The sequence below is a fragment of the Bradyrhizobium sp. KZN70725 genome, assembly GCF_055264925.1.
Window position 1 is genome coordinate 1 of record NZ_JBUYWT010000001.1, and the last position, 54678, is coordinate 54678.

61 protein-coding genes and 1 tRNA gene (1 of these 62 only partly in view) are annotated in these 54678 nt (G+C 63.0%); 23 read left to right on the plus strand and 39 right to left on the minus strand.

All coding sequences use genetic code 11. The annotated features are described in order from the left end of the window. Positions 1-136: 136 nt before the first annotated feature. The 3 genes from ACZBJS_RS00005 to ACZBJS_RS00015 all read right to left on the minus strand — a co-directional run bounded on the left by ACZBJS_RS00005 (position 137) and on the right by ACZBJS_RS00015 (position 3041). Positions 137-1312 carry a saccharopine dehydrogenase family protein gene (locus ACZBJS_RS00005; RefSeq protein WP_316394974.1) on the minus strand — a complete coding sequence of 392 codons (1176 nt, stop codon included), beginning with the start codon at positions 1310-1312 and terminating at the stop codon, positions 137-139. 65 nt (positions 1313-1377) lie between these two features. Then, positions 1378-2160 (minus strand): DUF169 domain-containing protein, encoded by a 783-nt coding sequence (locus tag ACZBJS_RS00010; RefSeq protein ID WP_146985629.1) that lies wholly within the window; start codon positions 2158-2160, stop codon positions 1378-1380. Between the two features lie 86 nt (positions 2161-2246). Further along, the gene (locus tag ACZBJS_RS00015; RefSeq protein ID WP_316394975.1) at positions 2247-3041 is read right to left on the minus strand and encodes a YdcF family protein; all 795 of its coding nucleotides are present in this window, start codon (positions 3039-3041) and stop codon (positions 2247-2249) included. Between the two features lie 66 nt (positions 3042-3107). Here ACZBJS_RS00015 and ACZBJS_RS00020 point away from each other — a divergent pair, with 66 nt between their 5' ends. From ACZBJS_RS00020 to ACZBJS_RS00035, 4 genes are all read left to right on the plus strand, one after another. After that, positions 3108-4049 (plus strand): acetamidase/formamidase family protein, encoded by a 942-nt coding sequence (locus ACZBJS_RS00020; RefSeq protein WP_057020673.1) that lies wholly within the window; start codon positions 3108-3110, stop codon positions 4047-4049. Positions 4050-4244: 195 nt separating this feature from the next. After that, positions 4245-6071: an AMP-binding protein gene (locus tag ACZBJS_RS00025; protein ID WP_168855930.1), complete on the plus strand. Its 1827-nt coding sequence runs from the start codon at positions 4245-4247 to the stop codon at positions 6069-6071. Between the two features lie 174 nt (positions 6072-6245). Then, positions 6246-6446 carry a hypothetical protein gene (locus tag ACZBJS_RS00030; protein ID WP_016844973.1) on the plus strand — a complete coding sequence of 67 codons (201 nt, stop codon included), beginning with the start codon at positions 6246-6248 and terminating at the stop codon, positions 6444-6446. Between the two features lie 107 nt (positions 6447-6553). After that, the gene (locus ACZBJS_RS00035; RefSeq protein ID WP_141341067.1) at positions 6554-7021 is read left to right on the plus strand and encodes a GcrA family cell cycle regulator; all 468 of its coding nucleotides are present in this window, start codon (positions 6554-6556) and stop codon (positions 7019-7021) included. A gap of 42 nt (positions 7022-7063) precedes the next feature. Here the strand turns inward: ACZBJS_RS00035 and ACZBJS_RS00040 are convergent, their stop codons facing one another. The 4 genes from ACZBJS_RS00040 to ACZBJS_RS00055 form a co-directional block, all read right to left on the minus strand. Beyond that, positions 7064-8026 carry an SDR family oxidoreductase gene (locus ACZBJS_RS00040; RefSeq protein WP_057020676.1) on the minus strand — a complete coding sequence of 321 codons (963 nt, stop codon included), beginning with the start codon at positions 8024-8026 and terminating at the stop codon, positions 7064-7066. 185 nt (positions 8027-8211) lie between these two features. Continuing rightward, complete coding sequence (locus ACZBJS_RS00045; RefSeq protein WP_156436548.1) at positions 8212-8445, minus strand: hypothetical protein; 234 nt, start codon at positions 8443-8445, stop codon at positions 8212-8214. A gap of 129 nt (positions 8446-8574) precedes the next feature. Beyond that, the gene (locus ACZBJS_RS00050; RefSeq protein ID WP_018271906.1) at positions 8575-8787 is read right to left on the minus strand and encodes a hypothetical protein; all 213 of its coding nucleotides are present in this window, start codon (positions 8785-8787) and stop codon (positions 8575-8577) included. Between the two features lie 346 nt (positions 8788-9133). After that, positions 9134-10666, minus strand: coding sequence for a porin (locus ACZBJS_RS00055; protein ID WP_057020678.1), 1533 nt, complete (start codon positions 10664-10666; stop codon positions 9134-9136). Between the two features lie 454 nt (positions 10667-11120). Here ACZBJS_RS00055 and ACZBJS_RS00060 point away from each other — a divergent pair, with 454 nt between their 5' ends. Together ACZBJS_RS00060 and ACZBJS_RS00065 are read left to right on the plus strand one after the other, a co-directional pair. Then, a complete protein-coding gene (locus tag ACZBJS_RS00060; protein WP_050384924.1) occupies positions 11121-11633 on the plus strand; it encodes a MarR family winged helix-turn-helix transcriptional regulator in 513 nt (170 codons plus the stop codon). Between the two features lie 1057 nt (positions 11634-12690). Continuing rightward, entirely contained in the window at positions 12691-13383 is a 693-nt protein-coding gene (locus ACZBJS_RS00065; RefSeq protein ID WP_463438194.1) for a hypothetical protein, read from the plus strand. A gap of 692 nt (positions 13384-14075) precedes the next feature. On the opposite strand, the gene ACZBJS_RS00070 is transcribed toward ACZBJS_RS00065, so the two are convergent. Beyond that, on the minus strand, positions 14076-14387 hold the full coding sequence (locus tag ACZBJS_RS00070) for a hypothetical protein (protein ID WP_463438196.1): 312 nt from the start codon (positions 14385-14387) through the stop codon (positions 14076-14078). A 17-nt stretch (positions 14388-14404) separates the two neighbouring features. Beyond that, positions 14405-16087, minus strand: coding sequence for a Swt1 family HEPN domain-containing protein (locus tag ACZBJS_RS00075; RefSeq protein WP_463438198.1), 1683 nt, complete (start codon positions 16085-16087; stop codon positions 14405-14407). A gap of 189 nt (positions 16088-16276) precedes the next feature. On the opposite strand from ACZBJS_RS00075, the gene ACZBJS_RS00080 reads away from it, so the two are divergent. Then, entirely contained in the window at positions 16277-16840 is a 564-nt protein-coding gene (locus ACZBJS_RS00080) for a recombinase family protein (RefSeq protein ID WP_463438199.1), read from the plus strand. A gap of 58 nt (positions 16841-16898) precedes the next feature. Here the strand turns inward: ACZBJS_RS00080 and ACZBJS_RS00085 are convergent, their stop codons facing one another. Beyond that, the gene (locus ACZBJS_RS00085) at positions 16899-17234 is read right to left on the minus strand and encodes a hypothetical protein (RefSeq protein ID WP_463438201.1); all 336 of its coding nucleotides are present in this window, start codon (positions 17232-17234) and stop codon (positions 16899-16901) included. A gap of 86 nt (positions 17235-17320) precedes the next feature. On the opposite strand from ACZBJS_RS00085, the gene ACZBJS_RS00090 reads away from it, so the two are divergent. Continuing rightward, positions 17321-18442, plus strand: coding sequence for an HNH endonuclease (locus tag ACZBJS_RS00090; RefSeq protein WP_463438203.1), 1122 nt, complete (start codon positions 17321-17323; stop codon positions 18440-18442). A 65-nt stretch (positions 18443-18507) separates the two neighbouring features. Here the strand turns inward: ACZBJS_RS00090 and ACZBJS_RS00095 are convergent, their stop codons facing one another. The 3 genes from ACZBJS_RS00095 to ACZBJS_RS00105 all read right to left on the minus strand — a co-directional run bounded on the left by ACZBJS_RS00095 (position 18508) and on the right by ACZBJS_RS00105 (position 20025). After that, positions 18508-18885: a hypothetical protein gene (locus tag ACZBJS_RS00095; RefSeq protein ID WP_463438205.1), complete on the minus strand. Its 378-nt coding sequence runs from the start codon at positions 18883-18885 to the stop codon at positions 18508-18510. Continuing rightward, positions 18882-19115, minus strand: coding sequence for a hypothetical protein (locus ACZBJS_RS00100; protein WP_463438207.1), 234 nt, complete (start codon positions 19113-19115; stop codon positions 18882-18884). Before ACZBJS_RS00100 ends, ACZBJS_RS00095 begins: the two co-directional genes overlap by 4 nt. Before the next feature lie 286 nt (positions 19116-19401). Then, entirely contained in the window at positions 19402-20025 is a 624-nt protein-coding gene (locus ACZBJS_RS00105; RefSeq protein ID WP_463438209.1) for an SLATT domain-containing protein, read from the minus strand. 407 nt (positions 20026-20432) lie between these two features. Here ACZBJS_RS00105 and ACZBJS_RS00110 point away from each other — a divergent pair, with 407 nt between their 5' ends. After that, positions 20433-21491 carry a tyrosine-type recombinase/integrase gene (locus ACZBJS_RS00110; RefSeq protein WP_463438211.1) on the plus strand — a complete coding sequence of 353 codons (1059 nt, stop codon included), beginning with the start codon at positions 20433-20435 and terminating at the stop codon, positions 21489-21491. Here ACZBJS_RS00110 and ACZBJS_RS00115 read toward each other — a convergent pair. The 8 genes from ACZBJS_RS00115 to ACZBJS_RS00150 all read right to left on the minus strand — a co-directional run bounded on the left by ACZBJS_RS00115 (position 21439) and on the right by ACZBJS_RS00150 (position 27053). Continuing rightward, on the minus strand, positions 21439-22086 hold the full coding sequence (locus tag ACZBJS_RS00115; protein WP_463438213.1) for a hypothetical protein: 648 nt from the start codon (positions 22084-22086) through the stop codon (positions 21439-21441). The genes ACZBJS_RS00110 and ACZBJS_RS00115 overlap by 53 nt on opposite strands. Before the next feature lie 104 nt (positions 22087-22190). Then, a tRNA-Pro gene (locus tag ACZBJS_RS00120) sits at positions 22191-22268 on the minus strand. 111 nt (positions 22269-22379) lie between these two features. Beyond that, positions 22380-22973, minus strand: a complete 594-nt coding sequence (locus ACZBJS_RS00125) for a MerR family transcriptional regulator (RefSeq protein ID WP_018271909.1) — start codon at positions 22971-22973, stop codon at positions 22380-22382. Positions 22974-23100: 127 nt separating this feature from the next. Continuing rightward, complete coding sequence (locus ACZBJS_RS00130) at positions 23101-23436, minus strand: integration host factor subunit alpha (RefSeq protein ID WP_035631661.1); 336 nt, start codon at positions 23434-23436, stop codon at positions 23101-23103. Between the two features lie 130 nt (positions 23437-23566). After that, positions 23567-24544 carry a beta-ketoacyl-ACP synthase III gene (locus tag ACZBJS_RS00135; protein WP_057020717.1) on the minus strand — a complete coding sequence of 326 codons (978 nt, stop codon included), beginning with the start codon at positions 24542-24544 and terminating at the stop codon, positions 23567-23569. Next, positions 24541-25602 carry a phosphate acyltransferase PlsX gene (plsX, locus tag ACZBJS_RS00140; RefSeq protein WP_076834353.1) on the minus strand — a complete coding sequence of 354 codons (1062 nt, stop codon included), beginning with the start codon at positions 25600-25602 and terminating at the stop codon, positions 24541-24543. Before plsX ends, ACZBJS_RS00135 begins: the two co-directional genes overlap by 4 nt. A gap of 309 nt (positions 25603-25911) precedes the next feature. Further along, a complete protein-coding gene (locus tag ACZBJS_RS00145) occupies positions 25912-26505 on the minus strand; it encodes a YceD family protein (RefSeq protein ID WP_316394977.1) in 594 nt (197 codons plus the stop codon). Next, positions 26502-27053, minus strand: coding sequence for a ubiquinol-cytochrome C chaperone family protein (locus tag ACZBJS_RS00150; protein ID WP_076834357.1), 552 nt, complete (start codon positions 27051-27053; stop codon positions 26502-26504). Before ACZBJS_RS00150 ends, ACZBJS_RS00145 begins: the two co-directional genes overlap by 4 nt. Positions 27054-27191: 138 nt before the next feature. On the opposite strand from ACZBJS_RS00150, the gene ACZBJS_RS00155 reads away from it, so the two are divergent. Next, on the plus strand, positions 27192-27668 hold the full coding sequence (locus ACZBJS_RS00155) for an outer membrane protein assembly factor BamE (protein ID WP_076834359.1): 477 nt from the start codon (positions 27192-27194) through the stop codon (positions 27666-27668). 154 nt (positions 27669-27822) lie between these two features. Next, entirely contained in the window at positions 27823-28830 is a 1008-nt protein-coding gene (locus tag ACZBJS_RS00160; protein ID WP_057020720.1) for a Bug family tripartite tricarboxylate transporter substrate binding protein, read from the plus strand. A 42-nt stretch (positions 28831-28872) separates the two neighbouring features. Here ACZBJS_RS00160 and ACZBJS_RS00165 read toward each other — a convergent pair whose 3' ends face one another. The 9 genes from ACZBJS_RS00165 to glyA form a co-directional block, all read right to left on the minus strand. After that, a complete protein-coding gene (locus tag ACZBJS_RS00165; protein ID WP_167350400.1) occupies positions 28873-29028 on the minus strand; it encodes a hypothetical protein in 156 nt (51 codons plus the stop codon). Positions 29029-29116: 88 nt separating this feature from the next. Further along, the gene (locus tag ACZBJS_RS00170) at positions 29117-31237 is read right to left on the minus strand and encodes a sodium-translocating pyrophosphatase (RefSeq protein WP_076834360.1); all 2121 of its coding nucleotides are present in this window, start codon (positions 31235-31237) and stop codon (positions 29117-29119) included. A gap of 285 nt (positions 31238-31522) precedes the next feature. Further along, positions 31523-32524: a thiamine-phosphate kinase gene (gene thiL, locus ACZBJS_RS00175; protein ID WP_316394978.1), complete on the minus strand. Its 1002-nt coding sequence runs from the start codon at positions 32522-32524 to the stop codon at positions 31523-31525. A 149-nt stretch (positions 32525-32673) separates the two neighbouring features. Further along, a complete protein-coding gene (nusB, locus tag ACZBJS_RS00180) occupies positions 32674-33168 on the minus strand; it encodes a transcription antitermination factor NusB (RefSeq protein WP_016844994.1) in 495 nt (164 codons plus the stop codon). A gap of 2 nt (positions 33169-33170) precedes the next feature. Then, a complete protein-coding gene (gene ribH, locus ACZBJS_RS00185) occupies positions 33171-33662 on the minus strand; it encodes a 6,7-dimethyl-8-ribityllumazine synthase (protein ID WP_076834363.1) in 492 nt (163 codons plus the stop codon). 234 nt (positions 33663-33896) lie between these two features. Next, positions 33897-34505: a riboflavin synthase gene (locus ACZBJS_RS00190; protein ID WP_168855964.1), complete on the minus strand. Its 609-nt coding sequence runs from the start codon at positions 34503-34505 to the stop codon at positions 33897-33899. A 110-nt stretch (positions 34506-34615) separates the two neighbouring features. Beyond that, a complete protein-coding gene (gene ribD / locus ACZBJS_RS00195; protein ID WP_316394979.1) occupies positions 34616-35776 on the minus strand; it encodes a bifunctional diaminohydroxyphosphoribosylaminopyrimidine deaminase/5-amino-6-(5-phosphoribosylamino)uracil reductase RibD in 1161 nt (386 codons plus the stop codon). Continuing rightward, on the minus strand, positions 35773-36255 hold the full coding sequence (gene nrdR, locus ACZBJS_RS00200) for a transcriptional regulator NrdR (RefSeq protein WP_016844999.1): 483 nt from the start codon (positions 36253-36255) through the stop codon (positions 35773-35775). The genes ribD and nrdR overlap by 4 nt, the downstream gene beginning before the upstream one ends. A gap of 26 nt (positions 36256-36281) precedes the next feature. After that, positions 36282-37583 carry a serine hydroxymethyltransferase gene (glyA, locus tag ACZBJS_RS00205; RefSeq protein WP_028333867.1) on the minus strand — a complete coding sequence of 434 codons (1302 nt, stop codon included), beginning with the start codon at positions 37581-37583 and terminating at the stop codon, positions 36282-36284. 607 nt (positions 37584-38190) lie between these two features. Here glyA and ACZBJS_RS00210 point away from each other — a divergent pair. Next, positions 38191-40467, plus strand: coding sequence for a TonB-dependent siderophore receptor (locus tag ACZBJS_RS00210; RefSeq protein ID WP_310885885.1), 2277 nt, complete (start codon positions 38191-38193; stop codon positions 40465-40467). Positions 40468-40658: 191 nt separating this feature from the next. Here ACZBJS_RS00210 and ACZBJS_RS00215 read toward each other — a convergent pair whose 3' ends face one another. The 3 genes from ACZBJS_RS00215 to ACZBJS_RS00225 are packed head-to-tail and all read right to left on the minus strand — an operon-like array spanning position 40659 to position 43623. Next, entirely contained in the window at positions 40659-42158 is a 1500-nt protein-coding gene (locus ACZBJS_RS00215) for a tripartite tricarboxylate transporter permease (protein ID WP_057020728.1), read from the minus strand. After that, positions 42158-42658, minus strand: a complete 501-nt coding sequence (locus ACZBJS_RS00220) for a tripartite tricarboxylate transporter TctB family protein (protein WP_316394980.1) — start codon at positions 42656-42658, stop codon at positions 42158-42160. The genes ACZBJS_RS00215 and ACZBJS_RS00220 overlap by 1 nt, the downstream gene beginning before the upstream one ends. Continuing rightward, a complete protein-coding gene (locus tag ACZBJS_RS00225; protein WP_253590078.1) occupies positions 42655-43623 on the minus strand; it encodes a Bug family tripartite tricarboxylate transporter substrate binding protein in 969 nt (322 codons plus the stop codon). Before ACZBJS_RS00225 ends, ACZBJS_RS00220 begins: the two co-directional genes overlap by 4 nt. Positions 43624-43954: 331 nt before the next feature. Here ACZBJS_RS00225 and ACZBJS_RS00230 point away from each other — a divergent pair, with 331 nt between their 5' ends. The 7 genes from ACZBJS_RS00230 (at position 43955) to ACZBJS_RS00260 (ending at position 47499) form a co-directional block, all read left to right on the plus strand. Further along, complete coding sequence (locus ACZBJS_RS00230; protein ID WP_057020731.1) at positions 43955-44188, plus strand: hypothetical protein; 234 nt, start codon at positions 43955-43957, stop codon at positions 44186-44188. 108 nt (positions 44189-44296) lie between these two features. Continuing rightward, positions 44297-44686: a PRC-barrel domain-containing protein gene (locus tag ACZBJS_RS00235; protein WP_028340955.1), complete on the plus strand. Its 390-nt coding sequence runs from the start codon at positions 44297-44299 to the stop codon at positions 44684-44686. Positions 44687-45196: 510 nt separating this feature from the next. Beyond that, entirely contained in the window at positions 45197-45652 is a 456-nt protein-coding gene (locus ACZBJS_RS00240; protein ID WP_310885884.1) for an Hsp20 family protein, read from the plus strand. A gap of 88 nt (positions 45653-45740) precedes the next feature. Next, positions 45741-46064 carry a hypothetical protein gene (locus ACZBJS_RS00245; RefSeq protein WP_092078022.1) on the plus strand — a complete coding sequence of 108 codons (324 nt, stop codon included), beginning with the start codon at positions 45741-45743 and terminating at the stop codon, positions 46062-46064. Positions 46065-46073: 9 nt separating this feature from the next. After that, a complete protein-coding gene (locus ACZBJS_RS00250; RefSeq protein WP_310885883.1) occupies positions 46074-46379 on the plus strand; it encodes a hypothetical protein in 306 nt (101 codons plus the stop codon). Then, positions 46376-46558, plus strand: coding sequence for a hypothetical protein (locus ACZBJS_RS00255; protein ID WP_057020734.1), 183 nt, complete (start codon positions 46376-46378; stop codon positions 46556-46558). Before ACZBJS_RS00250 ends, ACZBJS_RS00255 begins: the two co-directional genes overlap by 4 nt. Before the next feature lie 767 nt (positions 46559-47325). Continuing rightward, on the plus strand, positions 47326-47499 hold the full coding sequence (locus ACZBJS_RS00260; protein WP_225158918.1) for a hypothetical protein: 174 nt from the start codon (positions 47326-47328) through the stop codon (positions 47497-47499). A gap of 311 nt (positions 47500-47810) precedes the next feature. Here the strand turns inward: ACZBJS_RS00260 and ACZBJS_RS00265 are convergent, their stop codons facing one another. Then, positions 47811-48251, minus strand: a complete 441-nt coding sequence (locus tag ACZBJS_RS00265; protein ID WP_410469696.1) for a DUF3551 domain-containing protein — start codon at positions 48249-48251, stop codon at positions 47811-47813. Between ACZBJS_RS00265 and ACZBJS_RS00270 the strand changes: the two genes are divergently transcribed. Continuing rightward, a complete protein-coding gene (locus ACZBJS_RS00270) occupies positions 48250-48630 on the plus strand; it encodes a hypothetical protein (RefSeq protein WP_141341081.1) in 381 nt (126 codons plus the stop codon). The genes ACZBJS_RS00265 and ACZBJS_RS00270 overlap by 2 nt on opposite strands. Before the next feature lie 245 nt (positions 48631-48875). On the opposite strand, the gene ACZBJS_RS00275 is transcribed toward ACZBJS_RS00270, so the two are convergent. The 4 genes from ACZBJS_RS00275 to ACZBJS_RS00290 form a co-directional block, all read right to left on the minus strand. After that, positions 48876-49097 carry a hypothetical protein gene (locus tag ACZBJS_RS00275; RefSeq protein WP_016845010.1) on the minus strand — a complete coding sequence of 74 codons (222 nt, stop codon included), beginning with the start codon at positions 49095-49097 and terminating at the stop codon, positions 48876-48878. Positions 49098-49117: 20 nt separating this feature from the next. Continuing rightward, positions 49118-49348: a hypothetical protein gene (locus ACZBJS_RS00280; protein WP_141342653.1), complete on the minus strand. Its 231-nt coding sequence runs from the start codon at positions 49346-49348 to the stop codon at positions 49118-49120. Positions 49349-49567: 219 nt separating this feature from the next. After that, the gene (gene ldtR, locus ACZBJS_RS00285) at positions 49568-50086 is read right to left on the minus strand and encodes a transcriptional regulator LdtR (RefSeq protein WP_018271925.1); all 519 of its coding nucleotides are present in this window, start codon (positions 50084-50086) and stop codon (positions 49568-49570) included. 662 nt (positions 50087-50748) lie between these two features. Further along, the gene (locus ACZBJS_RS00290; RefSeq protein WP_016845013.1) at positions 50749-51210 is read right to left on the minus strand and encodes a DUF6163 family protein; all 462 of its coding nucleotides are present in this window, start codon (positions 51208-51210) and stop codon (positions 50749-50751) included. Positions 51211-51422: 212 nt separating this feature from the next. Between ACZBJS_RS00290 and hemB the strand changes: the two genes are divergently transcribed. The 3 genes from hemB (at position 51423) to ACZBJS_RS00305 (ending at position 54093) form a co-directional block, all read left to right on the plus strand. Next, positions 51423-52487, plus strand: a complete 1065-nt coding sequence (gene hemB / locus ACZBJS_RS00295) for a porphobilinogen synthase (RefSeq protein WP_076834380.1) — start codon at positions 51423-51425, stop codon at positions 52485-52487. A gap of 185 nt (positions 52488-52672) precedes the next feature. After that, a complete protein-coding gene (locus tag ACZBJS_RS00300; protein ID WP_057020739.1) occupies positions 52673-53230 on the plus strand; it encodes an RDD family protein in 558 nt (185 codons plus the stop codon). Between the two features lie 86 nt (positions 53231-53316). Further along, entirely contained in the window at positions 53317-54093 is a 777-nt protein-coding gene (locus ACZBJS_RS00305) for an arginyltransferase (protein ID WP_076834382.1), read from the plus strand. Here ACZBJS_RS00305 and ACZBJS_RS00310 read toward each other — a convergent pair. Then, positions 54090-54678, minus strand: the 3' portion of a protein-coding gene (locus ACZBJS_RS00310) for an Nramp family divalent metal transporter (protein WP_076834384.1). 785 nt of this gene lie beyond the right edge of the window; the window shows 589 of its 1374 coding nt (coding positions 786-1374); its start codon lies beyond the right edge, outside the window; it ends in the stop codon at positions 54090-54092. The genes ACZBJS_RS00305 and ACZBJS_RS00310 overlap by 4 nt on opposite strands.

Genomic DNA, 54678 nt, shown 5'->3' on the forward strand with positions numbered 1-54678 from the left:
CGATATCGCATGCTCGGCCCTCTGTGTCTCGACAACCAGAAAAGACCGATTTGCCTCGGTCCTGCCGAGCATGCACCGCGACACAGTGAATCATTCCCCGGACACCCCTGCCGCAAGCGGGGCGAGGTAAGCGAAGCTACTTCTCGACCTCGAAGGTCAGCCCGGCGTGATCGATCAGGCGCCTGATGAGCTTGTGCCGCATCGCGGCTCCCGGCGTCCAGAAGCCGGCGGCGACGTCGGGTGTATCGCGCAGCAGGCAGATCGCGCATTCCGAGATCATCTTCGAGGTCGAGCCGTAGCCGGGATCGCGATCGCCCTTGATGCCGGCGCGGACCATGCGGCCGTCAGGCGCGACCGCGAGATAAAGCAGATCGTAGCGGCCGTTCTCGCGCTCCTCCTTTGACGGCCCCTCGCCCGGCTTCGGCGCGCTTGGGCCGGTCTTCTCGGAATTCAACGCCATGACCTTCTTGGCGTTGGCCTCGCCCTTCTCGCCCGGGCCAGTCAGGACCATCTCGTCGTAGACGAAGTCCCGTCCGTAGGGAAAGCCCATCAGCATGTTGGAGCGGTGCACGTTGCGCGTGTTGATCAGCGCCATCATGAACGGCGCGGTCCAGGAGTGCAAATCCTCCTCATAGGCCGGCTTGCTGCCGCGCGGCTGCTTCGGACCCTCGAAGCCCGGCGTCAGCGCGAAAGGGTTGTTGAGGATCGCAACCAGGCTGAGGTCCTTGGCGACCGCATCGAAGGTCGCCTTGGCGCTCGCCGCGGTGCCGCCGGACAGCGTGCCGCGCATGTCGCGCACGCGGCCCTTGATGCGCGGCGCCGGCGCGCCGAATACGCGCCTCGCTTCCTCCTGCACGAAGAACGCGCCCAGTTCGAACGGCACCGAGTCGAAACCGCAGGAGAACACAATGCGCGCACCGCTGGCCTTCGCGGCGGCTTCGTATTTGTCGATCATCTGCCGCATCCAGATCGGCTCGCCGCAGAGATCGAAATAGTCGGTGCCGCTTTCCACGCAGGCCGCGATCAGCTCGTTGCCATAGAGCTGATACGGTCCGACGGTCGAGATAACAGACCTGGTTTGCGCTAGCATCGCCTTCAGCGAGGCGGCATCGCCGGCATCGGCGACGATCAGCGGCGTGTCGGCGGGCGCGCCGATCGCGTCGCGTACCGAGGCGAGCTTGTCCTTGCTGCGCCCGGCCATCGCCCATGTCAGGCTACTGTTGCGATAATGCGCCGCGAGATATTCGGCGACAAGCTGGCCGGTGAAGCCGGTCGCACCATAGACGACGATGTCGAGTTTCGACGAGGACATGCATCAGGCTCCCTGCGCAGCGAATGGGCGCCCTTTTGTCATCGCGGGCGCGGCAACGCAATGCGCTATTTCTTGTACGAGACGCCCATGCCGGCGCGCACGTCGGCCTGGATGCCATAGGGCGCGATCGGGTAGCGCAAACCGTTCTTGGCGAGCTGCTTCATGCCGGCGATCGCCTTCACCAGATAGGCCGGCGGCAGCGCCATCAGCATCTCCTCGTCGGGCACGCCGCCATAGCGGCGCTCGGCGAAGCATGGCAGCGACAGGCTCGGCTCGCCGGTCTTCAGCGCCCGCCCCCACGAATCCGCGCAGGCGGTTTCGCCGACCACGCCCCACTCGAACTTCTTGTAGCCGGTATACTGAAGCCCGTTGATCAGGATGATCATCTGTCCCGGCGTCGCATAGACGAGGCAGATGTCGGGCGGGTTGAGCCGTCCGCTGGTCAGCGGGCTCACCGCCATCGCCTGGTACTGGCCGTAAGGCACCACGTCGAGCGCCTCCTGGCGCTTGCGCGCGTCTTCGGCGGTGCCATGCCAGACGCCGACATAGTTCTCGCCGGCAAGCCACTTCTCGTCCTGCGGTGCGAGCCCGATCACGGCGCGGCATTGCGCGCCGACCAGATCGTCGCCGGTAATGCCGACGGTCCAGCCGAGCCGCGAGGCCATGCTGACGATCTGGTCCGTGGTGTGGACCGCCGATGGACGGCGGATCTTCGGGATCGCCTCCATCTCCTCGACCCGCGCGAACATCTTGATGCCGATGACCGTGGTCTTCAGCCGCAGCAGGTTGTTCAGGTCGGCGACGATTGCGCCGAGGTCGAACTGTTCCGGCGGTGTCTGCTGTTGCATGGCGAAAACTCCCGTGATCGGCGGCTTGGCGCCGCCTGTTGATTTGATGTTAGGATTGGCCGTTGGAGGCGACAAGTGCCTACGCCTCAACGTGCAGCCGGTCCCGGCAACAAATCGTCGGTCTTGCCGGCCAGATGATAGGCCAAAAGCCCGATCCACTCCCGCGCGCCGAGATCAGTGCGCGACAGGCCGTCGATCGCAAGCGTCGCGAAGCTGAAGACATCGCCGACGCGCCAATCGACCGGATAGGCCTCGACATTGAATCCCGCCTTGCGGAACAGCCCGACCGAGCGCGGCATATGGTAGGCCGAGGTGACGAGCAGCCAACGCTCGCCCGGCTTGGGATCGACCAGCGCCCTGGAGAATTCGGCGTTCTCCACCGTGTTGCGCGAGCGGCGCTCGATGATCAATCGCGACCTGGCAATGCCGAGCCCCTCGAACATCTCGGCGGCATAGTCGGCTTCGCGCGCATCGTTCGAGATCAGGTTCGCGCTGCCGCCGGTGAACACAAGGCGCGCGTTCGGATATCTGCGCGCGAGCGCCGCCGCCGCGATGACGCGATCGGCCGCGCTGCGCACCACCGGCGTGCCATGCGCAACCGACAGATCGGCATCGATCGAGCCGCCGAGCACGATGATGCCGTCCGGCACGCCGCGCGAGGCGTCCCATGGCGGGAAGCGCTGCTCCAAAATGGAGATCAGGACATCGCCGAGCGGCGAGAAGCCACAGATCGCGAGCAGCAGCAGCGCGGTCACCATCAACCTGCGGCCGAGGCGCGCAAACCGCGTCAACAGCAGCACGGTGCCGATCACGCCGATACCGATCAGGAAGTTGATCGGCAGCAGCACGATGCCGAGCGTCTTGGAGAGCACAAAAAACAAGAGAAGCCCCTGCGAAGTTCTGCTACAGCGTCATACGCTGCTGGGAAACCAATCAAAAGCCGTCACATGACCCATCACCATCTGAAGTCGAGCCCTGAAACCTGCCATTGGGGCTTCTTTGAAGCCAAGCTGAAACCGGTTCTGACCGTTGCGAGCGGCGACGAGATCACGATCGAAACCGTCAGCGGCGGCCCGGACGTGGTGCCCGACCGCGGCAAATTCTTCGTTCCGCCGGAGCTCGACGAGATCCATGCGAAGTGCGAGCGGATGGTACCCGGACACATTCTGACCGGCCCGATCGCGGTTGCCGGCGCCGAACCCGGCGACGTGCTCGAGGTCGATATTCTCGACGTTCAGCTGCGACAGGACTGGGGTTACAATCTGATCAAGCCATTGTCCGGCACCCTGCCCGACGATTTCCACGAAACACGCGTCCTCAACATCCCGCTCGATCGCGGGCGCATGGTCGGCCGTATGCCCTGGGGGCTCGATCTGCCGCTCAAGCCGTTCTTCGGCGTGATGGGCGTGTCGCCGCCGCCGGCCTGGGGCCGGATCTCCTCGCTGATCCCGCGCGCGATGGGCGGCAATCTCGACAACAAGGAGCTCGGCGCCGGCGCCAAGCTCTATCTGCCGGTGTTCGTTCCGGGCGCGCTGTTCTCCTGCGGCGACGGCCATGGCGTGCAGGGCGACGGCGAGGTCTGCGTCACCGCGATCGAGACCGCGCTGACCGGCCGCTTCCGCCTCACATTGCGCAAGGATATCAAGCTCGCCTATCCGCGCGCAGAGACCGCGGATCATTACATGACCATGGCGATGGATCCCGATCTCGACCAGTGCGTGGTGCGGGCGCTGCGCGACATGATCGTGCTGCTCGGCGAGAAGCGCAATCTGTCGCGCGAGGACGCCTACACGCTGTGCAGCCTGGCCGCCGACCTGCGCGTGACGCAGACGGTCAACGGCTCCAAGGGCATCCACTGCATGATCGCCAAATCGGTGGTCCACGGGTAACCACGCACGTCATTCCGGAGCGATGCGCAGCATCGAATCCGGAATCTCGAGACTCCCCGGTGCGCAATTCGCGCACCTGAGGTTCGGCTCGGCGAGCCGCCCCGGAATGACTGAGTGCTATGGCCGCACTTGTGTTCCGCGAGCACGGCTCGATACAATCCCCGTCCCAACGAACAAGAATGGACGGGGACGGATATGCTGAAGGACAGGCTTTCGCCGGCCGACGAGGCTGCGCGCGACAGGGAAATGCAGGAGACGCTCGCGGCATGCCCGCGCATCCTCGACCTCATTGCCCGCGGCCCGCAGGGCGCTCCGGACGCTGAAGCCGCGATCTATCTGCGCTCGCCGCTCGATCCCAACCCGGTCGTGATCTCGAACGATCACTTGATGGGCTGCATCAAGGCCGCTGAAACCTATTTCCGTAAGCACGGCATCGGCAAGGACGACGCGGTGGCTGTCCTGCTCCCGGCGTGCCCCGCGACCGTCGTCGCGATCTTCGGCGCAGCCGCCTGCGGCGTCGCCGAGCCGCTCAATTTGCTGTTCACGCGCGAAGCGATCGTCGCCCAGCTCAATGCGATCCACGCGAAGCTGTTGCTGGCGCCGCCGCCGGGCATGCCAGGCGGGCTCTATGAGAGGGTCGAGGGCCTGCAGCGCGAGGTACCTTCCCTGAAGCACATTGTGATCGTGCCGCTCGACGGCAGCATCGCCTTCGACGGTGAGGTGCTGCGGCCTGATCCCGCCTGGCGCGACGACTACGGCAAGTCCAAGGACATGAGCGAGGCCGACCGCGTCGCCGTGATGCTCCCGACCGGCGGCACTACCGGCCATCCCAAGGTGGCGCGGCTCACCAACCGCGCGATGGTCGCCTCCACCGTATCCTCGCGGATGGCGCTCGATTTCCATCGCGGCGAGCGCGCGATGATCACGATGCCGCTGTTCCATGTCGGCGGCCTTTTCTGCACCACGGCCAATTCCCTGGCGGCCGGCACGACGATGGTCATCCCCGGTCCCGCCGGCGCGCGCGATCCGGCGCTGGTCCGGCACTTCTGGCAGATCATCGAGCAGTACCGCATCAACATCGCCGGCAACGTGCCGACGATACTTGGCGCCCTCGCCGATATCCCGGTCGCGGACAGCGACATCTCGACCCTGCGCGTCACCGCCACCGGCGCCTCGATCTGCCCGCCGGAGATCGAGCGGCGTTATCTTGCGACCTGGGGCGGCCCCTGCATCCAGCAGCTCTACGGCATGACCGAACTCGCCGGTGCCATCACTCACGATGTGCACGGTGTGAAGCCGCGCGCCGAGAGCGTCGGCACCCGCAATCCGCTGGTCGAACTCGCGATCCTCGACGGCGGCAAGCTCCACACGGGACCGTGGCCTTCGCCGGTCGGCGAACTGCTGACCAGGGGCCCGCAGGTGTTCGCCGGCTATGTCGACAAGAAGCAGACCGAGGAGGCGTTCCGCGACGGTTGGCTGCGCACCGGCGACATCTGCCGGATCGATGCCGACGGCTTCGTCTACATCATGGGCCGCGCCAAGGACGTCATCATCCGCGGCGGCCACAACATCGATCCGCGCGCGATCGAGGACGCCGCGCTGGCGTTTCCGGGCGTGGCGCTTGCCGCGGCCGTCGGACGTCCCGACACCTACGCCGGCGAAGTGCCGATGCTGTTCGTCTCGGCGCAGCCCGGCACCCATATCGATCCGAACGCGCTCGCCGCCTTCGTGCAGGACAACATCCTGGAGCCGCCGGCGCGCCCGCGCGTGGTGTCGGTGATTCCGGAGATGCCGGTGACTCCGGTCGGCAAGATCTTCAAGCCGAAGCTGCGCGAGATCGCCGCCGGCGAGGCCGCGCGCGAGTTGCTGGCGCTGGAAGGATTGTCCGGCGAGGTCACTGTCGACGCGATCACCGACCCGTCGCGCGGACTGTACCTGAGGGTGAGCGCGCCTCCGGACAAGGCCGAGAAGGCTGAGCGGCTTCTCAAGAAGTTCCCGGTCAAGGTCGAGTTACGGCCCTAACACCTTCATCTACCTCAATAATTCGATGACACCCGCGCGCTGGAACTCGCTTCCAGCGCGCTTGGACGCGGCTGGCTGTTTCTTGCCGCCCACGGCTTGACGAACCGCCTTATTCCTAAATAGACTCTAAATAGATACTTTTCAGTACAGGCGTTCGGGGTTAAGCGTTTCACCATGGCTACGGAAAAGGCCGAAACCGACCGCGTCCCGGTCACGCTGGCGCTCTCGACCATCGGATACCTCGAGAAGCTGGTGAGACAGGGCACCCACGGCACGAGCGTCCCGGGCGTCGCACGGACATTGATCGAGGAAGGCATTCGGCTCGCCATCAAGGACGGGTTGCTTGCAATCCGCGACAACGGCCGCACGCCCTGAGAGCATGATCCGGAAAAGTGGAAACCGGTTTTCCGAACAGATCATGCTCAAGAACTAAGGGCGCGTGTGCCGGCGCGGCGGTTCAACACAGAACGTGGAACCGTCAGATGATTGCCATCCAAGAGACCTGGACGCCGGAGCGCGTCGACCAACTCAAGATCTACTTTGAAGCCGGCCTCTCCTGCCGCGACATCGCCGTCAATATCGGCGTCAGCCGCAATGCGGTGATCGGCAAGCTGTCGCGGCTGAACCTCACACGCACGACGCCGGACGAACGTCGGGCGCGGCGCAAGAAATCCGCCGCCCACGCCGCGCAACGGGCGACTGCCAAGCAGCAGCTCCGGTTGCTCCAGGCGGTCTACGAGCAGGAGCCCGACGACGCCCCGATCGTCAGCGCCAACAGCTGCTCGCTGCTCGAGCTGAGCGAGCAGCGCTGCCGCTGGCCGATCAGCACCCCGGGCGCCGATGATTTCTGCTTCTGCGGCAACACACCGCTCGGCGGGATGCCCTATTGCTCAGGGCATTACCGCCTCGCCTATCAAGCGGGATCGCGCCAACGCGCGATGCGCGGATAGCGCTTGAGTGAAGCCGTCCCGCACGCGATGCGGGACGGCCGTTCAGCCGACCTTCCACCCGGTCGCTGCCACGAGGTCCTGATAAAACTCCGGCGTGTAGGCCTGTTCCGGCGTCTTGCGCACGCGCTCGTCGAGCAGATGCGCATCGTCGCCGACCAGGATGCGCCAGCGTTCGGCTTTCACACCGTCGAGAATGATCTTGGCGGCGGCCGCGGCCGAAGTCGGTGCCTCGTCGTGGAAGATGCGGGCACGATCGAGCGCGAGCTGCTGGATGTCGGCGTCCGACATCTTGGCGACGTCGATCCCCTGCCCCTGCAGACGCTGACGGGCCTGCTTGAGCTCGTCGGCGTTGAGCTGGTCGGAGCCGTTCTGGACCTTGCGCGAGTTCGACACGATCGAGGTGCCGATGTGACCGGGCATCACGACCGAGCACTTCACATGCGGCGCGTTGAGCCGGAGATCATTGATCATCGCCTCGGTGAATCCCTTCACGGCAAATTTCGCCGCGCTGTAGGCGGTGTGCGACACGCCCATGCCGACCGAGGCCCAGAAGCCGTTGACGCTCGAGGTGTTGACGATGTGCGCCTCGTCGGCCTTCACCAACAGCGGCAGGAAGGTGCGGACGCCGAGATAGACGCCGCCCCAGCAGATGTTGAAGGTGCGCTCCCACTGCTCGCGCGTGTTGGAGAACAGGCTGCCACCGCCACCGATTCCGGCGTTGTTGAACAGCAGGTGGATCTTGTCGGTCGCCTGCTGCTCGATCAGCTCGTCGCGGAAGCGCTTGTAGTGATCCTCGATCGAGACGTCGGCAACGTGCGTCGTGATGCGCAGGCCCTGCGGCAGCTTCTCGACCTCGCACAGCCGCTTGGTCTCGGCCATCGCCTCGGCCGAGACGTCGCACATCGCGACATTGCAGCCCTCGGCAACGAGCTGCCGTGCCAGCTCGCGCCCCATGCCCGTGCCGCCACCGGTGATGACGGCAATCTTTCCGGCGAAATCCTTCATGTGAGATCCGTTCCTTCCCTTATTTTTCTTGCCCTGTTCTTCTTTGTTTCGGCCGGAGCGCGGATCGCAGCCCCAACCGCTTGGCTGCGGCACCTTACATCACCGAATTGTCGCCCAGCAACGGCGCCGCCTCACGCGCAAGTGAGCCGCCTGCAGCGGGTTGAGACGGTGGCCGCGTAACGAAATCATTCCGCGTTGCGAACAATCCGACATCGACAATCGGAGACCATGATCGTGCACATCCTGAACAGATTGGTCGCGACAACGCTGATGGCGATCGCGGCCGAAATTTCCACCGCGGCCGCAGCTGCCGAGGTAAAACCAGCGAAGCAGCGCGACAGCACCTGCACAGATGAACTACGTTGATCGCAATCGGCGCACAGCGCAGCGCGCGGCGTGGCACAGCGTGCGATCGTCATGGGCGAAGCTCTGACAATGCTGCGATCACGTCGCTCGAATTCGAATGCTTGTTCACGAAGCGTGAGACTCACGCGATGATCGCGCGCATCCTGGCCGCAGGCCAAGCCGCGTCATGACGCGGCCCCGTGCTATTCGGCTGTCTCGATGCGCACGGACGCGCGCCGCCGCAGGACGCCGGCACCCGCGCTCAGGGCCAGCTTGAGCAGGCCGCGCCAGGAGAAATCGATGATTACCTCATGGTGCCGCAATCCCTTGCCGCCCTTCACCAGCCCGAGATCCCGGATCAGGCAATAGTGGCCGCTGCTCATGCGCGCCAGGCGGCTGTTCTTGAAGCGTCCCATCAATGGCGAGAATGCACTGCGGATCGATTCCGTCAAATCTTGACGGCATCGAATCGGCAAGGCGACGGCTGGGCCTTGAATCAAAAACCTCCGGCAGGGCATTGCCGGAGGTTTGGGAAGCTTAGCAGCTAGCTAAGAGCCATCATTCAATGTGTTGGCCGTGGCGTATATAGTTTAGTAGATCAGGTAAGTAAATAAGTCTGCGGCGAATGAATCGCATGGCTCGTCTTCGTCGTTCGCGTGGACCGAATTGACGCAGCGCAGCTCTCCTTAGAATCTTTCGCAAAGAAAAACCCCGGCAGTTGCCTGCCGGGGTTCTGTTGGATCGTGATCAGATCAACCGGAATTACCAGTTGCGCTGAGCGCGGAAGAGCATCTGGACAGTGTCCTGATCCTTCAGCTCGTAGGTCGCGGTCGGCTTGCCGATAGCAGTCGACGACGTCGTGATGATACCGGCATACTTCTGATCGAGGTGCGAGTAGGTCACGTCGGCCGAGAAGGTCAGGTTCTTGACCGGGGTCCAACGGGTGATCACGCCGATCTGCGCGATGTTGTAGTCGGGGTTGCAGGCGGTCACGCCAGCGCCGCCAGCGAATGCGGCACGGAACGAACCACCGACGCCACCAACGCCGCAGATGAGCGACTTAGCCGCGTCGTTGTACGAAACAGCGGCGAACGCACCGTACAAGCTGGTGTTCCAGTAGGGATCCCAGTTGTGGGTGTACGCACCGCGCATACCCCAGGTCTTGATGGACTGCTGCTGACCGCCGGGGCCGAACACCGTGTCGGGTGCCGTACCGAAGCCAACGCTGCCATAGACGCCCGGCAGGCTCGAACCGCCGAAGATGGCGATCGCGCCGGCCTGGCTGGCCAGTTCCTGGATGTTGTAACGGGTCGCACCGTCGGTGTAGACGCCCTGGATGTTGATGGTGTCACCGGGTCCGGTCGGGATGTTCTTGATCGACAGGGCCAACGCACCAGCCCAACCCCACTTGTCGTCGGGATGACCGGTCAACTCGGTGCCGCCATAGTAGGCAGCGTGGTTGTCATGCGCGGCGACCGACGCCTGGAAGATACCCCAAGCCTGGTCGACCTTGAGCGAAGCGACGAAGTCCGGAGCGATCGTGCCGGCGTAATCGCTGGAGCCGTAAGCACCACCGACGCCGAGGTTGTTCACGCCAGCCTGCATGTAGGCAACCTGGTCCTGCGCCGACAGAGCGAGCGACACGCCGTTGCCGAACTGCGCGGTGTAGGTGAACTGGTTGATGCCGTTGGTGGTGTTCACGCCACCGACGAGTGCGTCGTAGTTGTTGCCCGGATAACCGTTCCAGGGGGCAGCGAACTGCGAAACCGCCTTACCCATCGTGAAGCCGGCGAACTGGATGAAGGCGTAGTAGACGCCGACCGTACCGGCAGCCACGTTGCCCGAACCGGCGTTGTTCGGCGCGGAAGACGAGCCGATCGCCGAGTACACGGTCGAGCCGTTGCCCTGGCCGGCATAGGTGTCGGAGGTCCAGGTGAACACCGCATCGAAATAGGTGCGGACCACGCCGTATTCGGTCGCGGTGCGCGTATCGATGTTGAAGTCTTCACGCGAACGCCAGGTGTAGCCGTTCGTGAAACGGTTGTTGGCACCGCTGGCGCCGTTGTAGTTCGCGCCGTACACGCTGTTGCCGTTCACCACGACGTCAGCACGCACATAGCCGCCCAGCTTGATGCAGGTGTCGGTGCCGGGGATGTAGTAGAAGCCCGGACCGTAAAGCGAGCAAACCTTCACGTACTCGACCGCTTTGGCCTTGACGGGAAGATCGGCCGCCTGTGCCCCGCCGACCGCGACCAGCGCAGCCGTCGAGCCCAGGATAAGGCTCTTCAAATTCATATTAAACCTCCAAGTTGCTCATATGCGGAGAGTCCGAGGCCGCGAGCGCCCCGTGATCCTCCCGCATTGTCCAAGACCGTTTTCCCCAAACCCCGCACCCTCAGATCAATCTGTGGTGTGCGACGGACTTGAACGATCACCGCAACGGGACGATCGAGATTCCCCTACCGCCGGGTTCAATATGCATTGGCGAGTTCGCCAATCAAAATAGTTTATAAAGTCAGGAATGCGAATGCGGCCACACTGTGTCTCGCCGGCAACGCTGCCTGTAAGCCCTTTGCCTACCTGAGAAAACTTGTCACATCCCAAATAGTCCAACCGTCACACGACCATCATAATTACTTTACGTTCACTTGCGTTCGTTGGCGGCTTGCGGGAAAAAACCTACTGCAGCGCGGAAAACAAGAAATAAATCAGCACAAAGCTGAGTCGGCGCCCGAGGGAAGAGGAAGCTGTGTCAGTGACAAGGAAGGATTCGACGCGCCAGCGCGCCATCGAACATCTCGACATCATCAAGCGGTTCACGCTCGAGATTTCGGCCATCAACTCGCATCTGGAGCGCGTCCGTCAGTTCTGGGGCAAGTCGCTTGGCGTCAGCGGTCCGCAATGGATGATTCTCATCGCGATCTCGGATCTCGACAAGGATGACGGCGTACCGATCAACGTGGTGTCGAAGCTGCTGCACGTCGATCCGTCGTTCGTGACCACGCAGTCCAAGCTGCTCGAGCAGAAGGAGCTGCTGCGGCGCGCGCCCTCCCCGGCCGATGCGCGAGTGGTCCGGCTGTCGCTGACCGACAAGACCAAAAAGCACCTCGCGGGCCTCGCCGAACAGCACAAGGCGTTCAAGAAAACCGTTTTCGAGGAGTTCAGCGAGCCGGAGCTGGCCGAGTTCACGGCCAAGCTTTCGATGCTCACCAACCGCCTCGAAAAGGCCTGCCTGATTGTTGCGATGGAAGCCGAGGCCTGAGGCGACCGGCTCTGCAGCGGACGGGACGACTGGCAACCGGCACGATCGCGCCGCTCACCTCGCGAAGCGTTGGAAGCGGAGACTTATCGGTGTCCGCGCCCCGGCGACTGGAACGCCAGGAAGGCGAGAACGCTCAGCAGCGCAGCCCAGACCAGAAAGTGTTCAGCAATCATGTTGGCCCCCCATTTGCCCCTCAATGGAAAGCATGAAACGGGCCAAGCCGCGGTCGATCCGTGAACGGGCTATGGAAAAGGAGCCCCGGCGCTGAAGGCCGGGGCCCCGAAAAACTTACAGTGTAACTATCTGGACCTGGTCGAGCTGCCTCCGGTCATACCGCTGCCCGACCCCGTCGTCTGACCAGGGGCGTAGCCAGAGGCCCCTGGGCTCCCGGCTTTCGATCCTCGTGCCTGCATCTCGTGCCCGGGTGCATAGCCCGAAGCGCCGTGACTGCCTTTCTTGGAGCCCTTCTTTTGCATCTCTTGTCCAGGTGATTTGCTCGAAACGCCCTGTGCAAAAGCAACCGGGGCGGAAGCCATCAGGCATGCCGCGGAAAGGACGATGATTGCGTGCTTCATTTTGTCCTCCAAAATGCGCCCCGCAACTAACCGCCTGAAATCAGTGGCGTTCCATGAACGATTGTTCATCGACAACGACAGCCGCCGATGCGATCGGCTTGGTGCTGCCTCTTCAACGAGCGTTTGCTCGATATTAACGACAGCGTGTTGGCTTCCGCGCTCAGCTTTCCGCGACGGGCGAACAGCATTGGCAACCAATCGCAAGCCGACGGCGAGCGATGCGCGCCCGCTTCAAGCCACACCGAACGAATTTTGAGAAAAATGGTCGGAGCGAGAGGATTTGAACCTCCGACCCCTAGTCTCCCAGGCGCGGGAGATCTACTGAAAACACTGCGCTTTCTCGCAAACTAAGAGATCGAGGCCGCACTGACTTTGCTCGAGATTCTATCTCGTTTGCAAACCATCCTCTGTTCTCGTTTAAATTGATAATTCACGTGCCTCAGACTCCAGGCTGCAGTAGAATGGATGCTTGGAGTAGCGACATGCCGGAAGTGCCATCGAGTAAGCGCAAATACGTTCGCGTCGACCAGACAACTTGGTCGGAAATCGAGGCCCTGTGGGAAAGCGGTGACGTAAGCCTGCATGATCTCGAGACACGCTATGGCGTCAGCAGACGGGCACTCCAGTCTCATTTCTCAAAGAAAAGGATCGAGAAGGGTGCGAAAGCCGCCCAGCTCGTCGCCGCTGTCAAGCAGAAGGTCTTTCAACAAACCCTCCCCGACGTGGATGAAACCACGGTGCGGGCAAAAGCCACTCGGGAAGCTGCATACCAAAACGCCGTAATCGTCGAAGATCTGATCATGGCCCAGCTCGTAGCTGCGCAGAAGGATCCGTCTCAGGCGCTCAAGGCAGCGTCGGCGATCAAGGCACTTTCCCTAGCTGCTGCCGGCCTGGAGCGCGTGCACGAGCTCAAATGGAGGGCGCTGGGTCTCGATAAGGACAGCGCGTTGTCCGACGAGTTGCCCATCCTGGTATTCGAGGACCTCACGGCCCAGGAAATCGCAGCAATGCGGGAACAAGACGAGGAAGAAGAAGGCTGCGGCCCCGCTCCTGTAGATGAAGAAGACGGCGACGATGGCGACGAAATCGAAGTCATCGATCTTGAAGCCTACGAAGGGGCGAGCACGGTTGTTTCGGCTCCCAAGGGACCTCGGCTGGTGCGAGGGGCAACCTAATAGCGCGCCCTTTGCACCTCCGCGCGGCAGGCTTGCGCATTTCCGAAGGGCGAAGTCTTAGAAAAAAACGGTCTACTGGACTCCCGTGCGCGCTGTGCTCAAGCAAATATTTTCAAGGCGCAATTCCAGCTTGTCATACGTCAGCAGGCGCGCGATAATAGTTGCGCGCTCGACGCTCCAGACCAGATCGCCCCGACATCCCCCTCATCACAGCCGGTGTTCACCTTCCGCGGACCTAGTCAGGGTCGGTGCGGGCTAAGGCAGATCCGAAGATCGCTGCAAAGGCATGCAGCAGAGCCGACCGAGTCGAAAGGCAAAGTCGGCAGGAGCAGGCTCTCGCTCGCGCGAACCTGCACAGGAAGCAGTTGCCCCCAGTCTGGTGACTGTCCTGGCGTTGTTGCTCCGAAAGGAGCCGAAGCGACCCATAAAGGCGGACAGGACAACCCCCGCCGGACCTGCTGGTAACAGCAAGGTTGGGTGAGACTGGTAGACTCTAAACGTCCAGACGCATGGGCGTGGCTTCAGCCGGTGACGGCGAAGCTATGTCCTCTTCCATCCTCCGCATGGGAAACAATTGCTTTAATCAATGCTCTGGAACAGGCAGACGATCCACCGCCCTCCGGATGCGCGCGCCGGTCGGGCAGTCGTATCCCGGGACGGTTCTTATGATTGGTCCAGGCTCGGGACGGTCGTCATTGCCGAGTGATCTCCACTAGCCGCCCCGTGCCCGTGATTGCTTTTCGGTCACCGAAGACTTTCGCCAGTTCGCCACTGGCACCGTGCATCTGAAGGTAAGCGAAGAATGATGCTTCCAGCAACTCCTTCATCTTCATCCTTCTCCTCACCGCAGCCAACTTGAAGTTGAGATGGAAGTCGTGCTCCATCTTGAAGTTCGTGTCCTTAGTCTTGGATGGCATGGATGGCGCTCTTTCGGTTGCTTGTTGGCCTGCGGGACGAACTTGATCGGTTCGAAGGCCCACCGAAACTGAAACTTCCTGGCCCATCGAGAGAGCCTTCCTGGTCAGTCTTCAGCTTCGACCGTTCGCCTCCAATCGCCGTCGTCCTCTATCCACTGCGTGAGGCGTCGGACGATGCAGATCGCCTCGACTAACCTCACGGAATCGATCGGTCGCGTGTGCATCGTTGGTCTTCGAGTTGCGATCAGCGCCTGCAGATCCTGGACGAGGCGCTCTCGGTTCGGAAATACCGTCTCGAATACCTCTTCCCAGTTTTTTCTCTGCGAGATTATCGACTCGAGGTCGCCAAGGTCGAGGTAGTCAATGAACTCGACCTTTCGTTCTCCATTCGCCATTGCCGCAGCGCGGTTTTTGCGCGCCTTAACCACCAGCTCACCGCGCACTCGATGCTTGAACCACTGAGGTCCCGCATGCGAGCTAAGCTTTTGCGTGATGAATGTCCGCAAGGCCGTCTCAAAGGCCTCAATCAACCGAAAAGCATCCAACCGCGTGTTGGAGGAGCGAATCTGCATCGAAGCTCCAGGGACCTCGATCACTGCTACTGAAGCGCCGTCGAATGTCACCCCTCCCGCGAGGCCACTCTCGATCACGACCTCAACGGCCGCGGCGGGCGTCGTCTCGATCAGACCCAGATCGACTTCAGCTTCTAGATAGTGGCGCCGGCGCACCTCGGCGTCTTGCCAAAACCGCGTCGGCAGACCTGGGTTGGTGTGCCATTGCCCAAACAGGTTCTGATATGCCGCGACGGTGGTGTCGGCCGCGAAACCAAGCACGTCGGACGAACCGGCCAATGTCGCCAGCTTGATTCTAGTGGTCTCGATCTCACCCGCGAAACCGAGACCTCCCGTTGCCCGGTCAAGACCCGAGCCGAGATTCAAAATGCTGGTTGCAGCACGTTGGATTCGATCGACTTCCGCGGCGACTGCCCCCACGGTCGATAGTGGTCCGCTTGCGCTAACGTGGGTTGCCCATCGCTCGGTGCGCTCGATGAAAGCCAGCGCCGGCGAACTTTGAAGGCCTTGCACCGCACGAGCTATTGCACTTCCTTGATCGTCCCAATTGCCTCCGATCATCGGAGATTCTCGGAGCCGTCGAAATGCTTCCTGAGCCAGGCGAAACGCGTCTGAATTCAGAAACTCCTCGGCCACGCGAAACGCATTCGAGCTCCGAAGTTCGTGGGCCAGCCGAAAGGAGTCTGAATTCCGGACTTCCTCGGCCAGTCGAAATGCATTCGAATTTCGAAACTCCTGGGCTGCGCGGATGTTCGCCTGAACCATTTTGGAAAGCGAGGTCTCCTCTCGTTGCTGCTTTGCAATTTCCATCGCTCTCGCGATCGAAGACCTCACTTCCTCCTCTGCCGCAGATTGGACGGCTCCAACGATTGCCGATCGCCGTTGCCCGTCAATCTCCGACGCTTTCGAAATTGAGGACGTCAGTTCCATTTGTGCCTGGACAGTTTTGGCGAACCTTTCTCGCTGCTGGTCGGCGATTTCCACCGCTCGAGCGATTGAGGACGTCACATCATCTTGTGCCGCTGCTCGAACGGCTTCAGCGACTGCCGACCGCCGCTGATCGGTAATCCGGGTCACTTCAGTAATCGCCGAAACGTCTAGGTCTCCTGCAGCCGCTGGTCGGGCCAACGCCCCCCATTTCTCATCGATTGTCTCGGACTTCGGCCGACAAGTCGCGGAACCGTCTTTGGGCGACGGGGCCTCAGCTTCATTCATCTCAAAGCGCCTCTCGTCCCGTTGAAGGAGAGTCGGATGATCATACCCGAATCGGCCTCGTCTCGGATGGGTATACCCTCGTGAGTCACCGATTTGAGACACAACCGGTGTTCCAATAGGGTTGACTTTTGATTTATGAGACACCACTGTCTCGGGGTCTAGACCCAAGTGAGACATTAGGGACGTTTCATGACCGTTATCGGCTATGCGCGAGTCAGCACGACCGACCAGGACCTCACCATCCAACAGGCTGCACTAAAGGCCGCTGGTTGCGACGTCGTCCGGGCGGAAAAACGGAGCGGCACAAGTGCCGCTAGCCGTGAAGAGCTTCGAACGGTGCTCGACTTTCTTCGGCCTGGTGACACACTCATGGTGACCAGGATCGACCGTCTGGCTCGAAGCATCGGCGATCTTCAGGACATTGTCCGTGCCGTAAAGACGAGGGGGGCAGGCTTGCGCGCCACCGAGCAGCCCATCGACACCAGCACCGCTGCCGGCAAATGTTTTCTGGATATGCTCGGGGTGTTTGCGGAGTTTGAAACTAATCTGCGAAAGGAGCGCCAATCCGAGGGCATAGCAAAAGCAAAAGCGGAAGGCGTTTATAAGGGTCGCAAAGCCAGTATAGATCAGGTTGAAGTCCGACGTTTACGGGCGGAAGGCATGGGACCTTCGGCAATCGCTAAAGCCCTCAAAATCGGGCGAGCGTCGGTTTACCGTGCCCTTGGTGCGGATCACCCCTCGGGCCGCGGGTAGGCCGCAGCCAACGTCCGACGTGGCGCCTCGATCGTGATCGAACCGAAACGGAATTTTACTAGGCTGCACTCTGCAGAGGCGATGCGAGTTCCTGCAGTTCAGAAGCAAGACGTAGACCTTGATTCCGATCTAGAATCGAGCGCACGTCGCCACGCTTTACGACAACCCGATCGCTCGATCGGAATACCGCCAATTGCTCTCCCGATGCTGTTAGCACCGAGAAACCATCTCCCCAAAGGCAACAATGCTTGATACCAGCGGCAACCAGAAGCGCTTGGTCAGGCAATAAAGCCATTAGGTTATTCCAAAAGCTGCCGACGACGTAGATTCTCTGGACGCCATCGTCGTCCTTCGCCGCCAACACTTCAAAGCCCGTTTGTTGATGTAGGTCCACCGGTCGATCCCTTCTTTCGCGATTGCTAGATGCAATATAGCGTTCCGACCGAGGATTGACGCGTTTTCTTGGAGAGGGAGAGGTTTGTGGCGCTTGCAGATTTAACGCGAGAGGCCGTCATTGATACGATCGCCGAGTTTGATCGGCTCGGCAGAGAACGATTTCTCCAGGAGCACGGCTTTGGTAGGTCACGGGGATACTTCATTGAGCACGAGGGCAAGCGATACGACAGCAAGGCAATCGTCGGCGCCGCTCATGGCAAGCTAGGCGGTAACTTTCGAAGGCTCTCACCTGGCGACTTTAGCGGTGGTGACAAAACCGTTGCCAGGCGTCTCCGAGAGCTGAGGTTCCGTGTCACCGAGCCCTCCAACACAAAACCCCCGGGTGTTCCATACGAGATTGGTAGTCTCTACCACCGCCAGAGGGACATTCATCAGATCTATGGCGGTCAGGAGCGCGGCGGCATCGCGACGCCCACTGGCTGCCCCTTCGTTTTCCTATTTACCGGAGAAACTGGCGAGCAATTCGGCTACGCCGATGGCTGGAGGGCTGACGGAATATTTGCATACACCGGCGAAGGTCAAAGCGGTGACATGACGTTCATTCGCGGCAATCGCGCGATCCGAGATCATCTGGCTGACGGTCGGGATCTCCTCCTATTCGAAGCCACGCGGTCGAAGGGCACCTACCGTTATGTCGGATGTTTCGCATTCGCGGGCTGGGAAACGGTCGACGCTCCTGATCGCGAAGGGACCCTACGAAAGGCGATTGTCTTCGAACTCGTCCCGGCCGAGGCACAATCCGCGCCGGAAGATCCAGATCAGGAGTCAGAGCTCGACCAAAAGTCTCTCTCAGAATTACGGGTGCTTGCCCTGGCGGCCGCAGCCACGCAGAAGACGCCATCAAAGGAAACACAACGAACGTATTATGCTCGAAGCGTTAAAGTGAAAGCTTACGTTTTAAAGCGCGCCAATGGCGTTTGCGAAGCATGCAAGAAACCAGCGCCGTTTTTGCGCAGAGACGGCACTCCCTATTTAGAACCTCACCACATCAAGCGTGTATCGGATGGAGGACCAGACCATCCGACTTCCGTTGGAGCGGTGTGCCCAACATGCCACCGGCATATTCATCATGGTGCAGAAGGTCACCAGTTGAACGGGGAGCTTGAGGCTTACGTCCGGCAACTGGAGACGAAGCTCGAAACCTAAGCGGCGATCATCGCTGCGCAGGCATTCACCAATTCAGTGAAGGCCGAGTGGTCGTCTGTCGCCAATTAGGATCGTGCCTTTTCTGTGGCTTCAGCCTCGAGCCGGTTGAGTTCCTGATGGATGGCCTGGAAGCGCCTATGCAGCGAGACGGAGACCGTCTCGCCTATGATGGTGCCGGCCTTACCCGCAGCCGCAATGGCCGCATCTTGTGCGCCTATCTCAATGCGCGGGCGCATCAACTGACCTATCTCGTAGGCCAGTCTAGCGTTCTCTTCGAAGTTGCCCGCCATGTTGAAGGGCTTGGCGACCCCTGTTGCAACGGGAGTTTCGGGACTCTTTTCGACGGGCCTGCCGTAGCGGTGCTTTACCCATGCACCCATGCCCCACACCACGACGAGTGCGAGCGCCGGGAACAGTAGAGCGATAGCCTGGTCCATCGTCATTGCAGGCCCTCCAGGAACCAATGACCAGCTCTATGTATACCACCGGCGATCAAAACGCAAAGGACGGCGCCGCCATACACCTTCCAACCCTCTGTTCCGGTTGGCATAATCCCGTAGATGAAGTTTGCCGTCGGGATGAATACACCTACGGTCAGGACGCCGGTGGCGACGGTGTTTGCCCAGTTGGCCGCGAGCTTGAGGTGCTCGTTGCGTTTTTCCTCTTCCGTCATCCCCAGGTGCGCCCTCCGCGGCGAGCTCGTTTTGGCAGCGCACAAGCTTAGGTAGCGTCTTCCCAAAAATAAAGACCGCGCCGTTAGTCCTTACGAGCGATATCGATCAGATCCACCGCGCGGTTGCTTGACCGCCTAGCGCCGTTTGATCCGAGCCAGGTCCGGCGAGATGATCGGCAGGCGCTGTGCCAGCGCGGCGGCATCCGGTCGACCTCAATCTAGCCGCACGTGAGTCTGGCCGCTTGAGGCCGCCCGGCTCCAGTGACTTGGATCAGACGGTTAGGGCTCACCCGCCGTGAGCCACAAGCCGAGCCGGATAAGCGTATAGGAAGATCAAGGCGAGGAAGAATACCGTTATGAGGAGCAAGACCGCAGAGTGGAGGTGCTTCACGGCGCTCGTCGAGATCCTAATCCCGGCTCGATCCCACCATTTCAACCACGGATACTGTTCAGGGTTCTCGGTCTGGTAACGCTGGAAATCGACATCGTCGTGGTTGATGCTGTATTTCTGTAAGGTGGCATTGTAGCGGCTCGTGAGCACGACCAGTTCGGCCTCGTCAATGGAGGCCATTTTGATTCTTAGCTCGCGCGCGATTTCGCTCATTTCGAGCCCCGCTCGGTGATGCTGTTCAGCGCTGACGACGTCTCCGCTGGAATATTGAAGCAGCGACGACACCAAGATCACGATAGAAAATACAATCGTGATGAAGTTCAGATTGTCTCCCACTTCTGTCGGAACCTTGATGAAGTATGGAAACGCAGTCAGGATAATTAGGTATGCTGACGTGAATGCCGTGACTCTCGTCAAGGCTCTATCTTTCGCGGCGAGCCGTTTGGCGGCGTTGAACCTAGAACCAGATGTTGATTTGAGGGAATGCAACAGCTTTTCCGCAGCTTCTTTTGTGGTCATTTTCAAATTGCTTCCAAGTTAAACGATGCAACCTCACGGCCTAGCGCAGGTGGCAGGGTGCCACACCGTCAGGTTGTTGTCCCTTTGCCGAAGGCGTAATGTTACGGCGAAGCCAAAGAATCCGAGATCAAACCTTCGGACGACCGCTATATTAGCGACATAAGTTTGATCTTCTGGAAGTGTCGCAGTGGATAAGCGCGGTCTGACGAAGCGAGAGGCGGCCGAATATTGCGGCTGCACCAGCCTTGCCGCGTTCGACCGCTGGCAGCAAAAGGGCATCGTTCCCCCGGCCATCCCAGGCACTAACCGGTGGGACAGAAAGGCCATCGATCAATGGCTAGACCGGGCGTCGGGCCTCGTGACAGAATCGCGAACCCTGTCACCCTACCAGCGGTGGAAAACCGAGAATGCGCGTCAGAATGAAGCCGCTTAGGCTCAAGGGCATCAACCGCGTCAAAAAGAAGCTCGCTGACGGCTCCGTAAAGGTCTTTCTCTACCATCGAGCAACCGGGCTACCCCTCGATCCCAGCAACCTCGCCGAGACCTATGCTGCCGCCGAGAAGCGAAAGCGGGTTCAGACAGAGCGAACCGTTACTGACCTGATCCGGCTCTTCGACACCTCTACGACGTTCGCCAATCTCAGCGAGGCCTCGCGGCGCGAATATAACTGGAAGCTGTTGCGGATCGAGCGCCAATGGGGCGGCGTGCCCGAAGACACTTTCAACACCGTTGATGACGCCGACGCTTTCGCAAGCGACGCCCTCGCTTGGCACCAGGACCTTGGCAAGACGTCGCGCCGATCGGCGGACAATCTCATGTCGGCGCTGTGCCGCGTCCTGTCGTTCGCGAAGGAGCAGCGGCGGATCAAGCACCACCCGATCCCCAGCTTCCAGCGCCTCTACAAGAGCGACCGGGCCGACAAGACGTGGTCCGAGGAGTTGCAGCAGCAGTTCATCAAGAGTGCTCGGCCGGCCATGGCGACGGCGATGATCCTGGTCCGGAATACGGCCATGCGGGCCTCTGACGTGCGTAAATTCCCCTGGACCCGCTACAACGGGTCCCAGGTTCAGATCCGCTCCAGCAAGACCGGCAAACTCGTCTGGATACCGGCCACGCGCGAGCTTCGCGCGCACTTGGACGGCCTAACTCGCGCCGGCGCCCTAGTGATGCTGACACCTACCGGGAAGGCCTACACCAAGCGCTACTTCAATGACCACTGGCGGGAGGACGCCGACGCGGTCGGCGCGGGTGACCTGAACTTCCACGACAACCGAGGCACGGCGGCGACATTGCTCGCCGAGGCCGGCGCCACAGCGCCCGAGATCGCCGAGGCCCTGACCTGGACCGTCGACAAGGCGCAGCGTGTCATTGATGCCTACTTGGCTCGGCGCGGCGTTTTGGCGGCGAACGCAATCAAGAAGCTTGAGAATTATCGCGATGCAACCCGGTCAGCAACAATGTCCTAGCCTCACCTTCGTCATCAGTTGGTCGTGCTGGCTTTGGTGCACCGTCCCCCGATTTTTCCCAGCGAACTGAATTTGAGGCCAAAGCAATCTGCATGGACAGCAACATACACATTTGCTGAACCGCTCGAATGAACTGCGTCCGAGGATTCGTGCTGCTCCGAAACATCGCAAATCGCACCGGAGGCTGAGTCTGGATAATGGCGTCGAACATTTTGTGCAATTGCCGATAAGCGGATCGACGCGAAGTCAATTTGTCGCAATCGCCCTTTTGAGATTTAAAGGTGGTCGGTTGCATGCTGTGGGCGAAATTGTTCCTGATCCGACGGATCAGGTGCAGTCTCTTGCGACCTGTTTCAGGATAAAGTCCGAGCAATAGGCCCATATCGATCCGAGCGGAGAACGAAGCTAGAGGCCCGTATCCGCTGAACACTTTGCCTTCTACCTGCGCGTGGCGCTCCAGCCTCGACTGTATGGCCTCCAACAAGTGTTCCTCAAGGATGGAGGTAGCAATGATGGCTCCGCCGCGATCCCTTTGTTTCGGGATCTCATTCATCGCGTGCCGATATTTGGTCGGGTGAGAGACGAACCAGGTCATGTGCTTGCTAGAACGGCCAGCGAACAGAATTGCAAACTATTTGCAAACGGGCGATAGGCTGCAAACCAACTGCCCGGGAATGGCTTTGATTCTCTTGAGAATTTTGGTCGGAGCGAGAGGATTTGAACCTCCGACCCCTAGTCTCCCAGACTAGTGCGCTAACCGGGCTGCGCCACGCTCCGATGCCGTTCCATTAGCTGCGATCCTGCGTTCGCGCAAGGCGGGGCAGGCTCTCAAAGACTGTATTCCGAGGCCGGTTCCCTTGGCAGGTTTCCTCGGCAGGCTTCCTTGCCTCAGCCGTCCTTCATCGCCGCGTCGATCATCTGTCGGCAGGCGACCAGCTCCTGCAGCACGCGTTCGAGCCGCTCCCGATCGACTGACGGAACGGAGGGACGAACCGGCGGCGCGGCGGGCGCCTTGCCCGGCTGGGCGTGCGCCTTGTAGGTCGACAGGATCGGATCCTCGTCGGGATCGACGAATCGGTAGTCGATCCCCTTCTCGTCGCCATCACCCTCCTCGCCGTCGAAATCGAGGCCGTCGCTGCTCTCGAGGTCGTCGGGCTCGGCCATGCTGTTGCCGACGGCTTCCTCGACCGCGCCGAACGAGACCGCCGCGGTCTGGTCGGCGATGCCCTGCACCGATTTGATGCCGTGCTCCTTCAGGATCCGCTGCACACCGCGGATGGTGTAGCCCTCGCCGTACAGCAGCCGGCGGATGCCCTTGAGCAGGTCGACGTCGTCGGGGCGATAATAGCGGCGTCCGCCGCTGCGCTTCATCGGCTTGATCTGCGCGAAGCGCGTTTCCCAGAATCTCAGCACATGCTGGGGAATATCGAGTTCATCAGCGACCTCGCTGATGGTACGGAACGCATCCGGCGCCTTGTCCAAATGCCCGCTCCTTTGAGCTCAATGCCTGGAGCCTTTCCGTTCCGATTGAATCGGAACGGGGCTCCGGATTCTAGGTTTGCCGCGCTTTCTTCACGCGAACCGGGTATCCACTTCGCTTGAAAACGCTCTAGTCGGCCTTGCTGCCGTCGCCATTGGTGACGACATGGCCATTGATCCGCTGCTTCAGGATCGCCGACGGCTTGAACACCATCACCCGCCGCGGCGAAATCGGCACCTCGGTGCCGGTCTTCGGATTACGGCCGATACGCTGGCCCTTCTTGCGCACCATGAAGGAGCCGAATGAGGACAGCTTCACTGTCTCGCCCTTTTCCAGGCAATCGGTGATCTCCTTCAGCACCAACTCGACAAATGCCGACGATTCCGTGCGCGACAGACCCACCTTTTGGTAGACCGCCTCACACAAATCGACGCGCGTAACTGTTTTTCCGGTTCCCGTGGTCATCGCCTGCCCCGCACTCTCGGCGAACAATTTCTTGACTGAAATTAAAAGCTTAGCGCGCAATGGTCAACAGTGACCAGCGCCCAGGCGCAGGAAAGATACCGGCAACCTGTCGATACTGTTTGGCGATACGCTACCAGCGCACGAGCGCCGAGCCCCAGGTGAAGCCGCCGCCCATCGCCTCGAACAGCACCAGATCGCCCTTCTTGACGCGCCCGTCCTTCACGGCGACCGACAGCGCGAGCGGGATCGAGGCCGCCGACGTGTTGCCGTGCTTGTCGACCGTCAGGACCACCTTCTGCGGCGCAATATGGAGCTTGTGCGCCGACGCATCGATGATTCGCTTGTTGGCCTGGTGCGGGATGAACCAGGTGATGTCCTCGGCGGTAAAGCCGGTGGCGTTGAAGGCGTCGACGATCACGTCGGTGATCATGCCGACGGCGTGCTTGAACACCTCGCGGCCCTCCATCCGGAGATACCCGACCGTCCTGGTCGAGCCGGGCCCGCCATCGACGAACAGCTTCGCCTTGTGGCGGCCGTCGGAGCGCAGATGCGTCGTCAACACGCCGGGGTCGCTGGTGGTGCCGGAATGCTGCTGCGCCTCCAGCACGACCGCGCCGGCGCCGTCGCCGAACAGCACGCAGGTGCCGCGGTCGTTCCAGTCGAGGATGCGTGAGAAGGTCTCGGCACCGATCACCAGCGCCCGCTTGTGGGTGCCGGCGCGCAGGAAATTATCGGCGGTGGCCAGCGCGAAGACGAAGCCGGAGCAGACCGCCTGCAGGTCGAAGGCGACGCCATGGTTGATGCCGAGCCCGTGCTGGACGGCGACCGCGGTGGCGGGAAAGGTGTTGTCGGGCGTCGAGGTCGCGAGCACGATCAGGTCGATCGACTGCGCATCGACTTGCGCGTGGGCGAGCGCGGCCTGCGCCGCCTTGATCGCCAGATGCGAGGTGAATTCGTCGTCGGCCGCGATGTGGCGCTCGCTGATGCCGGTGCGCTGCACGATCCAGTCATCCGACGTGTCGATCCGGGTGGCCAGTTCGGCATTGGTCAAAACCCGCTCCGGCAAATATGAGCCGCAGCCGAGCACTACCGAACGTATAGCAGTCACGAGACAGCCTCCTGCGCGGTCTGCGCCTGCACCAGCGCACTGCCGTCGCGATTAAGCATCTGATTGATCTTGGTGAGGAGATCGAAGTGGGCCATCTCATAGCCAACATCCACCGCATAGGCAAAGCCTTCCGCGTTGGTGCCGCCATGGCTCTTGACCACGACGCCCTTCAGGCCGAGCAGCAGGCCGCCATTCGACTTGTTGGGATCGAGCTTGTCGCGCAGCTTCTGGAACGCGCCGCGGGCCAGCAAATAGCCGATCCGCGCTAGCCAGCTAGATGACATGGCCTCGCGCAGCAGCGTGAACATCTGGCGCGCGGTTCCTTCGGCGGCCTTGAGCGCAATGTTGCCGCTGAAACCTTCCGACACGATGACGTCGGCGAGGCCCTTGCCGATCGCGTCGCCCTCGACGAAGCCGATATAGTTGAACTGCGTCGAGTTCATCGCACGCAGCATCTCCGCCGCCTCGCGGATTTCCCCGTGCCCCTTCATCTCCTCGGACCCGATGTTGAGCAGGCCGACGGTCGGCCGTTCGAGGTTGAACAGCACGCTCGCCATGGCGCTGCCCATCACCGCCAGCGTCGCCAGATGGCGGGCGTCGCCGCCGATCGTGGCGCCGAGGTCGAGCACGACAGAGTCGCCGCGCAGCGTCGGCCACACCGCCGCAAGCGCCGGGCGGTCGACACCGGGGAGCGTCCGCAGATTGAGGCTGCCCATCGCCATCAGCGCGCCGCTGTTGCCGGCGGAGACCGCAACGTCGGCCTCGCCATGCTTCACGGCGTCGATCGCGAGCCACATCGAAGACGCCCTTCGGGTCCGCCGCAGCGCCTGGCTCGGCTTCTCATCGTTCTTCACGGCGACGTCGGTATGGATCACTTTCGATACCGCCTTCAGTGCCGGATGCTTGGCGAGCTCCGGCTCGATCTGGGCCCGGTCCCCGACCAGCAGGAATTCGCTGTCGGGATGACGGCTTAACGAGATCGCGGCGCCGGGAATGACGACGGAAGCGCCGACATCGCCCCCCATGGCGTCAAGCGCTATTCGAACCTTTTGAGGCATGAACGTCCCGGAAGCCTGCTTTCCCGCAGCCTTCAGACGAAGACCGCGAGCTTGAAGTCACCGCCGTCAACGGCGCGCGGCGAAACACCAACTCGCGTCCCGGCCGGGCCGCGACAATAGCGTGTCCTCGGTCCGACACAACCTCTTGACCGCAAATGAGGCAGCTGCCGAACCGTCACGCAACACATCGGAGCATACCAGAAATACATTGTATTTCAATGTATTGTGACACGTATTTGAAGTAACTAGGAACACCGCTCGCGCAAGCTTGCAGGCAAGCCATCCCCGCAAATGTGGCGCCAGGCGCCCTCAACTTCCCTTGGGCTTCTTGCCGTCCGGCTTTTCCTTCAACGCCTTCAGCGCCGCGAAAGGATGATTTTCCGGGTCAGGCGCTTCAGCCTTCTGTTCAAAGACCGCATCCACCTTGCGCGGATACGGGTCTATGCCGAGAAACAGCGCATCGGTGGCAAGCCGGCCGATATCGATGAAGCCGCCGACGATCGGCTCCGGCGGGTCCGGCGTTTCCTCATCGCTGTCGTCGGCGTCGTCGACCAGGTCGGCCATTTGCGGGATCTGCTCGGGCGGCGCGAACACCACATCGATCGGCTCATCGATCTCGTTCTCGATCGGATCGAGCGTCACCACGCAGGTCTGCCCGACCCTGGCCTTAACTCTGCCGGTGACGTGGTAGCTGCCGTCGCGTTTGGGCTGCAGGTCGAACTCTGCACGCGCGGAGACGAGCTCCCTCAACTCGGCAACTTCGGCCATCGCCTTGCGGGCCGCCTCGTCGGCCGCGATCTCGCGATGCAGGCCGGTCTCCGGAATCTGCGCGACATTGACGAGAACCCGCCAGGGGTCGCGGTCGCGCCGTGCATCGGGCTGCCCTGTGCTGCCGCCGCTCATGCCGCCGTCCCCGCAGGCTGTGGTGCCGGAAAACGCCAGGTACCCTTGGCCAACGCCGCGAGATCGGCGCGCGCCAGCTCTTTGATCGCCTCCTTGGCGTAGGCGGCGAGCTCGCGGGCCTTGTCGATGTTCTGACCGTTGAGGATGTTCTTGCAGAACGACTCGGCCAAGGCTGCCTCGCTGTCGGTCAGCGCCAGATCATAGGCCGCGGTGCGGCCGTAGAAGGCTTCACCGAACGCCTGCATGCGCTTCGGCACCGTGAGGTCGCCGACGCCCATTTCGCGCAGATTGTCGTCCATATCGATGCAGAAATGATCAAACAGGGCCTGGGACAGCGCGACGCCGCCCTCGACGGATTTCAGTCGCCGCAGCACCAGCCACAGATGCATCAGAAGCAGGTCAAAACGGCCATTAACCGTGTCCGGAACGCCCAAGTCACGGTAAAACAACGGTTCTCGCGCCTGCGTCACGATCATGCCATAGATGGTCTCAATGGTGCTGCGCGCGGGCACCCGGGGTCTTCTGAAGTGATTGAACGGCCAAAGCATGACGGGTTCCGGCTGCCGGTCCCCCAAAGGGTCGCCTGTTGAGAGGTCGCCCATTGGAGCTCGGCATGATTGCAATCCATTGAGCTGCCCGGTACGTCAATGCCTCGGCCGATGCAAGGGGACGGATCAGTTCCGCCGATGAACCACATTCTTTCACGACAGTCTCGCGCCGCTTCCGCGCGCGGGTTCTTTTCGCGTCTCCGCGCCGTCGCGGCGATTGGCCTCGTCTGCGCCGCACTCGGCGGCTGCGCCGGGGAACAATTCCAGAAGGGCTACATCCTGCCCGAGGGGGCGCTCGAGCAGATCCCGATCGGCGCGAGCCAGGACCAGGTGCTCATCGTGCTCGGCACGCCCTCGACGGTCGCAACGCTGGACGGCGAGGTGTTTTATTACATCTCGCAACGGACCTCCCGCCCGGTCGCCTTCATGAATCAGCGGGTGATCGACCAGCGCGTGATCGCGGTCTATTTCGACAAGAACCGGCAGGTGCGCCGACTGGCCAATTACGGCCTGAAGGACGGCAAGATCTTCGACTTCGTCAGCCGGTCCACGCCGACGTCGGGCCAGGAAATGTCCTACCTGACACCGCTCTTCAAGCTGCTGAGCTTCAACTAGAGCGTTTTCGAGCGAAGTGGGCTCCGGTTCGCGTGAGACAACGCGTCAAGCCGGAGTCCAGAGCATAAGCCGCTGCGCCAAGTTGTCGCTTGCCCGAGGGGCAAGCGGTCCCCTAGTTTGCTCGCAAACAAGAGCCTGAGCAGGGGGTAAACGCATGACAGCCAAGAGATTTTCCCGTCGTACGGTATTGTCGGGCACGGCCGCATTGACGGCCGCGGCGATCCTGCCGCGCGCGAGCCTCGGCGCCGGTGACTGGCGGCCGACCGAGACCGTCCGCATCATCGTGCCGGCGGCGGCCGGCGGCTCGACCGACGTGATGGGGCGGCTGCTCGCGGCGCATTTGCAGCCGCTCTGGGGCCAGTCGGTGGTGGTGGAGAATCGCTCCGGCGCCGGCGGCACCATCGGCACATCCGAGGTCACACGCGCCAAGGGCGACGGCCACACCATCCTGATAGGCAATCCCGGCCCCAACGCGATCGCCTACAGCATCTTCCGCAACCTGACCTACAAGGCCGACCAGTTGCAGCCGGTCTCCAACATGATCCGGATTCCGAACATCGTGTCGGCGCATCCGTCGACCGGTCTCAAGTCGATCCCCGAATTGATCGCCTTTCTGAAGAAGAATCCGGACAAGCTCACCTACGGCTCGTCCGGCACCGGACAAAGCCCTCACCTCACCGGTGCCTGGTTCCTGCAGCTCACCGGGTTGAAGATGACGCACGTGCCGTTCCGCGGCGCCGGTCCCGCATTGCAGGCCGGGCTCGCCGGCGACATCCAGATCCTGTTCGACAATCTCTATCCGTCGCTGCCGCAGGTGCAGGACGGCAAGCTCAACGGCCTCTGTGTCACCACGCCGGAGCGTAGCGATTCCGCACCGAACCTGCCGACGATGCGCGAGGGCGCGCCGGAACTGGCAAAGTTCGACGTCTCGTCCTGGTTCGGCGTGTTCCTGCCGAAGACCGCGCCCGCCCCGGTGCTCGACGAGTTGAACCGCCAAGTCAAGGCGATGCTGGAGCGCGACGACGTCAAGAAGAACATCGCCGGCATGGGCGCGCGCGCCGACTACGGCACGCCCCAGCAATTCTCCGATTTCGTCGATGCCGAGACGAAGAAGTTCGCGGCGATCATCGAGAAGGAAGGCTTGCAGATGGAGGTCAAGTAACAGCCGCCGTCACGACGTTTCCTGAGCACGTTGCGGCCAACGCTACGAAGACTTGTTGATCTTCTTGACCTTGGCGTCGGTCGCTTCAATCGACATCGCCAGTTCCATGATCGCCTTCGAGAGCAGCTCGATGGCCTCCTTCTGATCCTGCGATTTGGAGGCGCGGAGCGCGTAGTTCCGTGCGGATGAGAGCGACATCGATTGATCTCCGTGTTGTTCGCGTCTGGTTCAAAAATAAAACCCCGCGGCTTTCACCGCGGGGCCTCGTTTCAGTCGTGTCCGCCGCTCAGTGCGCCAGGATCGCCAGCAGCAGCAGCGCCACGATGTTGGTGATCTTGATCATCGGGTTCACCGCCGGGCCCGCCGTATCCTTGTAGGGATCGCCGACGGTATCGCCGGTCACCGCGGACTTGTGGGCGTCAGAGCCCTTGCCGCCGTAGTGGCCGTCCTCGATGTACTTCTTGGCGTTGTCCCACGCGCCGCCGCCCGAGGTCATCGAGATCGCGACGAACAGGCCGGTGACGATGACGCCGAGCAACATGGCGCCGACCGCGGAGAAAGCGGCCGACTTACCGGCTGCGCCACCGCCCGCGATCGCGTAGATCAGGAAGTAGACCACGATCGGCGACAGCACCGGCAGCAGCGACGGGATGATCATCTCCTTGATCGCCGCCCGCGTCAGCAGGTCGACCGCCTTGCCGTAGTCCGGCTTGTCGGTACCCTGCATGATGCCGGGCTTCTCGCGGAACTGACGGCGCACTTCCTCGACGATCGCGCCGGCGGCGCGACCGACCGCGGTCATACCCATCGCACCGAACAGATACGGCAGCAGGCCGCCGAACAGCAGGCCGACCACGACGTAAGGATTGTTCAGGGAGAAGTCCGGGTTGACGCCCTTGAAGTAGGCATGGGCATTGGAGTCGCTGATGAAGAATTTGAGGTCCTGATTATAGGCCGCAAACAGCACCAGCGCACCGAGACCGGCGGAGCCGATCGCGTAGCCTTTGGTCACCGCCTTGGTGGTGTTGCCGACCGCGTCGAGCGCGTCGGTCGACTTGCGCACCTCCTTCGGCAGCCCCGCCATCTCGGCGATGCCGCCGGCGTTGTCGGTAACCGGGCCGAAGGCGTCGAGCGCGACGATCATGCCGGCCAGCGCCAGCATGGTGGCGGTCGCGATCGCGATGCCGAACAGGCCGGCAAGGCTGTAGGTGACGAGGATGCCGGCGATGATCACGATCGCGGGCAGCGCGGTCGCTTCCATCGAGACCGCGAGGCCCTGGATCACGTTGGTGCCGTGACCGGTGACCGAGGCCGAGGCGATCGACTTCACCGGGCGATAGTCGGTGCCGGTGTAGTATTCGGTGATCCAGATGATCAGGCCGGTGACGACGAGACCGACCACGCCACACCAGAACAGCGCCATGCCGGTATAGTCGACGCCGTCGAGCTTGCCGAAGCCGACCAGCCAATTGATCACGAGCGCGACGCCGACCAGCGACAGGATGCCGGTGGCGATCAGGCCCTTGTAGAGGGCGCCCATGATGGACTGGCTGGCACCGAGCTTGACGAAGAAGGTGCCGATGATCGAGGTGATGATGCAGATGCCGCCGATCGCGAGCGGCAGCGTCATCATGTTCACCAGGATCGGCGTCTTGGCGAAGAAGATCGCCGCGAGCACCATGGTGGCGACCGCGGTCACCGCATAGGTCTCGAACAGGTCCGCCGCCATGCCGGCGCAGTCGCCGACATTGTCGCCGACATTGTCGGCGATGGTGGCCGGGTTACGCGGATCGTCCTCGGGGATACCGGCCTCGACCTTGCCGACGAGGTCGCCGCCGACGTCCGCACCCTTGGTAAAGATGCCGCCGCCGAGACGGGCGAAGATCGAGATCAGCGAGGCGCCGAAGCCGAGCGCCACCATGGCGTCGACCACGGTGCGGCTGCCCGCTTCCAGACCCATGAACTTGACCAGGATCATGAAATAGATGGTGACGCCGAGCAGCGCGAGCCCCGCAACCAGCATGCCGGTGATCGCGCCCGCCTTGAAGGCGAGTTCGAGGCCGCCGGCGAGCGAGGTGGTTGCCGCCTGCGCGGTGCGGACGTTGGCGCGCACCGAGACGTTCATGCCGATGAAGCCGGCAGCCCCCGACAGGATGGCGCCGATCGCAAAGCCGATCGCCACCGGCAGGCCCAGGAAGTAGGCCAGCACCACGAAGATCACGATACCGACCATGCCGATCGTGGTGTACTGCCGCCGCAGATAGGCCTGTGCGCCCTCGCGCACCGCGGCCGCGATTTCCTGCATGCGCGGATTACCCGCATCCGCGTTCAAGACCGACTGCGTCGCCCAGATCGCGTAGACGATGGAAAGCGCCCCGCAGAGCACAATCAACCATAAAGCTGTCATGTTGCCTCAGATCCTTGATGTAACCCCCGCGCCTTCTTGTGCCGCTAGGGGGCGGCAGGCGCTTATTTTGCGAGGACAATCCTCCCCAAAAACGGATTGCCTCAAATCGGGCGCGACCTTGCCAAAATCGTTACCGCTGTGCAACGCCACCCGTGGCCGAAAACGCCGATATCGGCAGCTATTTAGAAGGAAAATCGGCGCGATCAGGCGCGGGAAGTCCAGAGCTGCTTCCGTTCCGACGCGTTTTCTTAACGCGAACCGGTGCCCGCTTCGCTCGAAAAAGCTCTAGAAATGGCTGTAGGACAGCCGCCTCAGCTTCAGTTCCCGGCCCTGCCCGTCGAGGAAGCTCGGTGGCGACAAGCCTGCGATCAGGCCGCCGATTGCGGTTACCGCGACCTTGGCCCGCCGTGCGTCGCGCAGAAAAGCGTCGACATGATCGCTCGGGACCGCGCACAACAGCTCGTAATCATCACCGCCGGCCACCAAGGTCTCGATACCGATCGCCCTGCGCGCGAGCAGCCCTGCGGCCGCGGACGACAACGGGATGCTCGGCACGTTGATCACGCCCGCCACACCACTGGCTGCGCAAAGCTTGGTCAGATCGCCGGCAAGACCGTCGGACACATCCATCGCGGCGCTGGCGTGGGTGCGGACGGCCGTGGCCAAGGCGTTGCGCGGCTGCGGAACACGGTAACGGGCGGCAAGAAAATCCCGCCCGACGACATCGTCCGCCAGAGCCGCGGCGACCGGGCCACCCCGGAGCACATCGAGGCCGAGCGCGGCGTCTCCGATCGTGCCGGTGACGAACACACGGTCGCCCGCCTGTGCTCCCGCGCGATGCACCATCTTGCCCTGCGGCAGCCGACCGAACGCAGTGATCGAGATCATCAGCGGCCCCGGCGTCGAGACCGTGTCGCCGCCGAGCAGCGGGCAGCCGAAATGCGCGGCGTCCTCGCCGAGCGCCCGGGCAAACGGCTTGAGCCAGGCCTCCTCGGCGCTGCGCAGCGCCAGCGTCAGCACGAAGCCCGCCGGCACCGCGCCCTTGGCGGCGATGTCGGAGAGGTTCACCCGCAGCGCCTTGCGCGCCAGCATGTCGGGCGGATCATCGCCGAGGAAATGCACGCCCTCGACGATGGCGTCCGTGGTGACCACGATGTCCTCGCCGGCCGCCCTCAGCGCGGCGGCGTCATCGTCGAGCCCGAACGCCCCCGGTTCGGTCGCGAGCGGCTTGAAATAGCGCGCGATCAGGGAGTCTTCGCCGGAGGTATGTTTGCTTGCTTGGGTCATCAACCCTCATCCTGAGGTGCGAGCGAAGCGAGCCTCGAAGGATGCACGGCCCCGATGCGACCGTAGCGCCACGCCGTCGCCCTTCGAGGCCTCCGCTTCGCTACGGCACCTCAGGGTGACGGCTACGGAGGTGGGCGGCATCGCGGCACCTAGCTCCGCACAAACTCGTCGCCGCGGAACTGGCGCGCGATCTGGTCGAGCACGGCGTTGACCATGCCGGTTTCGTCCTTCTCAACGAAGGCATGCGCGACGTCGACATATTCGGAGACCACCACGCGGCCCGGCACGTCTTTGCGGTGCTCGAGCTCGTAGGAGCCTGCCCGCAGCACCGCGCGCAGGATGGCGTCGATCCGCTTCAGCGGCCAGCCCTTCGACAGCGCCTCGTCGATCAAAGGATCGAGCCGGGCCTGGTCGCGCACCACGCCGGAGACCACGTCGCGGAAGAACGCGGCTTCCGCCGGCAAATATTTCTCGCCCTCGACCTCGTTGCCGAGCCAGTGGCTCTCGAACTCGGCGAAGATGTCGTTGATGCCGGCGCCGCCGATGTCCATCTGATAGAGCGCCTGCACCGCCGCGAGCCGTGCCGCGCCGCGGCGGTTGGCTTTTCTGTCGGGGGCTTTCGCGGGCTTCTTGTTGTCTGCCATGGTCAGGCCTTTGCCAGGCGGCGTTTGATCCGCAGCATCGCCAGCGCCGCACGCGCCGCGTCGCCGCCCTTGTTGAGTTCGCTGGCGCGCGCCCGCGCCCAGGCCTGCGCCTCGGTGTTGACGGTGAGGATGCCGTTGCCGAGCGGGAATTTCCGGCTGATGGCCAAATCCATCAATCCGCGCGAGGACTCCTGCGAGACGATCTCGAAATGGATGGTGTCGCCGCGCACCACGCAGCCGAGCGCGATCGCCGCGTCATACGGCTTGCCGTTCGCTTCAGCCGCATCGATCGCGATCGCAATCGCCGCCGGAATCTCCAGCGCGCCCGGCACCGTGATCACGTCGTGCGTCGCACCCGCGGCCTTGATCTCGGCCAACGCGCCTTCCAGCAGCGCGTCCTGGATGTCGTCATAGAACCGCGCCTCGACGATCAGCACGCGTGCGCCGGTAATGTCGGTCTGGTCCTTCAGGGGTGCGCGCCGCGCGTCAGCCATCTACGTATCCATTTCATATTGTTGACATTTACCGATAACGTTGGATGTCAACGTTTCGCGAGTTTGTAGTCGCCCCGACGACTGAAGCCAAGCACGAATGCCTCAGGCACTGTCATTCCGGGATGGTCCGAAGGACCAGACCGCAGGTGCACAATAGTGCACCGGGGAATCTCGAGATTCCGGGTTCGATGCTTCGCATCGCCCCGGAATGACTGCCGCTTGACGGCTATGCCGTCATTTCATCTCCGACAGCCGCGCCGCGTAGCGGGCCATCAGATCGACCTCGATATTGACCTCGCTGCCGGCCTTCCAGGCGCTCAGGGTCGTCACGGAAAGCGTGTGCGGGATGATCAGCACCGAAAAGCTGACGTCGCCGACCGTATTCACGGTCAGCGACACGCCGTCCAGCGTGACCGATCCCTTCGCCGCGATGAAACGCGCCAGTTCGCGGCTGGTTCGCAGCTCGAAGCGCGCCATGTCGGGCAGGTCGTCGCGCTTGACGATGGTGGCGATGCCATCGGCATGCCCGGCCACGATGTGACCGCCGAGTTCGTCGCCGATCTTGAGCGCGCGCTCGAGATTGAGCCGGCCGCCCTGCGCCCAATGCTTGGCGGTGGTCATGCCGAGCGTCTCGGCCGCCGCATCGACATCGAACCAGGTCTTGCCATCGGCGGTGCCGGAGGCGACGACGGTGAGGCAGACGCCGTTGCAGGCGATCGAGGCGCCGTTGGCGATCGTGGTCTGGTCGTAGTCGCAGGCAATCCGCATGCGATGCAGTTGCCCCTGCGCCACCTGCTTCAGGCTGGTGATCTCACCGATATCGGTGACAATTCCCGTGAACACAACAAACCTCTTACTCTTCGTCATGGCCGGGCTTCACCCGGCCATCCACGACTTACTTCACTGCTGGCGACCAAGACGTGGATGCCCGGGTCAAGCCCGGGCATGACGACTTAGGATCGATCGTAGATAGTCAAAACATCTTTGGCCAAGGCTTCGCTAGCACGAAGCCGGAAGGCGGGCGACTGCGTGATTGCGTCGAGCGGCATTGCGTCCAGCGCGGGAACACCACCGGCACCGATCGCATCGGGTCCGCGCAACAGCCAGATCTCGTCGACAAGGCCGGCTGCCACGAAAGAATTTGCCACGCGCGATCCGCCCTCGACCAGCAGCCGCGAAATCCCCCTCTCCGCCAGCGCATGCAGGACGGACGGCAGATCGAGCCCTTGGGACGCGCCGGCGGCGACGCGGATCACCTGCGCGCCGGCGGCACCTAGCTTCACCGCGGCAGGCGCCTCCGCCATATCCGAGCTCAGCACCCAGAGCGGCGTCTCGCGCGCCGAATGCACCAGGCGGCTGTCGCCAGAGATCCGCAGCGCGCGGTCCAGCACCAGGCGCACCGGCGAGCGCGCCGCCATCCCCGGTAACCGGCAGGTCAAGAGCGGATCGTCGGCCTTGACCGTGCCGATGCCGACCAGGATCGCATCGCTCTGCGCGCGCAGCAGATGCACGCGCGTCCGCGCGGCCTCTCCGGTGATCGTAACCGGCTTACGGCCGCTGGCAGCGATCTTGTCGTCGGCGGACACCGCGAGCTTGAGGATCACATGCGGGCGCTGGTCGCGGATGCGGCGGAAGTGCCCGGCATGGTCGCGCGCGGCCTCTTCCGCGCACAGCCCGACATCGACCGCGATGCCTGCGGCACGCAGCTTGGCGTGCCCTTGCCCCGCGACTTCCGGATTGGGATCCTCGATCGCCGAGACGACGCGGGCGAGCCCGGCCGCCACAACGGCGTTCGCACAGGGCGGCGAGCGGCCGAAATGCGAGCAGGGTTCGAGCGTCACGTAGAGCGTGGCGCCGCGCGCGGCATCGCCGGCGCGCCTGAGTGCCTCGACCTCGGCATGCGGCCGGCCGCCCGACTGGGTCCAGCCGCGGCCGACGATCACGCCGTCCTTGACGATGACGGCGCCGACCCCCGGATTGGGCCAGGTGCGCCCGAGCCCGCGCCGGCCAAGCGCCAGCGCCAGCTCCATGAAGCGCAGATCGGCCGCCTTTGCCGCTTCCTTGGCCTCTCTGGCCTTCTGCGCGAACTGGTCTTCCAGAATGCGGAAGATCATTTGCGTAGCGTCGCGAGCCGCGGGTCCTCTTCGCCGGTCAATTCGTCGAGCACGGCCTCGAAGTCCTTGGCCTCGCGGAAATTGCGGTAGACCGAGGCGAAGCGCACATAGGCGACGTCGTCGAGCTGGCGCAGATGCTCCATCACGATCTCGCCGATCGCCTCAGAGGAGACCTCGGCCTCGCCGCCGCTTTCGAGCTCGCGCACGATGGTGGACACCATCTTCTCCACCCGCTCGGATTCCACCGGGCGCTTGCGCAAGGAGATCTGCAGCGAGCGCACCAGCTTGTCGCGGTCGAACGGCACGCGGCGGCCGTTGCGCTTGATGACGGTCAGTTCGCGCAGCTGCACCCGCTCGAAGGTCGTGAAGCGGAAGTTGCAGGCCATGCAGACGCGACGCCTGCGAATGACCGCGGAGTCCTCGGTCGGACGCGAGTCCTTGACCTGCGTGTCGAGAGAATTGCAGCTCGGGCAGCGCATCCGACGGGACCTCTAGCAACGACCTTTTACTGATAGATCGGGAAGCGATCGGTCAGCGCCTTGACGCGCTCCTTGATCGCGGCCTCGACCAGCGGCGCCTTGCCGTCCGGCGACTGCGCCAGCGCGTTCAGCACTTCCGCGATCATGCCGCCGACCTGCTTGAACTCGGCGACGCCGAAGCCGCGCGTGGTCGCCGCCGGCGTACCGAGCCGCAGGCCGGAGGTGACGAACGGCTTTTCGGGATCGAACGGGATACCGTTCTTGTTGCAGGTGATGGCGGCGCGCACCAGCGCCTTCTCGGAGATGTTGCCCTTCAGGCCCTTCGGCCTGAGGTCGACCAGCATCAGATGGTTGTCGGTGCCGCCCGAGACGATGTCGAGGCCATGGCCGCGCAGCGTCTCCGCCAGCGCCTTGGCGTTCTCGACCACGTTCTTGGCGTAGACCTTGAAGTCCGGCCGCAGCGCTTCTGCGAACGCCACCGCCTTGGCGGCGATGACGTGCATCAGCGGACCGCCCTGCAGGCCCGGGAAGATCGCCGAGTTCAGCTTCTTGGCCAGCGTCTCGTCATTGGTGAGGATCAGGCCGCCGCGCGGGCCGCGCAGCGACTTGTGCGTCGTGGTGGTGGTGACGTGGGCGTGCGGCACCGGCGAGGCATGCACGCCGCCGGCGACGAGGCCTGCGAAATGCGCCATGTCGACCAGCAGATACGCGCCGACGGAATCCGCGATCTCGCGGAAGCGCTTGAAGTCCCAGGCGCGCGAATAGGCCGAGCCGCCCGCGATGATCAGCTTCGGCTTGACCTGCTCGGCCTGCTTCTGCACCGCGTCCATGTCGATGATTTGGTCCTCGCGGCGCACGGTGTAATGCGCGGCCTTGAACCACTTGCCGGACATGTTGACCGGCGAACCGTGGGTGAGATGGCCGCCGGCCGCGAGGTCGAGGCCCATGAAGGTGTCGCCGGGTTGCAGCAGCGCCAGAAACGCCGCCTGGTTCATCTGGCTGCCGGAGTTCGGCTGGACGTTGGCGAAGCCGGCGCCGAACAGCTTCTTGGCGCGCTCGATCGCCAGCGTCTCGGCGACGTCGACCCACTCGCAACCGCCGTAGTAGCGCGCGCCCGGATAACCCTCCGCGTATTTGTTGGTCATCACCGAGCCCTGCGCCTCCAGCACGGCGCGGCTGACGATGTTTTCCGAGGCGATCAGCTCGATCTCATGACGCTGCCGGCCGAGCTCGCCCTTGATCGCGGCGGCGATCTCGGGATCGGCCTGGGCGAGGGTTGCGGTGAAGAAGGAATCGGGCGCGGAAGCGGTCTTGCTGGACGAGGTCATCGGCGAAATATCTCCACCGCCGCAAGCCTTTAGGCAGGATGCGGACGGTCACGAGTGGCGGTCGAAGCTGGTTTCAGAGCGTTATCACATCGCCCCAAAATGGCCAAGCGGTTGCGGTCCCTGCCGGTCAATTATGCCAGATATGGTGGGGATGGCGGGGATTGCCAGCCGGCCGGACGGCCGCCCCCGCCACCCGGTTCCCGCCGCGCGGCCAGCACGGCTGTGGCAGCCGCCGAGTGGAACGTGACTCCCCTTCCCGACCGCGCGGGGACCGCGGACGAGACAACTATCGCCTCGAGGTTTCAACGCGTTGCTCGCGCAACCGCGCGACATCGGACTCGCTTGATCATGTCGCGCGCGATCGCGATGCATCGACCCACGAGATGACGAGCCAATTTTTGAATCGTTCGATTTTTGAATCGTTCAACACCGGATCGATTCAAGGCTCTCACGCGATGCGTGCAATTGCGCGTCATACGCCGTTGTCTCCCGGTCACACAGCCAAGCTTTGCGTGCAACTTCGACAGCTTCTAACCCCGTGCAGGCTGCTCGCGAAAATCACCGTGATAACGACTCGCTCAAGATTTTTTTACGGAGCGTGGAATAAATGTCGTGCAGGTGGATTCGGCCGCAGCGGTTTGCTGCGTCGGCTGTCGTTGTGTTTTCGGTTGTTGGTGCGGACGATGTCTTCGCCCAGACGCAATTGCCGTCCGTGACAGTCGAGGCGCCGCAGCGGCAAGCGGCGCGATCGCAGCAGCCTTCGCAACGGACCACGCGCGCACGCAGCGCCTCACGCCGCGCGACGGCCGCCCCGGTGGGCGCGCAGCCACAGACCGCTCAGCAGCCCGCGGGCGCCAGCGGCGGGCACGAACGCGCCAACGGCCCGGTCACCGGCTATCTGGCGCGGCTGAGCGCCAGCGGCACCAAGACCAGCACGCCGATCATCCAGACGCCGCAATCGGTGTCGGTCATCAGCGCCGAGCAGATCCGCGACCAGAAGATCGTCAGCAAGTTCGACGAGGTGCTGCGCTACACGCCGGGCGTCATCGGCGGCACCTATGGCGCCGATTTCCGCAACGACTGGTTCATGATCCGCGGCTTCCCGGCGCAGAACGAGTCGCTGTTCCTCGACGGCCTGCAGCTGTTCTACACCTCCTATGCGAGCTGGAAGCTGCAGCCCTTCAATCTCGAGCGCGTCGAGGTGCTGCGCGGTCCGTCCGGCATCCTGTATGGCGGCTCGGCGCCGGGCGGCCTCGTCAACGCGGTGAGCAAGCTGCCGCAGGCCGAGCCCATTCGCTACATCGAGACCGGCGTCAACAATTTCGGCAACGCCTATACCCAGTTCGACATCGGCGGCGCGACGGCGCAGCCCGGCAACGGCCAGGTGCAGTACCGCCTCGTCGGCCAGGCCCAGGGCGGCGGCACCCAGACCGACTATGTCTACGACAACAATTTCTTCTTCGCCCCGTCGGTGACCTGGCGGCCCGATGCCGACACCAGCCTCACCGTGTTCGGCATGGCCTCGCACAGCAACACCCGCGCGCTGAACTTCCTGCCCTATGTCGGCACCGTCACCAACGCGCCGTTCGGCCGGATTCCGACCAGCCTGTTCGTCGGCGATCCCAGCGCCGACCAGTTCCGCCGCGACCAGCAGATGGTCGGCTACCAGTTCCAGAAGAGCGTGACCGACAGCGTCGATTTCCGCCAGAACGCGCGCATGGCGCATGTCGACGTCTATTATGCCGGCCTCTACGGGCTCGGCTACGCGACGACGCCGGCCGCCGCCGAGATCACCCGCGGCAATTTCTACACCCGCGGCATCGCCACCCAGCTCAACCTCGACAATCAGCTCGAATACCGCTTCACCACCGGCGCGCTGCAGCACACCGCGCTGGTCGGCGTCGATCTGAAATATTACGGCATCGACGACCGCCAGGGTTTTGGCATGGGCACCAATCTCAACGTGCTCAATCCGGTTTATGGCACCAACCTGTCGTATAGCGGCCCGCTCTATCAGAACGGCTATCTCGCCCAGGGCATGGCCGGGCTCTACCTGCAGGATCAGGTCAAGCTCGACCGCCTGACTGTGGTGCTGTCCGGCCGCCAGGACTGGGTCGATCTCACCAACAACAACCGGATCGGCGCCTCCCAGGGCCGCGACGACAGCAAGTTCTCCGGCCGTGTCGGCGCGATCTACAATTTCGACAGCGGCGTTGCGCCCTACGTCTCCTACATGACGGGCTACAATCCGGTCATCGGCACCACCGCGGCCGGCCAATTGCTGCTGCCGGAAACCTCCGAGCAGACCGAGGTCGGCGTCAAGTACGAGCCGGTCGGGCTCAACGCACGGTTCGGCGTCGCGTATTTCGACCTCAAGCGCAAGAACGCGCTGACCACCGATCCCAACAACCCGCTGTTCCAGACCCAGAACGGCGAAGTCACCTCGCGCGGCGTCGAGCTCGAGGCGGTCGCGAACATCACGCGCGATTTCAAGCTGGTGGCGAGCTACACCAATTACGAGCTGTTCGTCAGCAAGGACCTCAATCCCGCGCTGATCGGCACCGTGCCGACCAACGCGCCGCGTCAGCTCGCATCGGCGTGGACCGACTACACCTTCCGCGACGGGCCGCTCACGGGCTTCGGCTTCGGCGGCGGCGTGCGCTATGTCGGCTCGTCCTTTGCCGACACCGCGAACACCGCACGCGTCCCGGGGGTCGTGCTGGGCGATCTCGCCTTGCATTACGAATGGGACAACAACTGGCGCGCGGCGCTCAATGTCGTGAACGTCACCGACAAGATCTATGTCGCGAGCTGCGCGACCATCAGCTCCTGCTACTACGGCGATCGCCGCCGCATCACGGCGAGCCTCGCCTACAAATGGTGAGCTGAACTTTCAGTTCACGGAAAATCATGTGACCGAGAGGCGGCATCCGGCCGCCTTTCTTTTTTCGCTGTCGTCAGGGTGGTGTCAGCTTGTCACGCTAGGTTTTGCGTCGCGGCGATATTTGCCGTGCCCAGACTGGCCCGCTCCGAAATGCGAGCCCCGGAGCGGGCCTTTTACGGTCTGGTCGCGTCCTAATCCTCGTTCGCCTTGAATCGCCCCAATCCCTTGAGCACGAACGGCGCCAGCAGCGCGATCAGCGCGATGCCGAGCAGCGTCGCCGACATCGGGCTTTGCAGCAGCACCATGGGATCGCCGAGGCTGATCGCCAGCGCGCGGCGCAACTGGCTTTCGGCGATCGGCCCGAGGATCAGCCCGATCACGACGGGCGCGATCGGGAAGTCGAACCGGCGCATCAGAAAGCCCATGACGCCGAACGCCGCCAGCATCGACAGCTCGACGACCGACGGCTTCGCCGCGATCGTGCCCATGGTGGCGAACACCAGGATGCCGGCATAGAGCCAGGGCTGCGGGATCGCCAGCAGCCGCACCCAAAGGCCGACCAGCGGCAGATTGAGCACCAGCAGCATGCCGTTGGCGATGAACAGGCTCGCGATCAGGCCCCACACCAGGTCGGGCCGCTCCGCGAACAACAGCGGCCCCGGGTTGAGGCCGTATTGCTGGAAGCCCGCCAGCATCATTGCAGCCGTTGCCGAGGTCGGCAGCCCGAGCGTCAAAAGTGGCACCAGCGTGCCGGCGGCGGACGCGTTGTTCGCCGCTTCCGGCCCTGCGACGCCTTCGATCGCGCCCTTGCCGAACTCCTCCGGATGTTTGGTCAGCCGCCGCTCGGTGGAATAGGACAGGAATGTCGGGATCTCCGCCCCGCCGGCCGGCAGCGCCCCGATCGGAAAACCGAACAGCGTGCCACGCAGCCACGGCTTCCACGACCGCCGCCAGTCCTCCCGCGTCATCCACAGCGAGCCGCGCACCGGCTCGAGCTTCTCCTCGGCGTGATGCCGGCGCGAGGCGACATAGAGCGCCTCGCCGACCGCGAACAGGCCGACCGCGAGCGTCGTCACCTCGACGCCGTCGAGCAGTTCGGGGATGCCGAAGGCAAGCCGCGCCTGACCGGTCAGCTTGTCGATGCCGACCAGCCCGAGCGTGAGGCCGATGAACAGGCTGGTGAGGCCGCGGACCGGCGAGTCGCCGAAGGTCGCCGACACCGTGACGAAGGCGACGCACATCAGCGCGAAGTAATCCTCCGGCCCGAAGCGCACGGCGAAATCGACCAGCCATGGCGCGAGGAATGCGAGGCCGATGGTGGCGATGGTGCCGGCCACGAACGAGCCGATCGCCGAGGTCGCCAGCGCCGGGCCGCCGCGGCCGGCCTTGGCCATCTTGTTGCCCTCGAGCGCGGTCGCCATCGACGCGCTCTCGCCCGGCGTATTGATCAGGATCGCGGTGGTCGATCCGCCATACATGCCGCCATAATAGATGCCGGCGAACATGATCAGCGAGCCGCCGGGATCGAGCTTGTAGGTCACCGGCAGCAGCAGCGCGACCGTCAGCGCCGGTCCGATGCCCGGCAACACGCCGACCGCGGTGCCCAGGAACACGCCGATCAGGGCGTAGAGCAGGTTCATCGGCTGCATGGCGACCGCCATGCCGTGCGCCAGCGCGGCGAAAGTGTCCATCACAGCAGTCGCTCCAGCGGGCCGGCGGGAAGGCTCAGCGTCAACAGCTTGTCGAACGCGAGATAAATCAGCGTCGTGATCACGAGCGCGATGGCGGTGTCGGCCAGGACGGCGCGGCGGCCGAACGCCGCCGACGTGGTGACGAACAGCGCCGAGGTGGCGAGGATGAAGCCGCCGCCAAAGCCGATGATGGCGATCAGGAGCGCCAGGCCCCCGATGATCAGCCACACCGGTTTCGGATCCATGCTCTCGCGCGGCGGCAGCTTGCCGCGCAGCGCGTCGATCAGATTGCCGACCGCGAGGATGACAAGGCCGATCGCGATGACGACCGGCATCGCCTCCGGCCCCATGCCGTACATCGTGGTCGACGGCAGCTTGCTGGCGTCCCACACCAGCACCGCAGCAAGCCCGGCAAGCGCGGCCGCGATGGCCACGCCGGCGCGATCGACGCGGCGCGCCGGCGCCGGCCGGAGGTTTTCAGACGCCGCGTCCGGCGTCATGACTTCACGAGGCCGACGGACTTCAGCACCTCGGTCACGCGCGTGATCTCCTTCTTCAGGAAATCCGCGAAGGCGTCGCCGCCGAGATAGGCGTCATCCCAGCCCTTCTGCTTCAGGATCTCCTTCCAGGAATCGGACTTCACCATCTTCTCGACCGCATCGCTCAGCACCTTGCGCTGCTCCGGCGTGATGCCGGGCGGAGCGACCACCGAGCGCCAATTGGCCAGCACGAGATCGATGCCCTGCTCCTTGAAGGTCGGGATGTCGACGCCGGGCAGACGCTGCGCCGACGTCACGCCGAGCGCGCGCAACTTGCCGGCCTTGATCTGGCCTTCATATTCGCTGAGGCCGGAAATGCCGGCCGTGACCTTGCCGCCGAGAATGGCTGCAAGCGACTCGCCGCCGCCCGAGAACGGAATGTAGTTGATCTTCTTGGCGTCGGCGCCGACCGTGCCCGCGAACAGCGCTGCCATCACATGGTCGACACCGCCGGCCGAGCCGCCGGCAAAGGTCACCTTGGCGATATCGGCCTTCACCGCGGCGGCAAGATCCTGCGCCGTCTTGATCGGCGAGTTCGCCGGCACCACGATGACCTGGGTCTCCTCGGTGAGGCGCGCAATCGGCGTCACCTGATCCAGCGTCACCGGCGACTTGTTCATGGCGAGTGCGCCCACCATGACGAAGCCGTTCACCATCATCTGGTTGCCGTCGCCCTTGGCGCCGTTGACGAACTGCGCGATGCCAACGCTGCCGCCGGCGCCAGGAACGTTGGTGACCTGGACGCTGCGCGCGATGCCGGCCGCGACCAGCGCCTGCTGCATCGAACGCGCGGTCTGATCCCAGCCGCCGCCCGGCGCCGCCGGCGCCATCAGCTTGAGCTCGAGCTGCTGCGCGGGCGCCGGACCGCTCGCCCCGAGCAACAGCGCGACGACCGCGCCGAACAGGCGCATGTGGGACGAGATCATGGGGCTTCCTCCTGAATTTTCGGAAAGCAGCCTGCGGATCGCCGGCTGCATCCGGTCACGTGATCGCATCGCCACTCGGACAGCGCGGTCCCTTCGGGTCAGGAATCGCTCGCCGATCTCGCGTCTGCGTGTCCCTAGCGACCATTCGCCACAGCCTTCGGCAAGCCGGAGGGCGCAGCTAGCCAGTGCTGCAAATCGCCGCACCATCTCCGGTCATTTTTCGCTTGCTTTGATTCGGCACGGCTCGCCAACGCAAGTTCGGTTCTAGGAACCTTCGCCATTTTCTCCCGTTCCAACTCCGCCGATTGGTACGGCTATTGGAGGAGAGAACATGAAGTTTAAGACCATTGTCGCGGCATCTTTGCTTGCCGCTTTCGTCTCGCCGGCATTCGCAGCGGATGAATTCTACGTCGTCCAGGATGTGAAGACGAAGAAGTGCACGATCGTCGACAAGAAGCCCGTCGACACGACGACCACCGTCGTCAGCCCGTCAGGCACTGTCTACAAGACGCGCTCCGAGGCCGAGACCGGCATGAAGAGCGTCAAGGTCTGTACCTCGGACTAGGAGGCGATCGCATGCCAGTCATCATTCTTTGGGCCGTGCCGGCGATCATCGTCATCGGCGGCGGCATCTACCTGATCGGCCATATGCACTGAAGCAAGGAGACCTCTTATGAAGAAGTTGGCTATCGGCTGCATCATGGCTGCGGCGTTCGCTACCGCCGCGCATGCAGCAACCACCATGCCCGCCGCGCCGGCGGACAGTTCGACCATCACCAACTACTACAAGCAGAATGTCTACGACCCGAAGGAATCCAAGATCGGGACGATCGACGACGTGCTTGTCGACAAGTCCGGCAAGGTGACCGGTCTCGTCGTCGGTGTCGGCGGCTTCCTCGGCGCCGGCGAAAAGGACGTGATCGTGCCGTTCACGGCCGTCAAGTCTCAAAAGAAAGACGACAAGTGGTGGCTTACGCTCGACGAGACCAAGGACAGTCTGAAGGCCGCACCTGGTTTCAAATACGATCGCGCCAGCACGACTTGGAAGCCGGAGAATAAGTAGCATCGACGCCCCGTCTGCTCGCTCAGAGCAGACGGGGCGCTATTCACGCAAGTGATGGCGGCCCTATCCAAGCTCGCCGGAACGGACCAGGGTCGCGCAACGAAACGGCCCCAGCACCTTTGGGGGCCTGGAGGCCGGTGCTGGGGCCGGTTGCCTGATCCGGGGCTGAGCTGTTGGAGCCAGGCAGTCCAATCGATCAACGCCCCCGCGGTTCCGGCATTAGCCTATGTAAATCGGCGACCTAATTTTCCACCGGCATGTCTTGTCTGCAACAGGCCTCCCTCGAGCGGCGCTGATCCGCCGCCGCTTCAGCCGCGGTTCTGACGCGGAGAATCAACCGCAAAAATTTTTCGGCCGGGTTCTTGACACGATATCTCCGGTTTTTATTTTCTTTCGCGCCAGCCCCCAACGCGGAGGCTGGGGCCTGGTCGCCCCTCGGGGCCAGGCGAGACGGGCACCGGTCGTGTCCGGTGCCGTTCATATCCATCTTGCTCTATGGAGGATTTGGCTATGCGCACATACGACTTCTCTCCCCTGTTCCGGTCGACCATCGGATTCGACCGGCTCTTTGATCTCGCCGAAGCAGCCCACCGGGCCGGCGAAGATCACTACCCGCCCTACAACATCGAACGGCTGTCCGAAGACAGCTATCAGATCGTGCTCGCGATCGCCGGTTTTGCGCCGGATGAGATTTCCGTCACGGCAGAGCAGAACGTTCTGACTGTCCAAGGCGTCAAGGTCGAGAAGGCCGAGCGCGAATACATCTATCAGGGCATCTCGACGCGCAGATTCAAGCGCCAGTTCAGCCTGGCCGACTACGTCGAGGTCAAGAGCGCGGCGTTCGACAACGGGCTTCTCAGGATCGAGCTGGCGCGCGAAGTGCCGGAGGCGATGAAGCCGCGACGCATCGCGATCAACGCGGCATCGAACACGGCGCCCCGACAGCTCGAAAACGTCGCCGCCTGATTGAACCGGCGAAGCCGCGTCCGACGAACAGGTCGCGGCTTCGTCTTCTCACTCTTCTCAGCAACTCGTCTTTCGAACGGAGGTATCCATGCGGCCGACGACCGCGCCTGCTCATAACGTTATTGGCTTTCATCTGCCGATTGGCGATCACCACCAATATGAGGTCCCGCACGATGTGGTGCGGGATTCTCGCCTGAGCCTGGCCGAGAAACGCGCTCTCCTGGCATCCTGGGCCTCGGACGCCAGCGCTGTAGCGTCCAATCCCGCTTTGCGCGCACCCAAGGGGCTCAAAGCGCCCGTTCCTGTCAGCGACATCCTCGAAGCGCTTCGCGCGCTCGACAGCGATCCGCACCATCCGCCAGGCGGCCGGCCTGCCCGCCTGCGCTCCGTCGACCGCTGCCTGGCTGCATAGGAGCGCGAGATGACAGACATCAGGCTACCGAAGCAGGTCATCGACCGCCTCGAGGGACGCTGGCGGTCAAGATTTGGACAGGCAAGGCGCCGGAGCTCAGAACTGTTCGACCACCGGCTTGAACAGTTGCGCGCTCATCGCAACAATATTCATCGGTATCGGCGATTGCTGCAGACCCAGCTCTCCGACCTCGAGCGCGAATTCATCGAAAGACGGCTGTCCGAAGAAACCACGGCAATGCAAGGCCTCGCGGCCGACATTCCATCCCTTCCCTCCTCGTTCGATCGCGCAGCTTGCGAGGAGATCGCGCCATGAATGGGCTGCAACAACTGCTCATAAGAGGCAGCGAAAAAGTCATCGGTCACTATCAATTCCTGCTGGATAGCGCGACCTCGGAACAAGAGCGCGAACGCTATCGACGGAGGATCGAGGAAGAACGCCGGATACTAGGCCGGTTGCTCGACGATTCCGATCGGTCGTCACGCGCGGCGTGAGCGATTCATGGCGGCGGGAGAGCAAATCCGCTCGTGATGCCCGCCGCTCGCCTCGCGCGAAGGCCGCAAAACCACCCGCGTGCCTTCGAACCATCAAAGGACGCGTCCGTTATCCGGAGGCTTGGTACGCATCCGGGAGACGTTGCCTTATGTATCTGATCTACTATTTCGCTGTCTTCCTCGCTGTGACCGGCGCAGTCTTTGGCTCATTGGTCACGCTGGAGAAGATCTTTCATTCCATGGGCTCCGCCTTACGATCCCGATCGAAGGTCTCGGATCGGAGCCCTGGTTCGGAATTTCACCCTAGCAAAAGCCAGGCCATGGAGGCGATGAGAGCCACAAGCGACACGGTCGCAGCGCTGACAAAGGCAATCTCCACACCGTCGATATGGTGGTGGTTTGTATGCATTGAGCGTCCTCCTAGATGGGTGCCCGCGGACCTTGAGACAGTAGCCACGCCGCCAAATTGGCGGTGGTTTCGTCATGCCGCGCCTGCCTCAACAGGGTCTCTCGCTCTCGACAGGGAGGAAGGTTCTTGGCCCGTTGACGTAGCCGTTCGGCTTCTTGGGCGAGGCGTTTTTCAAGAGGGAAAATCTGCCTAACCCGGCGTCGTCGCTTCATGGCTCCTCTCTCCAACGCTGACGTTTGGCTGCCCCAAAAGCAAAATCAAAAAGCCCGGGAAGCCTAAAAAGTTCCTGCCAGCTTCGCGTCAATGAGATCAGACGGATGGAACTGGCGAAACGGCATGGACGTTACAGGGCATGGGCATGGCCAAGGACCTGAAGAAACAGGCCAAGACCGCCGAGCAGGCGGCGGTGCGGACGGCTGACGAATTCGCGGCCGAGCAAATGAAGAGTCTCGCCCAAGCGTTCCGGGCTCAGGCCGAGGTCGTCAAACGAAACAAGAAAAAGAAGAAAGATGAGCTTCACCGTAAAAGCTAGGTGCAAGTTTGGAGAGATCGTGCACCGTCGTGGCACGGCCGAAGCAGCTCTACGCAAGGCAAAAGAGCTTTCACGGTCGCAGTGTTACGACATCCACATCGTGACACCTGAAGGCCGAGACTACGACTCGTCCGAGTTTGGGGATCTTCCCCGCACGCCACTGGCTGTGCGCGTTGCTCAGAAAGGCCACACCTATCCATAGGGCAGGAGAGGTTTCAAAACGGCAGGCTCAAAAAGCGGCCCCGGCTAACCGCATCACCCTTAGGGTGCGCCCTTCCCCAACCGCCTCGCGCGCGCCATCGGCGCGACAATCAATAGCGGTCGCGATATCCCCGCCGCTGCTGCCCATATGCGGCACGAGGATTGATCCCGCAGGTCACGTTCCTTCCGGAAGCTGACGCGAGACACTGGGCGCGGGTTTGGTACATGCAATCGCCGGGATAGCCGACGCCGCGCCCCTGCACGCACCAGCGATAATCCCGGGCGCTGGCTGGGCTCACACTTGCCAGTCCTGCAACGCCGAACGCCAGGACGAACGCCAGGACAGCGAATAGGACGGTTGCGCGCATGATCGGGTCCTCGCAAGCAATCGAGGACCAACGGAGCGGCAAGATTAGCGTTCCCTTCGATAGTGGCCGGTTGGCAAGATCGCAAGCCGCAGCCGGAGCGGCCGCGCCGAGCGCGAGCGCAGGAACCATGCTCCGTTGGGTCGGTTGTCGGAAACCATCCATCCCACAGAAGTCACTTGGCATGCCGTCACGACTGCTTTGGTTTCTGGGGTTTCCGGTTCTGGTTGTTCTGGGTGGTTGCGGCGATCAACTCGAGTGCGATTCAATCGAAACCCGGAAGGCCGTGCTCCAGACCATCTCCAACGATCACCGCAATCCGCTTGTCAATTTCGCCGCCAGGGAATCGACGGCGAAGCCCACTGCGGAAAACGCAAATCCACAATACCTCCTCGGTGAAAAGATCGTCACGACCTCGGCAAGTGAGGACAAGCGAACATTGCAATGCAGCGGCGGCATCTCGGTTTCCGTGGGCGACATCAAGGCTTCCAAGGAAGTCGAATTCACCGTGCAGAAATCGAGCGACGGAAAGTTGGCGGTTTCGGTTGCTCCATTTCAGTTTTGAGTTACGACAAACTCAGTGTCGTCCTGGCGAAAGCCAGGACCCATTACCCCAAATCACTATTGTTGCGCGACGCTGGGGCCGCGATCCCGCTCATCGCCAAATGCGGTGGTTATAGGTCCTGCTTTCAGGACGACGATCGTGCGCGAGGAACCTGCACCGTCATCGCGTCGTTGCGAGCAAAGCAAATCGCCGCCGAGGAAGCCTTGCCGACGACGCGGAATCAGACCGCGAAGCCAGGCGCGCCGCTACAGCCCGGTATAGCCGGCCTTCACGTGGTCGGTACTACCGTCGAGCTGGCGCAGATAGGTCAGCCCGCACACCGTCAACCGATGCGGATCGCGCTCGCCGGCGTCGAACAGCGTCTGCACGTACTCTGTCACCTTCGCCCGCGCTTCGTCGCTCGCAGCGGGCGTGCGGTTGAGCAGCAGATCATACGTCTGCATGATCCGATCGATAGCGGCTTCCATTGAAGTCTCCGGGTTGACGCTCAGGCGACCACCAGCGTCTCGGCCTCGAACTTCGCGATCGCCTTGTTGGCGAGGCGGAGGCGGTTCATCTCACCGCGCTGGAACAGCTTCACGATGATGCCGAGCAGGCGCTCATTGGTGGCGAAATTGTCGGCGATGGCGCCGGATTTGCGCAGATAGTTCGAGGCGATCGCGTAGGCGTCACCGACGACCTCGACATTCAGCACCTCAATCCCGCGTTCGAGCAACATATCCCTGCCTCTCCGTTGGCTAACGGATAAGCCGCAGGGAACGCCTTGGTTCCTCGCCGGGGCCCATTTATTTTCGCAGGTGCAGCATGAAAAACGCATCGGCCGGGCATGACCGATGCGTTGACTGGAGCAAGGTTGGACCGGAGCAAGGCTGGACTGAAGGAAGGCTGCCGGTCTTCTCGCGCGGCCGGCTTGGCCATCAGGCGAAAACGGGAAGGCTCAGAGGCGATACAGGATCTGGTCGGTCCAGAACCGCTCGAGGCGATGCAGCGACTTGTTGAGGCTCGCGAACTCCTCGTTCGAGATGCCGCCGACCTGCTCCACCGTCTTGACGTGCTTCTGATAGAGTGCGTCGACGATCTTGCGGACCTCCTGGCCCTGCGGGGTCAGCCGGATGCGGACCGAGCGGCGATCGACGCGCGAGCGCTGATGATCGAGGAAGCCGAGCTCGACGAGCTTCTTCAGATTGTAGGAGACGTTGGAGCCGAGATAGTAGCCGCGGGTGCGCAGCTCGCCGGCGGTCAACTCCTTGTCGCCGATGTTGTACAGGAGCAGCGCCTGCACCGAGTTGATGTCGGCGCGGCCACGACGATCGAATTCGTCCTTGATGACGTCGAGGAGCCGGCGATGCAGCCGCTCCACCAAAGTCAGGGCTTCGAGATAGAGCGGCTGCACCGGAGCTTGACCGGTAGCGCGATCAGCGGCATCCGCCGCCGTTGTCGCAACGGCTTTCATCATGACACTTCCCCTGTTTGTCGTTTTTATCGACTTTATTCGACGAAACTTGTGTCCCGCCTGATAGGTCCAACGTAAGGGGGCCGTTTGAATATCCGCTTAAATAAGAGAATAAAGAGATCATGAATTTAAGACAGTGAATCGTGGATTAAGCCCATGGATCAAAGGCTTTTCGCAACTTTTCATTGACGGTGGCGGACCCTTGTTCACGCTTCGTCTGCCTGCCCTGTCACATTCGGAAACAGCATCGTCTGAATTCGAAACGGTGGCGTAACGGGTATGAGGGAACCCTTTACGGTGACCGATCGGTTACCGGAAAATTCTTTGAAAATTTTATCGGAGTGCAGCGGCGGGACGTGCACGCGATGCGCGCAGCGGTGCCGATCTGTTGTGGGGGCCAGACCGGTTCCGCCGTCGGCCCGCGCAAAGCCGGCCGGCACACGCGCCGAGGTCCGGTGAAATGGGCCCCGACGGCAGGTCCCGTAGAGACGGTCCCGCAAGGGAGTGTCTCAAACGGATGCGATCTGTCGGCACCCACCTATCAGAACCAGCAGAGCTGTCTTCTCGTTGCGCGCACGGCTGGCAAATATTGCCGGCCGCGGCCGGCTATTCGTGGCGCTGTCGCCACGGGGCAACAGTGCATCAGGCCATCGCTGCACGCCGGCCTATGGCGGGCGTTCGCGCGCCGACATCCAGGCCAGCGCGAGATAGGCGGCGAGCATCAGCGCCTCGAGCCCGACCACGGTGAGACTGCCGCCATAGATGCCGGGAAACATCAGCTCGATGACCGCCATCGACACCACGGTGGTCAGCCACACCACGGCGCCCCAGGGCGTCGCGAGCCAGAGCCCGACGGCGGCGACGAGCTCGATGACGGCGAAATAGATCGTGGCGGTCTGCCAGGCCATCGACTGGTTCTCGAAGGCCTCCTCCTCGCCGCCGACGAAGCCGGTCACCTGGGCCCAGTGATAGAGGCCCTTGGCGACCGAGACGACGGCCATGATGCGCAGGAAGATGACGAGGCGCCGCGTCCACGCATTGTCGTCCGGCTCGATCCGGTCGGACGAGATCGCGCTCACCGAGATGGCATTGTCCCGCGCCTGATCGCGTGCAGAGGTGTCAGACATCCGAATCGCCGCAGAGCGGCTGCAAAATGGGGTTCATGGGCGCAGTCTTGGCCCGCCGGGGACGCAAAATCAATTGCCGTTGCGGCAAATCAAGGGCGCCACGGATGCAATAGCGGCGCAATGACGGCGGCCCTGACAGGTGCTAGAAACGGACTTATATCAGGTCCAGACCTTATCAGGTCCAGAATGCCGTCCGTCGAGGAGAAGAAGACATGGCGATCAAATTCGGGCGCCCGATTGAACTGCGTGATGCGCCCCGGCGGCAGAGCGATGCCCTCGCCTCCCCCTCGCTCGACCTCACGATCCGGATGCGGCGCAACCGCAAGTCGGAATGGGCCCGACGCCTGGTGCGCGAGAACGTGCTGACCAGCAATGACCTGATCTGGCCGATGTTCGTGGTCGATGGCCACAACACCCGCACGCCGGTGGCCTCGATGCCCGGCGTCGACCGGCTCACCGTCGACCAGATCGTCCGCGACGCCGAGCGCGCGGCAAGGCTCAACATTCCCTGCATCGCGCTTTTCCCGTTCACCGAGCCGTCGCTGCGCGACGAGCAGGGCTCGGAGGCGCTCAACCCCGACAATCTGGTCTGCCAGGCGGTGCGCGCGATCAAGAAGGAGTTTCCCGACATCGGCGTGCTCTGCGACGTCGCGCTCGATCCCTTCACCAGCCATGGCCATGACGGGCTGATCGAGGACGGCAGGATCCTCAACGACGAGACAGTCGCGGTGCTGGTGAAGCAGGCGCTGACCCAGGCCGAGGCCGGCTGCGACGTGATCGCGCCGTCGGACATGATGGACGGCCGGATCGGCGCGATCCGCGAGGCGCTCGACGACAACGGCTTCGGCGACGTGCAGATCATGTCCTATGCGGCGAAATACGCCTCCGCCTTCTACGGCCCGTTCCGCGACGCGATCGGCTCGGCCAAGACGCTGACCGGCGACAAGCGCACCTACCAGATGGACAGCGCCAATTCCGACGAGGCGCTGCGCGAGGTCGAGCTCGACATCGCCGAGGGCGCCGACATGGTGATGGTGAAGCCGGGCATGCCCTATCTCGACATCGTCCGCCGCGTGAAGGACCATTTCGCGATGCCGACCTTCGTGTACCAGGTGTCCGGCGAGTACGCGATGATCGCGGGCGCCGCCGCCAATGGCTGGATCGACGGCGAGCGCGCGATGATGGAGAGCCTGGTCGGCTTCAAGCGCGCCGGCGCCGACGGCATCCTCACCTATTTCGCGCCGAAGGCCGCCGAAAAGATCAAGGCGGAGAGCTGACGGCCGCCGCCCGTTATTGCGACAAGTGGATCGCTTCGCTCCGCTCGCAATGACGGCGTGAAGGTAGAACCGCTCAATCCAGCCCCCGAATCGCCGGATTATTTCGGCTAGTTAATGTTCGCGCAGGCTTGGCGAATGCGCCTCCTGTTCCCATGTCCTGCGCGGGACTTCATCGGAGGTTGGTCATGTCTTACGGCAATGACGGCGGCACCTGGCGCAACGAGGCCTGGCGCAACGACGGCGGCGTTCCTCCGCATGCGTTCGACCCAATGATGCAGCCGGACCTGTTCCGCGGCGTGCTGACGCGACGTGTCTTTGCGTTCCTGATCGACCTGTTCGTGCTGTCGGTGCCGGTGATCCTGGCGGTGATTTTCATCGCGGTGTTCGGCCTCGTCACGCTCGGTCTCGGCTGGGCGCTGTTCTGGCTGGTCTCGCCGGCCTCGATCGTCTGGGCGATCGTCTACTACGGCGCCTCGATCGGCGGGCAGCACTCGGCCACCATCGGCATGCGCATGATGGATCTGGAACTGCGGACCTGGTACGGTGCGCGCGGCTATTTCGTGCTCGGCGCCACCCATGCGGTGCTGTTCTGGGTGACGATCTCGTTCCTGTCGCCGCTAGTGCTCCTGATCGGGCTGCTCAACGGCCGCCGCCGGCTGCTGCACGACATCGTCCTCGGAACCGTCATTATCAACAGCTCGGTCCGGACCCCCGTCGCCCCGGCCGCGCGGACCTCCTATTAGGCCCGCCTAAACCAATTGACCGTTAGCCTCAGGGGGGCGATGCTCACTCGGCTGCCTGTATTGTTTGTGGAGCCCGACGATCTGACGTGACCCAGCATTCGCGTGATACTCCCCAGTTCTATTTGACGGCGCCCTCGCCTTGCCCGTATTTGCCGGGCCGACATGAGCGGAAGGTTTTCACGCACCTGGTCGGCGACAAAGCGGGCGATCTCAACGACTTGCTGACCCATGGCGGCTTCCGCCGCAGCCAGTCGATCGCCTACCGCCCAGCCTGCGACCAGTGCCGGGCCTGCGTCTCGGTCCGGGTGATCGCCAACGAATTCCGCCCCTCCCGCAACTTCCGCAAGGTGCTGGCCCGCAACGCCGACATCATCGGCGAGCAGCGCACCGCGGTGCCGACCTCGGAGCAATATTCGGTCTTCCGCGCCTATCTCGACCGCCGCCACCGCAATGGCGGGATGGCCGACATGACCGTGCTCGACTACGCCATGATGGTCGAGGACAGCCATGTCGAGACCCGGATCATCGAGTACCGCAAGCGCAATGGCGACAGCGCCATCACCGGCCGCGGCGACGAGCTGATGGCGGTGGCGCTGACCGACGTGCTCAGCGACGGGCTGTCGATGGTTTATTCGTTCTTCGAGCCCGGGCTGGAGGCCCGCTCGCTCGGTACCTTCATGATCCTCGACCACATCGCCCGCGCCCGCCGGCAGGGCCTTCCTTACGTCTATCTCGGGTACTGGATCGAGGGCTCCAAGAAGATGGACTACAAGGGCCGCTTCCTGCCGCAGCAGCGGCTCGCGCCGTCGGGCTGGCTGCGCGTCGACGCATCAGGCGAGGTGCTCGCCGAGCCGCAGGACTAGCTGCCGAAGAACGTATCGATCAGCAGCTTCACGTTCAGGATCACGATCAACCCTGCGACGATCCACGCCGCCACCGCGACGGGGCGTGAGATCGCGAACGCGCCCATCTTGCGTTTGTCGGACACGAACCGCACCAGCGGGATCACCGCGAACGGCAGCTGCATCGACAGCACGACCTGGCTGAACACCAGCAGCTGCGCCGTGCCGCTCTCGCCATAGAGCGCGGCGACCACGATGACAGGGACGATCGCGATGCCGCGGGTCACCAGCCGCTGCAGCCAGTCGGGCAGCTTGAGGTCGAGGAAGCCCTGCATCACGATCTGGCCGGCCAGCGTCGCCGTCACCGTCGAGTTGAGGCCGGAGGCGAGCAGCGCCACGGCAAACAGCGTCGAGGCGATGCCGAGGCCGAGCAGCGGCGACAGCAGTTCGAACGCCTGGTCGATCTCGGCGACATCGGAATGGCCGCTCTTGTGAAAGGTCGCGGCCGCCAGCACCAGGATCGCGGCATTGACGAACAGCGCCAGCATCAGCGCGATGGTGGAATCGGTGGTCGCCCATTTGATCGCGTCGCGCCGTCCCTCCTCG

Excerpts from the sequence above, each read along its gene's own strand:
- ACZBJS_RS00005 (WP_316394974.1), bottom strand. The coding sequence starts at position 1,312 with ATGTCCTCGTCGAAACTCGACATCGTCGTCTATGGTGCGACCGGCTTC.
- ACZBJS_RS00010 (WP_146985629.1), bottom strand. The coding sequence starts at position 2,160 with ATGCAACAGCAGACACCGCCGGAACAGTTCGACCTCGGCGCAATCGTC.
- ACZBJS_RS00020 (WP_057020673.1), top strand. The coding sequence starts at position 3,108 with ATGACCCATCACCATCTGAAGTCGAGCCCTGAAACCTGCCATTGGGGC.
- ACZBJS_RS00025 (WP_168855930.1), top strand. The coding sequence starts at position 4,245 with ATGCTGAAGGACAGGCTTTCGCCGGCCGACGAGGCTGCGCGCGACAGG.
- ACZBJS_RS00030 (WP_016844973.1), top strand. The coding sequence starts at position 6,246 with ATGGCTACGGAAAAGGCCGAAACCGACCGCGTCCCGGTCACGCTGGCG.
- ACZBJS_RS00035 (WP_141341067.1), top strand. The coding sequence starts at position 6,554 with ATGATTGCCATCCAAGAGACCTGGACGCCGGAGCGCGTCGACCAACTC.
- ACZBJS_RS00040 (WP_057020676.1), bottom strand. The coding sequence starts at position 8,026 with ATGAAGGATTTCGCCGGAAAGATTGCCGTCATCACCGGTGGCGGCACG.
- ACZBJS_RS00045 (WP_156436548.1), bottom strand. The coding sequence starts at position 8,445 with ATGACGATCGCACGCTGTGCCACGCCGCGCGCTGCGCTGTGCGCCGAT.
- ACZBJS_RS00050 (WP_018271906.1), bottom strand. The coding sequence starts at position 8,787 with ATGGGACGCTTCAAGAACAGCCGCCTGGCGCGCATGAGCAGCGGCCAC.
- ACZBJS_RS00055 (WP_057020678.1), bottom strand. The coding sequence starts at position 10,666 with ATGAATTTGAAGAGCCTTATCCTGGGCTCGACGGCTGCGCTGGTCGCG.
- ACZBJS_RS00065 (WP_463438194.1), top strand. The coding sequence starts at position 12,691 with ATGCCGGAAGTGCCATCGAGTAAGCGCAAATACGTTCGCGTCGACCAG.
- ACZBJS_RS00070 (WP_463438196.1), bottom strand. The coding sequence starts at position 14,387 with ATGGGCCAGGAAGTTTCAGTTTCGGTGGGCCTTCGAACCGATCAAGTT.
- ACZBJS_RS00075 (WP_463438198.1), bottom strand. The coding sequence starts at position 16,087 with ATGAATGAAGCTGAGGCCCCGTCGCCCAAAGACGGTTCCGCGACTTGT.
- ACZBJS_RS00080 (WP_463438199.1), top strand. The coding sequence starts at position 16,277 with ATGACCGTTATCGGCTATGCGCGAGTCAGCACGACCGACCAGGACCTC.
- ACZBJS_RS00095 (WP_463438205.1), bottom strand. The coding sequence starts at position 18,885 with ATGACGATGGACCAGGCTATCGCTCTACTGTTCCCGGCGCTCGCACTC.
- ACZBJS_RS00100 (WP_463438207.1), bottom strand. The coding sequence starts at position 19,115 with ATGACGGAAGAGGAAAAACGCAACGAGCACCTCAAGCTCGCGGCCAAC.
- ACZBJS_RS00105 (WP_463438209.1), bottom strand. The coding sequence starts at position 20,025 with ATGACCACAAAAGAAGCTGCGGAAAAGCTGTTGCATTCCCTCAAATCA.
- ACZBJS_RS00110 (WP_463438211.1), top strand. The coding sequence starts at position 20,433 with ATGCGCGTCAGAATGAAGCCGCTTAGGCTCAAGGGCATCAACCGCGTC.
- ACZBJS_RS00115 (WP_463438213.1), bottom strand. The coding sequence starts at position 22,086 with ATGACCTGGTTCGTCTCTCACCCGACCAAATATCGGCACGCGATGAAT.
- ACZBJS_RS00130 (WP_035631661.1), bottom strand. The coding sequence starts at position 23,436 with ATGACCACGGGAACCGGAAAAACAGTTACGCGCGTCGATTTGTGTGAG.
- plsX (WP_076834353.1), bottom strand. The coding sequence starts at position 25,602 with ATGCCTCAAAAGGTTCGAATAGCGCTTGACGCCATGGGGGGCGATGTC.
- ACZBJS_RS00145 (WP_316394977.1), bottom strand. The coding sequence starts at position 26,505 with ATGAGCGGCGGCAGCACAGGGCAGCCCGATGCACGGCGCGACCGCGAC.
- ACZBJS_RS00150 (WP_076834357.1), bottom strand. The coding sequence starts at position 27,053 with ATGCTTTGGCCGTTCAATCACTTCAGAAGACCCCGGGTGCCCGCGCGC.
- ACZBJS_RS00155 (WP_076834359.1), top strand. The coding sequence starts at position 27,192 with ATGAACCACATTCTTTCACGACAGTCTCGCGCCGCTTCCGCGCGCGGG.
- ACZBJS_RS00160 (WP_057020720.1), top strand. The coding sequence starts at position 27,823 with ATGACAGCCAAGAGATTTTCCCGTCGTACGGTATTGTCGGGCACGGCC.
- ACZBJS_RS00165 (WP_167350400.1), bottom strand. The coding sequence starts at position 29,028 with ATGTCGCTCTCATCCGCACGGAACTACGCGCTCCGCGCCTCCAAATCG.
- ACZBJS_RS00170 (WP_076834360.1), bottom strand. The coding sequence starts at position 31,237 with ATGACAGCTTTATGGTTGATTGTGCTCTGCGGGGCGCTTTCCATCGTC.
- thiL (WP_316394978.1), bottom strand. The coding sequence starts at position 32,524 with ATGACCCAAGCAAGCAAACATACCTCCGGCGAAGACTCCCTGATCGCG.
- nusB (WP_016844994.1), bottom strand. The coding sequence starts at position 33,168 with ATGGCAGACAACAAGAAGCCCGCGAAAGCCCCCGACAGAAAAGCCAAC.
- ribH (WP_076834363.1), bottom strand. The coding sequence starts at position 33,662 with ATGGCTGACGCGCGGCGCGCACCCCTGAAGGACCAGACCGACATTACC.
- ribD (WP_316394979.1), bottom strand. The coding sequence starts at position 35,776 with ATGATCTTCCGCATTCTGGAAGACCAGTTCGCGCAGAAGGCCAGAGAG.
- nrdR (WP_016844999.1), bottom strand. The coding sequence starts at position 36,255 with ATGCGCTGCCCGAGCTGCAATTCTCTCGACACGCAGGTCAAGGACTCG.
- glyA (WP_028333867.1), bottom strand. The coding sequence starts at position 37,583 with ATGACCTCGTCCAGCAAGACCGCTTCCGCGCCCGATTCCTTCTTCACC.
- ACZBJS_RS00210 (WP_310885885.1), top strand. The coding sequence starts at position 38,191 with ATGTCGTGCAGGTGGATTCGGCCGCAGCGGTTTGCTGCGTCGGCTGTC.
- ACZBJS_RS00215 (WP_057020728.1), bottom strand. The coding sequence starts at position 42,158 with ATGGACACTTTCGCCGCGCTGGCGCACGGCATGGCGGTCGCCATGCAG.
- ACZBJS_RS00220 (WP_316394980.1), bottom strand. The coding sequence starts at position 42,658 with ATGACGCCGGACGCGGCGTCTGAAAACCTCCGGCCGGCGCCGGCGCGC.
- ACZBJS_RS00225 (WP_253590078.1), bottom strand. The coding sequence starts at position 43,623 with ATGATCTCGTCCCACATGCGCCTGTTCGGCGCGGTCGTCGCGCTGTTG.
- ACZBJS_RS00230 (WP_057020731.1), top strand. The coding sequence starts at position 43,955 with ATGAAGTTTAAGACCATTGTCGCGGCATCTTTGCTTGCCGCTTTCGTC.
- ACZBJS_RS00235 (WP_028340955.1), top strand. The coding sequence starts at position 44,297 with ATGAAGAAGTTGGCTATCGGCTGCATCATGGCTGCGGCGTTCGCTACC.
- ACZBJS_RS00240 (WP_310885884.1), top strand. The coding sequence starts at position 45,197 with ATGCGCACATACGACTTCTCTCCCCTGTTCCGGTCGACCATCGGATTC.
- ACZBJS_RS00245 (WP_092078022.1), top strand. The coding sequence starts at position 45,741 with ATGCGGCCGACGACCGCGCCTGCTCATAACGTTATTGGCTTTCATCTG.
- ACZBJS_RS00250 (WP_310885883.1), top strand. The coding sequence starts at position 46,074 with ATGACAGACATCAGGCTACCGAAGCAGGTCATCGACCGCCTCGAGGGA.
- ACZBJS_RS00255 (WP_057020734.1), top strand. The coding sequence starts at position 46,376 with ATGAATGGGCTGCAACAACTGCTCATAAGAGGCAGCGAAAAAGTCATC.
- ACZBJS_RS00260 (WP_225158918.1), top strand. The coding sequence starts at position 47,326 with ATGGCCAAGGACCTGAAGAAACAGGCCAAGACCGCCGAGCAGGCGGCG.
- ACZBJS_RS00270 (WP_141341081.1), top strand. The coding sequence starts at position 48,250 with ATGCCGTCACGACTGCTTTGGTTTCTGGGGTTTCCGGTTCTGGTTGTT.
- ACZBJS_RS00265 (WP_410469696.1), bottom strand. The coding sequence starts at position 48,251 with ATGCCAAGTGACTTCTGTGGGATGGATGGTTTCCGACAACCGACCCAA.
- ACZBJS_RS00275 (WP_016845010.1), bottom strand. The coding sequence starts at position 49,097 with ATGGAAGCCGCTATCGATCGGATCATGCAGACGTATGATCTGCTGCTC.
- ACZBJS_RS00280 (WP_141342653.1), bottom strand. The coding sequence starts at position 49,348 with ATGTTGCTCGAACGCGGGATTGAGGTGCTGAATGTCGAGGTCGTCGGT.
- ldtR (WP_018271925.1), bottom strand. The coding sequence starts at position 50,086 with ATGATGAAAGCCGTTGCGACAACGGCGGCGGATGCCGCTGATCGCGCT.
- ACZBJS_RS00290 (WP_016845013.1), bottom strand. The coding sequence starts at position 51,210 with ATGTCTGACACCTCTGCACGCGATCAGGCGCGGGACAATGCCATCTCG.
- hemB (WP_076834380.1), top strand. The coding sequence starts at position 51,423 with ATGGCGATCAAATTCGGGCGCCCGATTGAACTGCGTGATGCGCCCCGG.
- ACZBJS_RS00300 (WP_057020739.1), top strand. The coding sequence starts at position 52,673 with ATGTCTTACGGCAATGACGGCGGCACCTGGCGCAACGAGGCCTGGCGC.